The sequence below is a fragment of the Pseudomaricurvus sp. genome (genome assembly GCF_965662505.1).
In the GTDB taxonomy this organism is placed as follows: domain Bacteria; phylum Pseudomonadota; class Gammaproteobacteria; order Pseudomonadales; family Cellvibrionaceae; genus Pseudomaricurvus.
Map to the genome: position 1 here is coordinate 1 of NZ_CBFIHX010000006.1, position 57,671 is coordinate 57,671.

Below are 57,671 nucleotides of genomic sequence, written 5' to 3' on the forward strand. Positions count from 1 at the left end.
GTGTCCGCGAATTTGAACGGAAGCAGCTGTCTCGCGCATAAAACACTTTGCTCCCCGCGCCACGCCCCTGAACTTCTCCGTAAGTCTGGGGCGAGCTACAACAGTTTTCCGGAACTCCCCGTACCATGCCAAACACCCTAGAACTCCAGTCCCAGATCGACGATCTGAAAAAACAGCTGAATTACCATAACTATCGCTACTACGTGTTGGATGATCCCACGGTTCCAGATGTGGAATACGATCGTCTGTTTCAGCAGCTAAAAGATATTGAAACTCAGCATCCTGAATTAATCACAGCGGACTCCCCGACACAGCGTGTTGGCGAGGCGCCGCTCAGTGCCTTTTCTCAAGTCGCCCATGAAGTTCCCATGCTGTCTCTGGATAATGCATTCAACGATGAGGAGCTGCAGAGCTTCAATCGCAGATTGCAGGAGCGACTGAAAAACCCGGACGATATTGAATTTGCCTGTGAGCCAAAACTGGACGGGATCGCTGTCAGTTTACTGTACGTCAATGGCTTGCTGGAGCGTGGGGCAACACGGGGGGATGGTTCTACCGGTGAAGATATTACCCAGAACGTTCGGACGATTACATCTATTCCTCTGCGTTTAATGGGTGAGGGCTATCCAGAAGTATTGGAAGTCCGCGGCGAAATTTATATGCCGAAGCAAGGCTTTGAACAGCTTAATGAAAAGGCACGTCAGGCTGGCGAGAAAACCTTTGTTAACCCGCGCAATGCAGCCGCAGGCAGCCTGCGTCAACTGGATGCACGTATTACCGCTAACCGACCGTTGCAAATGTGTGCGTACAGCGTCGGTCGTTTTGACGGTGGCGAGCTGCCAGAGCGACATACCGAAGTGCTTGAGCAGCTGCATCAATGGGGTTTTCTCATCAATCCGGAAATGGCTGTCGTACACAATATCAGCGGTTGTCTGGATTATTATCGACGTGTGGGCGAGAAGCGCGATTCCCTACCTTATGATATCGATGGCATTGTATTTAAGGTCAACAATCTTGCCCTGCAACAAACCTTGGGGTTTGTTTCCCGTGCGCCTCGCTGGGCTATTGCTTATAAGTTTCCTGCTCAGGAAGAGATGACACAATTACTCAGTGTTGAGTTTCAGGTGGGGCGTACGGGAGCCGTGACGCCGGTGGCAAGGCTGGATCCGGTCTTTGTAGGTGGTGTGACAGTTTCTAACGCTACCTTACACAACCGGGATGAGATAAATCGTCTCGGCGTCATGGTTGGTGATACGGTGGTGGTGCGCAGAGCGGGTGATGTGATCCCGCAAGTGGTGTCCATTGTGAAATCGAAACGCCCGGATGACGCCGCAGAAATTGTATTTCCAGAAGCTTGTCCGGTGTGTGATTCACCGGTAGAGACCGTGCCCGGCGAAGCAGTGGCACGCTGCACCGGTGGTCTGATTTGCGCAGCGCAGCGCAAAGAGGCCATCAAGCATTTTGCTTCTCGTAAAGCGATGGATGTCGATGGTTTAGGGGATAAGCTGGTTGAGCAGTTGGTTGATGAAGGTCTTATTCATTCTGTAGCGGATCTTTATCGACTAGAGGCAGAGCAAGTGGCCGGGCTTGAGCGAATGGGCCCCAAGTCCGCGGAGAATCTGATCAACGCCTTGGAAGCCAGTAAACAGACTTCTTTTGATCGGTTTCTTTACTCTCTGGGTATTCGCGAGGTTGGCGAGGCCACAGCGCGAGGGTTAAGCCGTTACTTTGGCAATCTGGAGGCTTTAATCGCTGCCAGCGAAGACTCTCTGCAAAAGGTGGATGACGTGGGGCCCGTGGTGGCTCATTTTGTCGCTGAGTTTTTGCGTCAGGAGCATAACCTGGAAGCGATTGAGGCTCTGCAGAAGGCCGGTGTTCACTGGGAGGACATCAGTGTTGACGAGCGTCACGAGCCTTTAGCTGATCATACCTATGTTGTGACCGGATCGTTTTCGTTGATTAAGCGTGATGAAGCCAAAAAGTTGTTACAACAGCTAGGCGCCAAGGTCGCTGGTTCGGTATCGGCTAAAACCCATTGTGTGGTTGTTGGCGGTGGGGCTATGAATAACTCCAAGTACGTCAAGGCTCAGGAGTTGGGTATTCAGACCATGACTGAGGAAGAATTGGTCGACTCATTAAAAGAGTACGGGGTGCTTTAAGAGTGGTATTTCTGCAGCGATTTAACATCAACCTCATCGCGAGACGTGTCATTGTAGTTCTTGCGGTGTCGCTGCTCTCCGGCTGTGTCACCTCACCGCCGCGTCATATCAATAATGTCTGTGATATTTTCGACGAGAAAGACGGTTGGTATGAAGATGCCAAAAAAGCTCAGGACAAGTGGGGTGTGTCTATACCCGTGATTATGTCTTTCATGTATCAGGAGTCCCGCTTTCAACCGAAAGCCAAGCCGCCACGCACTCGAATCCTGTGGATTTTCCCCGGACCTCGATTGAGCAGTGCTTACGGCTTTCCACAGGCAAAGGACGACACCTGGGACTGGTATAAAAGCAAAGCTGGATCCTGGGGCGCTGACCGCGACGATTTTGGTGATGCTGCGGACTTTGTGGGCTGGTACAACAATATGAGCCACAGACGCTGTAATATAGCCCTGAACGATACTTATCACCTCTACCTGGCATACCACGAAGGGCAGGGTGGGTTTAATCGCAGAACGTTCAGAAACAAAAGCTGGCTGAAAAAAGTGGCCAAGAAAGTCTCTTCTCGTGCAACCACCTACCAACGTCAGCTGGCGGGTTGTCAGAAACGTCTTGAAAGTGACGGATGGTGGTTTTTTTAAAAGGCTTCAGTGATTAAGGGTTACACACAGTATGGATCAGGAATCGATAGTTTACGGTTGTATCAAAGACGCTTCTTACTATGAGCAGGATTCGACCCGCCGTAAGGTTAATCGTCAGGCGATGCTGAACCTGCCCAAAGCCGACGGTTGGCCTTTCCTTTGTCAGGAGATGTTTGCCATACCTCAGGTTGAAATCGATCATGCCAATTATCAAACTGAAGTTATGCACTTTGGTGCATCTTATAAAGCCGTTGAGTATGAATGGGAACAGTGGATTCAGAAGTTCGAAGAGCTTTTGAGTCAAATGTACTGGGTGTCCGCGACGGTTCATCTGGAGACCGAGCTTTCAGGAACCCATACCTTTGTTTGGGAGTCGGCCAGCAACGCTCATACTCCGGGGTCCGGTGATATGCAGGTTCGCTGCGAATGGAGTCATGAGGGATCCCTCAGCTTGTAATGGTACTGACTAAAATCGGTCTATCCTCTCACTTATCGTCAGCGTTCCGTTGGCGTCTCAGCCTGTTTGTACTTTATGGATATTACTTCCCCCTCGGCCAAGGCGTTACTGCAGCGCGATATTCAACTGGCTTTTTTCGACATTGATGGCACCTTACTGGGGCTGGATGGCAATTACACGCAACGTGTCAAAGAGGCGATCCTGCAACTCAGAAGCGCAGGTGTTAAAACCGCTGTCGCATCTGGAAGGCCATTGTTTGCAGCCGATTTTCTCGTGCGGGACCTGCAATTGCGGGATGCTGGATTGTTTTATACTGGCGCCCTGATTCACGACCCCTCAGATCAGCAAACTCTCAGTATTCATTCTCTTGGGGATGATCTCGTTGGATCCATGCTGTCTGAAGCCAGAAAGCTCGATGTCTACACCGAAGTGTGTGGACGGGATCGGTTCTATGTGGAAACGTGGGGTTACTTGGGACGCTTACATAGTGAGCACCTAAGAGCAGTTCCCGAGCGGGTATCGTTTGATAGCATTATTGGCTCTGAACCAGTGATCAAGTTGCTGTTTGCGGTGGATAATGAGCAGGATCAGGAAAAGTTATACGCTCTGGAGCGTACATTCCCTGAGGCTGTGTTTGCTTACGCAAGGATGGCCGCCAAGCCTGACTGGCTGTTCGTGAGTGTGATCGCTCAAGCGGCTTGCAAGCGACAGGGTTTTCAACAGTTACTGGATTTTCATCAGGTAAAGCCGGAGCAAGTGATTGCCTTTGGTGATGCGCAGTCCGACAAGGTGTTTCTCGAATTGGCGGGAGTGGGTGTTGCTATGGGAAATGCTGCAGAGGACGTCAAAGCTGTGGCTGATCTGGTGACGTTGCCTGTCTGGGAGGATGGTGTAGCCGTTGTTTTAGATCTAGTTTTGGATAAACATCTGGAGCACACCCAGACACGCTAGCCACAAAATCCAGCCTGAAGGGCTAGAGCTGACGCTTACACTTGCCGGTCAATTGTTTGGTATGATGCCACCTTCGTTTTTGTAAGGTTTACGTATGCTGTTTTTCAAAAGGCGCAGGGCGCGTTCGACTGTTTCTGTCGCTATATTGGCCTCTTTGGCATTTTTGGCCCTGGCGATATGGGGTTGGGGGATGCCTTTAGAGACCGCGGGTAAATTCTTTATGATCTCTGCGGTCCTGATCGTTGGGTTGATGCTCGCGGCCATCCTAATGGTTTTGCTGATTAAGTTGTTTCAACGTGTACTACATCGTGTATCACATCGGGATTGAATTAACTGACTAAATTGCTCAAAATAGTCACTTCTGTGACCCTCAGCCGTGCTAAGTGGTAATCACCCTATGCCAATTTTTGATAGTTCTGTTCCTGTTGAGTACGCGCGCTCTTTACTGTCTGCTGCAGAGGAGCAGGGGTGTGACACCAGGGCTTTACTTGCCGAGTTAGGCATTTACCCCGAAGACATAGAAGACGGTCGTTACTTCTCAGCCGTGAAGTATGGTCAGCTCTATCAGCGGATTATGTGGCTGATGCAGGATGAATGTTTTGGCATGATGTCCGGGGGTAAGGTGCGATGGGGCTCCTTCCGATTACTTTGCCTGACGTTAATTCACTGCGAAAACCTGCGCCAGGCGGTCATCCGAGCCGGTGAATTTAGTGAGATCTGCCGGGGCTTCCGGGTTAGGTCGACTCTTGTGGAGGGCGACGGCGATTTGGCGTCCATACGTATGGCAGGTATCGAATCGCTGTCTGAAGAAGCCTTTCAAGACATGATGAGTGTCGATAATGCTGACAGTATCCGTACCTCTCTGGCCGTCTGGCACCGCTTTCACTGCTGGTTGATCGGTCAGGAAATACCTCTGGTGTCCATCAGTTTCAGCTTTCCTTGTCCCGAATCCTTCAAAGCGTTGGCAGAGTCCTATCCGGCGCAGATTCAGTTTAATCAGCCTTACAATGGTTTTGAGCTGCATAAAGACTATCTGGACGCCAGGGTGATTCAGAACCCTCAAACCCTGGATGAGTTTATACGTATGGCTCCCTATCATCTGGTGATCAGTGATAGTGCCCGTAGTACCCTAAAGTCCAAAGTGCGCACGATATTGTCTAAAGATGTCAGCGAGTCGATGCCAGGCGCCGAGGCAGTGGCTTCGCAGCTAAACCTGTCGGTCACGACCTTGCGTCGTCATTTACAGCAAGAAAATACTTCATTTCAGAAAATAAAAGACGAATGTCGGCTAGAGGCAGCTATACATTACCTGGGTTGTAAAGATCTCACCAATAGCGTGATTTCTGAGCGTTTGGGTTTTGATGAAACCAGTGCATTCTTCCGAGCTTTCAAAAAGTGGACAGGGCTGACACCGGGCGAATATCGTAAACAGATGGCGCTGGAGCAGGGCATCGCAGGCCCGGGAGTACTTTAACATCTGACTTGTTAGTCAGTTGGGGTGCTTATTTCCAGAGCGTCTGTGACTGGCGGGTCGGCTGCCTTTTTCCTTCTTATTCTGGTCTATAGTCATATTTGTTAGTGAATGTAGTCATTTTTGCCATTGAGCGAAATTGATGAATTCGGGATTCTAGCGTCTGTTTCATTTATGGTCCGAAAAACCAAATAAGTGCCTGAAATTCCTGTAAAAGCTTGCGTCAAAAACAAGTTAGAGCAGGGCACAGGCAATCCAGTTAAGACATAATTACTTCAAGCAAAGACAGAGGTTATCAGGATGGCTGAGTACAAAGCGCCTTTACGCGACATACAGTTCACCATGTACGAGTTGCTGGACTACGAGCAACACTGGCAGAGTCTCCCTAAGTTCGAAGAGACCGGTGCAGATATCGCCAATGCAATCATGGAAGAAAACGCGAAGTTTTGTGAAAACGTACTCGCACCTTTGAACCAATCTGGTGATGCTGAAGCCTGTCAGTGGAATGACGGTGAAGTCACCACGCCAAAAGGCTTTAAAGAGGCCTACCAACAGTTTGTTGAAGCTGGCTGGCCTTCGATGACTCACAGCCCGGATCACGGCGGTCAAGGCTTACCTCCTTCACTGGGACTGGTTTTGAATGAGATGGTTGGTACTGCCAACTGGTCTTGGGGCATGTACCCAGGCCTGTCTCACGGTGCTATGAACACTATCGAAGAGCACGGTACCGATGAGCAAAAAGAAGTTTATCTGACCAAATTGGTTAGCGGTGAGTGGACCGGCACCATGTGTCTGACTGAGCCTCACTGTGGTACTGATCTGGGTATGCTGCGTACCAAGGCTGAGCCTAACGCTGACGGTTCTTATGCAATTTCCGGAACCAAGATCTTTATCTCTGCCGGTGAGCACGACATGGCTGAGAACATTGTTCATATTGTTCTGGCTCGCCTCCCGGATGCACCCGCTGGCACCAAGGGCATTTCGCTGTTTATTGTTCCTAAATTCAACGTGGCTGAAGACGGTTCTATCTCTGAGCGTAACGGCGTTGTCTGTGGTTCTATCGAACACAAAATGGGCATCAAAGCCAGTGCTACCTGTGTTATGAACTTTGACGGTGCTAAAGGCTTCCTGATCGGGCCTGCAAACCGCGGCTTGAACTGCATGTTCACCTTCATGAACACTGCGCGTTTGGGTACTGCACTGCAAGGTGTTGCCCACGCTGAGCTGGGTTTCCAGAAGTCTTTGGACTACGCCCGTGACCGTCTGCAAATGCGCTCTTTGAGTGGCGTGAAAAACCCTGACGGTCCTGCAGATCCAATCATTGTTCATCCAGACGTTCGTCGTATGCTGCTGACTCAAAAGTCTTTTGCAGAAGGCGGCCGTATGCTGATGGCCTATTGTGGCAAGCTGGTTGATATCATCAGCAACGGTGATGAAGCGTCTGCGAAAGAAGCCGATGGTAAGCTGGCATTCCTGACTCCTATCTGTAAAGCTTTCTTGACCGAAGTGGGTTTTGAATCTGCTAACCACGGTGTTCAGTGTTTTGGTGGCCACGGTTTCATCTCCGAGTGGGGCGCCGAGCAGAATGTTCGTGATTGCCGTATCTCTATGTTGTATGAAGGCACAACCGGTATTCAGGCTCTGGACTTGCTGGGTCGTAAGGTTCTGATGACTCAAGGCGAAATCATGAAGCCTTTCACCAAAGAGGTTCATAAGTTCTGCCAGGCCAACGAAGGTAATCCATTGGTTGCCAAATTGGCTGAAGCCAACAAGCAGTGGGGCGATCTCACTCTGAAGGTGGGCATGTCTGCGATGGAAAACCCGGATGAAGTGGGTGCGGCTTCTGTCGACTACCTGATGCTGTCTGGCTACATTGTGCTGGGCTATTTCTGGGCGCTGGCTGCTGTAAAAGCGCAGGCTGCTCTGGATGAAGGTCAAGGCGACGCGGCGTTCTATACCGCAAAAATTCAGACTGCGAACTTCTATTTTGCCCGTATCCTGCCACGTACTGAGTCTTTGGCCACCACCATGACTTCCGGTGCTGACAGCTTGATGGATATGGATGCAGAATATTTCGCATTTTAATCTGAAGGCATTGTTTTATTTATGCCTGATTTGAAAGAAGTGTTTCTTCAGGCTCGTGACCGCTTTGATCAGGAAGCGGCTGAGGGCCTTGAAGCATGTATCCAGATGACAATCCCCGACGCAGGGGATTGTTATCTTGTCGTGTCTGACTCTCAATGTTATCTGCATGAAGGAGTTAGTGATGCACCTACAGCCACCTTGACGATGGACCTGCAAACCTTGATCGATGTGCTTAATGGCACGCTGAATGGTATGCAGGCTTTTATGTTCGGTCGTATTAAAGCTGAGGGTAATATATCGCACGCCACTCGCTTGTCTGAACTGTTTCCTTTATAAAACCGCGATAATTCAGTGTTGAATAAACCCCTGACTTTTACCTGTTTAGACATGAGTAAAGGCTGGGGTCTTTTAGTATTAAGATGAGAACAAAAAGTACAGCGCATACTGTCTAAACGGCAACATAGTCGTCGGTAGTTTGTCTATCTGGCCACGAGAGAAGAAGTTCTTGCCTGGGAGGAAGAATGGATACAAGTAATCTACATACAATACCCGATGTTTTTCTGGAAGCGTTTAAAGAATTTAAAGATAAGCCCGCTTTCACTTGTCTGGGTAAAACATTGACCTATGGTGAAATCGATCATTATAGTCGGCAGTTCGCCAGCTATTTGCAAAATCATACGAAATTACAGCCCGGTGACCGTGTTGCTGTTCAGCTGGCCAATATCCTCCAATACCCTGTAGCCATGTTCGGTATTATGCGTGCGGGTATGATTCTGGTGAATACCAACCCAATGTACACCGAGCGTGAAGTGGAGCATCAGCTGAACGACTCAGGTGCTAAAATGTTGGTCGTTATGTCCAATGTTGCCAGTCCCGCAGCTAACATTATCCAAAACACCAGTGTCGAGCAGGTTATTGTCACTGATGCAGCCGATCTACACGGTTTTCCGATGGGACCGGTGATCAACTTTGTTGCCAAGCATGTTAAAAAGTTGGTACCTGAATTCTCTTTCCCTAATCAGATTTCGTTCAAACAAGCTCTTAAACTGGGTGCTTCTGGTGCATTGAAGCCGGTTTCGGTTGAACCTTCAGACGTTGCGGTATTGCAGTACACCGGTGGCACCACTGGCGTTGCTAAAGGTGCTATGTTGATGCACAGCAATATCGTCGCCAACATGAAGCAACTGGAAGATCGTCTGGGTGACGTGACTGAGATCGGTAGCGAAACTTACGTAGCGCCTTTGCCCCTCTACCACATTTACGCTTTCACGATTCATTGCATGATGCTGGTGTGTACCGGTAATCACAGCATTCTGATCCCAAATCCTAGAGACCTTGATGGCTTTGTCAAAGCGATGCAGTCTCAAAAGATTACTGGGTTTGTAGGCTTAAATACCCTGTTTAATGGCTTGTGTCATAACGAAGCTTTTAAAAATCTGGACTTCTCTCAGCTGAAAACCACAGCATCTGGTGGCATGGCTCTCACCAGTGATGTAGGCAATATGTGGAAGAACGTAACTGGGTGTCAGGTTTCTGAAGGTTACGGAATGACTGAAACATCTCCGGTAATCTCCACCAACCCACCAGATGATATCCATCCAGGTACGGTTGGAACCCCCGTTCTGAATACCGAAATCAAAGTGGTAGACGATGACGGTAAGGAAGTGGCTGAAGGTGAGTCTGGAGAGCTTCTGGTTCGTGGCCCGCAGGTTATGAAAGGCTACTGGCAGCGTCCGGAAGCGACAGCGGAAATGCTGAGCGAAGATGGCTGGTTGAATACTGGTGATATGGCCGTTATTACTGCCGATGGCTACATCAAGATCGTTGACCGTAAAAAGGATATGATCATAGTTTCAGGCTTTAATGTATACCCCAATGAGATCGAGGATGAAGTGTGTAAGCATCCGGGTGTTCTTGAAGCTGCCGCCATTGGTGTGCCTGACGCGAAAACCGGTGAGGCTGTTAAGCTGTTTATCGTGAGAGAAGATGCGTCATTGACCGAAGATGATGTTGTCGCGTTTTGTCGTACGCAATTGACCGCCTATAAAGTTCCGCGTCAGATTGAGTTTAGAGAGGATTTACCGAAATCAAACGTCGGAAAAATTCTTCGTCGTGAGCTTAAAGAGGAAGAAGCTGCAAAGCAGGGTGGTAAAGCCGCTTAGGTATTTATCATTCCATCTTCTGGAAACAAAAAAGGCAGCGAAAGCTGCCTTTTTTGTTTCTGTGTTACATAGCGCTGAATTATCTTAATCAGCGATATGCACCAGCTGTTTACCAAAGTTCTTCCCTTTTAGCATGCCTTTGAACGCTTCGACTGCGTTTTCCAGGCCTTCCGCTACGGATTCACGGTACTTTAACTTTCCGCTTTTGACCTGTTCCGCCAACAGTTCGGTGAGTTCCTGATGCTGGTCCTGCCATTCTGTAACAACGAAAAACCGGTGTTCAGGGGGCTCAGGCAGCGCGCCCAGGATATGAAATGGCGTTTCAACCTGTCCGATATTTTCGGCGTTGTAGGCCGACACATAGCCACAAATCGGAGCGCGTGATCCCTTGTTCATCAGTTGGGCAACCGCTTTTGTGACATCGCCACCGACATTTTCAAAGTACACATCAATGCCATCGGGGCAGGCGTCTTTCAGTTTTTCCAATAAGTCACCGTCTTTGTAGTCGATACAGGCATCAAAGCCCAGCTCTTCAACAACATAGCGACACTTTTCGGGTCCGCCCGCGATACCCACTGCGCGGCAGCCTATTTGCTTGGCTGTTTGTCCAACCACAGTTCCCACTGGGCCTGCTGCAGCGGCAACCACAACGGTTTCACCAGATTTGGGTTTGCCCACATAAGTCAGTCCGCAGTAACCGGTACGGCCGGGCATACCCGCAACGCCCAGATAAGCCTGTAGCGGAATTCCGTTGGGCTTGATCTTATAGATCATGGTTTCGCTGTCATCGGCAATGTAGTATTCCTGCCAGCCAGAGTAGCTGCTGACCAGGTCACCGACACTAAAATTGCTATTATTGGATTCGACAACCCGTCCTACAGACTCACCAGCCATCACATCGCCAATAGCGACAGGGTCCACATAACTTTCTGTGTCATTCATGCGCGGACGCATATAGGGATCCAGAGACAGCCACAAGATCTGAATGAGGAACTCACCGTCTTTCAGATCTCTGACGGGCTGAGAGGTAAGAGTTAGATCGCCGTCCTGCAACTCTCCCTGTGGGCGCTTGTTGAGAATGATGGATTGGTTTTGATACTGACTCATGACGTGAATCCTTATTGGTAGGTTAAAGACCTGGAAGAGGGGATTCCCTCACAAAAGGCAGGCTAGGTGCCTGCCGTGTTGGACTATCAGAGCGCTGAAACGCCACCATCAATAGCGATGGTTTGGCCTGTCATATAGGTGTTGCCTGGGGAGCAGAGGAGCAACATTACATTGGTAATCTCCTCTGGTAAGCCCAGACGCTTCATGGGAGCGCCACGACTGAGGAAAGACTCCAGTTGTTCTGTTCCGCCAGCAGCAAGTTCGGATTCGGTGACCAAAGGCGTCAGGCTGAAGAAAGGGCATACTGCATTAACGCGGACGCCGTTTTTCGCGAACTCAACTGCGGCGGTTTTGGTTAATCCGATGACGGCGTGTTTAGCTGCGGAATATGCGGCAATTTTGGGCGCGCCGCCCAGACCTGCCATGGAGCTGACGTTCAAGATGACACCGTCGCCCTGATCCTTCATCACTCTTAGCTGATGTTTCATGCCGTACATAACGCCTTTAACATTGATGTCGAATTGACGATCAGTAATCTCATCGGTGATTTCAGTGAAAGCCATAAAACCCTGGCCTACACCCGCGTTATTGACAGCAATATCCAGTTTTCCATAAATTTCAGTGGCAGCTTCTACCATGGCCTGGCATTCAGCTTCTATAGCTACATCGCACTTCATAGCAATGGCTGGACCGGAAAGGGTCGCTGCAACCGCCTCAACGCCTTCTTCATTGACATCACCAAGAACCAGCTTGGCACCACGGCTGGAAAAGTCAGCAGCCAGGTGTTTACCAAACCCACTGGCAGCACCGGTGATTAGTACTACTTTATCCGTAAAATCGAGTAGAGGATCCATCTTTCATTCTCCTAAAAAATCTTAAACAGCGGTCATCCCGCCATCGACAACCAGTTCGTGACCGGTCATATAAGAATTATCTTTGTTGCAGGCAAACATCATGGCCTGAACGACTTCTTCGGGTTGAGCAACTCGTTTTAGAGCAGCAGTTTTGCCAAAATGCTTTAACGCGGCTTCACGGTCGGGAAACTGCTGTAGAGTTTGTTCGAACATATCCGTCATGGTGATAAAGGGGCACACTGCATTAACGCGGATATTGAATTTTCCGTATTCGAAAGCTGCAGTTTTGGTCAAACCTATGACGGCGTGCTTACTGGCAGCATAGGCTGACATGAACGGGGCTCCGCCGACACCTGCCACAGACGCGATGTTGCAGATGGCTCCGCCGCCCTGAGTTTGCATCTGTAGAATCTGATATTTCATGCAGAGAAAGACGCCCTGGACATTGATGTCCATGGTGCGCTGATAGTCTTCCAGAGGCGTATCAGCCAGCAAATTATGGGCTGGATCAACGCCGGCATTGTTGATGGCCGCATCGAGTCGGCCGAACTGACGGACGGTGGCATCGATAAAGGATTTGACCTGTTCTTCATCGCGTACATCACACAGACACGTGAGCACTTCAATGTCTTGCTGACGAAGCTCATCGGCCAGTAGCTTGAGCTTCTCTTCGTTGATATCACTCAGAGCCAGTTTGGCACCTTGAGCGCCAAACTGCCTGGCAGCTTCTTGTCCCAGACCGCCGCTAGCGCCAGTGATTAATACAACCTGATTTTGATAGCTTGTCATTATTGTGTTCTCTCTACTGATGACTGTTTCTGTCAGGCTTTTAGAGGGTCATGCCGCCATCTACGACAATACACTCACCGTTGGTATAGGTGCTCGCATCAGAGACCAGATACAAAACAGTTCCGGCCATTTCTTCTGGTTCAGCGTGACGTCTCATAGGAATTGACTGAACAGCAGTTTTGTAAATGTCATCATTGGTGAACAGTGCGCCAGCAAATTTGGTTTTTGTCAGTCCGGGAAGCAGGGCGTTACAGCGAATGCCAAACTGTGCGCATTCTTTGGCAAAGGCTTTGGTCATGTTGATGACAGCAGCTTTGGTGATTGAGTAAATGCCTTGTCCCATACCGGGCTGCAAGCCGTTGACAGAAGCGGTATTCATAATTGCGCCACCGCCGTTTTCGCGCATGAGCTTGCCACCTTCAATTGACATGAAAAAATAACCGCGGATATTGACGTCAACGGTTTTATTAAAGGCGCCCAGGTCAGTATCCAAGATGTGGCCAAAGTAGGGGTTGGCCGCAGCGTTATTGACCAGTATGTCCAGTTTTCCGTAGACAGTGCGGATGTGCTCAAACACGGCGCTAATGTCTTCCATGTTGCCGATGTTGCAAGCAAACGCTTCTGCTTTTCCGCCGCTGGCCTGGATAGTTTCTGCGACTGCGGTGCAGTCTTCGATTTTACGGCTGGAGACAATAACCTGCGCACCTTGCTCGGCGAGTAGTTTGGCAATTTCTTCACCAATACCTCGGCTGGCACCAGATACCAAAGCAATTTTTCCGGTTAGATCAAATAATTTCGTGGCCATAATTTTTTTCTCTTCAATAAATCGAATTGCGCTACATTACTTTTGAATGATAGACGAGTAGGCCCCTCAGTTGGGGCTTGCTGAATCAGGGTTTTAGGATAACTTTACCTTTAACTTCACGATCCATAACTTTGTGTAATGCTTTGGCAGTGTCTTTAAGCGCAAACGTTTCATCGACGATAACTTTTACACTGCCTTTCACATACCAGTCCATCAGTTCCACCATGTTTTCCATAAACGCTTTAGGTTCATGTTTGGTGAAGCTTCCCCAGAATACACCCACTACGGAATAACCTTTAACCAGAGACAGGTTTACCGGGAATTTCGGGATGGTGCCAGACGCAAAGCCAATGACCAGCAAACGGCCATTCCACGCCATAGAGCGACTGCAGGCATCAAATGCGTCGCCTCCGACCACGTCGTAAACTACGTCAACGCCTTTGCCGTCGTTCAGCTTTTTGAGTTCTGTTTTCAGATCGAATTCGCTGTAGTTGATTAAGATATCAGCCCCATTGGCTTTGGCGATGTCCAGTTTTTCCTGAGTAGAACAAACGGCTACCACAGTGGCTCCCATAGCTTTGCCGATCTGGACGGCTGCCAGTCCTGTACCACCAGCTGCGCCAGTGACTACCAGTGTTTCACCCGCTTTCAGGTTTGCACGTTGTTTCAGAGCGTGGTGTGCTGTTGCGTGGGCAGTAATCAGGCCCGCAGCTTCATCGTCCGGAATTGCATCCGGCAACGGCATCACGGTCATCGCATCAATAGCCACTTTCTCTGCGTAGCCACTCAATCCGGCCAGTCCAATCACTCGCTGGCCTATCTTCAGGTGCTCTACACCTTCGCCAAGCTCGCTGATAACGCCAGCGACTTCCATTCCCGGAATGAAAGGGAAAGGAGGCTTCATTTGGTACAAACCCTGTACCAGCAATCCATCAGGGTAGTTCACACCAATGGCGGTGATATCAACCACAACCTGTCCTTTATCCGCTGTGGGATCCGGTACATCTTTGTAAAGCAGTTCTTCAACAGGGGCGAATTTTTCGCAGACAATCGCTTTCATAAAACTCTCCTCAATATACGGTGTTTAAAATGGTTGTTACTTAACAATGTCCAGAGCCGTCTGCGCCAGAGGTAATACCATGGCGCCTACACGGTCGGCGGCTTTGTTGGAGGCGTTACCGTCAGCAGCGCGTTTGGCAACGCCCTGACAAATGGCTGCCAGTCGGAAAAAGCTGAAGGCCAGATAGAATGACCAGTTATCGATTTTATCGATGCCCATGCGTTTGCAGTAAGCCGCGACATACTCTTCTTCGGTAGGGATCCCCAGCTCGGTTGGGTTTACACCCTGTAAACCGGACATGGTGTTCTTTTCGTTACTGGTGGGCAGTCGCAACTGCATACACTGGTATGCCAGATCAGAATAGGGGTGACCTAAAGTGGACAATTCCCAATCGAGCACTGCAATGATTTGGCTGTTGTCTTGAGAGAACATCACATTATCAAGACGGTAATCACCGTGCGTGAGTGAAACTTTGCCATCATCAGCAGGCAGGTTTGCTTCCAGCCACTCGATGAGCTGGTCCATTTCCGGGATAGGTTGCAGCTCGGAGGCCTTGTATTGTGAAGACCAACGTCCGAACTGACGTTCAAAATAGTTTCCGGGTTTACCATAGTCAGACAGACCTGAGGCTTCAATATCAACGCTGTGCAGGGCGGCGAGCACTCGGTTCATTTCGTCGTACATGGCCGTGCGCTTTTCATTGCTGTCAATTTCTGGCAGAGCTGCACCCCAGTAGATATGCCCGTCACAGAACTCCATGATGTAAAACATGGATCCGATAACGTCCCGATCTTCACACAGGTGATAGACTTTTGCGACTGGTACCTCGCTGTCTTTCAGTGCATTCAGGACGCGGTATTCGCGATCTACGGCGTGAGCTGATTTCAGAAGCTTGCCGGGAGGTTGGCGGCGCAATACATAAGTGCCGGAAGTGGCTGTAATTTTAAACGTCGGATTGGATTGCCCACCGGAAAATTTTTCGGCACTAATTGGCCCTTTAAATCCTTCGATGTTAGCTTCGAGGTAACGGCTTAAGACTTCTGTATCGAGAGTGTCAACGGCAGTGCTCATTCTTATCTCCGTTAATATTGGCGTAGTATTTCGTATTCAATTTCTGTGCAAACAAAATAACAGGTGTTATTGCAGTGCTTTAGCAGAACTTTTAACAACGTTTTAACGTTTAAAGCCCCGCTTCTCCAAAAGAGAAGCAGGGCTGTCCGGGAATCGCCTGGGAATCAGTCTTCGAACTGCTTCATCAGGTTGCGACCCAGCTGCATCATGTGAACCTGATCTGGACCATCTGCCAAACGCAGGGTACGTTGACCTGCGTAGGCGTGAGCCAGATTGGTATCCTGACTGACACCAGCTGCACCGTGAATTTGAATCGCACGATCAATAACATCCAGAGCCATGTTGGGCGCAACGATTTTGATCATGGCGATCAAGTCTTTGGCTTCTTTGTTACCAACGGTGTCCATTTTCTGAGCGGCTTTCAGCGTCATCAGTCGAGCTTGCTCGATCTGGCAGGCTGAGCGGGCGATGTCTTCACGAACCGATTGGTTTTTGGACATTGGCTGACCGAAGACTACGCGGCTGTTGGCGCGCTTACACATCAGTTCCAGAGCGCGCTGAGCGGCACCGACAGAACGCATGCAGTGGTGAATACGGCCCGGTCCAAGACGACCCTGAGCTACTTCGAAACCTCGTCCTTCACCCAGGATGATGTTGCTGACAGGAACTCGCACGTTTTCAAAAATAACCTCTGCGTGGCCTTCCGGAGCGTCGTCGTAACCAAATACCTGCATGGGGCGAACGATGTTAACCCCTGGAGTGTTGACTGGTACCAGCACCTGAGATTGCTGCATGTGACGGTTCGGGTTTTCAGGATCAGACTTGCCCATCACGATCATGATTTCGCAGGTCTTGCGGCAAGCACCGCTGATGTAGAACTTGCGACCGTTGATGACGTACTCGTCACCATCACGAACAATTTGAGTTTCAATGTTGGTCGCATCGGAAGAGGCGACATCGGGTTCGGTCATGGCAAACGCAGAGCGAATTTCGCCGGCCAGCAGTGGTTCTAACCACTGTTTTTTCTGTTCTTCGTTGCCGTATTTGGCCAGAACTTCCATGTTGCCGGTATCGGGTGCGGCACAGTTGAATACCTCAGGTGCCCAGCCAACTTTACCCATCTCTTCTGCCAGAGGGGCGTACTCAAGGTTAGTGAGACCGCCGCTGTATTCGCCGTAGGAAAGCGGGAGAAAGAAGTTCCACAGCCCTTGTGCTTTGGCTTTGGCTTTCAGCTCATCAAGAATAGGGGGGGTGGTCCAGCGGTCTTTGGACAGCTGATCGTTGAACAGATCCTGATTTGGATAAACGTGCTCATCCATAAATGCGCGGACTTGTTCAATGAGACCTTTTACTTTATCGCTGTATTCGAAATCCATAATAATTTCCCTCGGAGTGTTTTGTTATGTTGACGGCTATGGCCGTATGTTTGATGTTGATCAGCAGTCGCTAAGCAACTAGCTGTAAGTTATGTGCTGTTCCCGTTCTGGTGTGTCCAAATGAGGAATATGGTTAAAGCTAGTCATGCGCACAGCTTTGGGGTTGAAGAAGCAGTGGGCAATGGCGGTATTTTTGATTTGGAGGTTTAACTCAATCACGGTTTGGTTAGGTGCCTGAAGGATTTGGCGCAGGACCATGGCAATGGCTCCTCCAGAGCTGACCGCCAGAACTTTCTGACCGTGAAACTCCGACTGGATTGTCTCAATAACGTGTCGAACGCGATCCTCGAAGTCCTGCCAGGTTTCACCAACGCCTTCAGTCAGTTCACCGTTAGCCCATTTCTTCATGCCTTTTTTCAGCAGTTTGTAAAAGTCTGAAGCGGGAGCGTCATCTGCCAAGGCTTCTTCAGGATGTTGCAGGACGTAGGCATCGAACAGCTTGTGGAAATCAAATTCATTCAAGCCTGAAAACACTTTAAATTCTGGAGATTCCAGCTGTAAGCCTTTGGCAATACCTTCTGCAGTTTCGCGGTGACGAACCAATTCACCGGTCAGAATACGGTCGAATTCATAGCCGCGTTCACGGTAGTACTCACCGAGCCATTCGGCCTGTTGATGACCAAGTGGAGATAGTTTGTCGTAGTTGTCGGATCGAAAGGACGCTTGTCCATGTCTGACAAGATAAAGTTCTGCCATTCAGAGTGCTCCTGCTGCCCGTGAAGGTCTATTTATTGATAACAGAGCATAGAGTGGGTATTACTATATTAAAAATTTATTATGTGAATCTGGGAATATTCATGTATCTTATTACCCTGACACGTTGATCGGGGTGCCGTCTTGTCCGGTAATTTTACTGATCAGACGCCGAATTATCGGTAAATGACAAGTATTGTGAGCAGTGGCATCCGAAAAGGACAGGCTTGAGTTTGGACTGAAAAGCCGTCCTGAACAGGTATAGGTATAGATATGCGATTAAGCCAGGTTGATCTGAATCTTTTTATTGTTTTTGATGCGATCTATCAGCAACGTAATCTGACCCGCGCCGCAGAAGTGTTGTGTATTACACAGCCAGCGGTGAGTAACGCACTGGGTCGCTTGCGGAATACTCTCGATGATCCCTTGTTCGTCAGAACTTCTCAAGGCATGAGCCCGACGCCAATGGCGGAAAATATCGTCGGCCGGGTGCAGGAAGCGTTACAGTTACTCAATACCAGTGTGACCGAAGGGGAGGTGTTCCGTCCAGATCAGTCGGACAAGGTATTCAGGTTGAGCATGAATGATATGGGCGAGGCGATGATACTGCCTGGCTTGCTCGAGCATCTGCAAGAAGTGGCTCCCGGGGTCAGTATTGAGTGCTTTAACGTGCCAAGAGAGCTGGTAGAGCGAGAATTGGCCGCTGGTACGCTGGATTTTGCGCTTGATGTGCCGTTAATTTCGGGGAATCAGGTGTGCACCAAACCCTTGATTAAGCAGCGCTATGCTTGTGTCGTGCGCAAAGATCACCCAACGGTGGGTGACACTCTGACAATGGATGAGTATCTGGCGCTGGATCACGTGTCCGTGTCGTCTCGCCGTAAAGGGTTGAGCTATGTTGATCTGGCGTTAAACCGTCTTGGGCGTCGACGCAAGGTAAAGACTCGGGTTCAACACTATCAGGTGGCGCCGATGATTGTTGCCAGTACCGATCTTTCTTTGACCATCCCGATGAGTATGGCCCAGAAGTATGATATGAAAGTGCTGGAGCTGCCGTTCTCTTTGCCTGCGCTGGATTGGAGCCTGTATTGGCACACCAGTGCGGATCAGGATAAGGCGAATGTCTGGATGCGGGGATTATTGGAAGAGCTCTGTCATTGAGAGAAGTAGCTTGGGGTCATTGGCTCTAAGCCTGCTCTGTACCCGCTATCCTTGTTAAATACCGGCAACGGATATAGCGCCGTCAACGGGAATCACCGCTCCATTCACAAAAGAACCTGCCTCGCTGCATAGCATTAGCACTGGACCTATAAGCTCCTTCAGATTACCCAGTCGTCGTGCTGGCATCTGTTCAATGTACTGCTGTCCTGCAGGGGATTCAAAGAAGTCTTCATTCATCTCTGTCTGAAACCAGCCCGGTGCAATAGCATTTACCCGAATATTGTGTTTTATCAGATCAAGTGCCATCGCGCGGGTTAACTGGATGACTGCACCTTTTGAGGCGCAGTAGGAGCTTTGCCCGGGTTTGGCCGTCAGCCCCAAAACAGAAGAAATATTGACGATAGAGCCGTTTTTGCCCGCTTGAATCATCCGTTGAGCGGCTTCCTGAGCGACATTCCAGACACCGTTGAAGTTGGTGTCCATGACAAAATCACGGTCTTCATCTGTGATCAGGGCAAAGTTTTTGGGGGAGGCGACCCCAGCGTTATTGATGACAATATCGATGGTGCCAATAAAGCGTTCTGCCAGATCAAATGCACTTTTGACGCTGTCTCGCTGGGTGACGTCCATATTCACCGCAACTGCTTTGCCGCCTTTGGATTCGATCTCATCCACCAGTTGCTCTATGCGGTCTGCACGTCTGGCTGCGAGCACAACGGTTGCCCCGGCAGCGGATAATCCTTGTGCCAATGCTGCACCAATGCCACTGGAAGCGCCTGTTACCAAAGCGGTGCGATTGGATAGAGTAAATTGCGTATTGCTCATGGGGAGGCCCTCTCTGCGATATTATTATTTTTATAAAGGATTGGAGACTGGCAAAAGTCAGGGAATCCTTTTCTATAATAATTATTTATGTGACCACTATATTGAGAGGGAAAGGCGGCTTCAAGCAAAAATAGGGGTAAATACTTATTTTTGCTTATGGGGACAACACAAAGGGCAGTCGTAGGGGTGTTTGCCCATGCATTGGCGGGCTTGGGGCATTGAATGTGGTTAGGCAGAGAGGTAGATTGAGGGTTTCCCAGTAATTTGGATTCTACACCAATGGCGGCTTTTTCCCGGACTGACTCCAGTCAGACAAAGACGACAACCGAAGAGGTGCCCGCTAAGCTTGAAGGGCAGTCTCCTCAAAGTATGTCTCCAGAGGGGCAGCCTCCTGCGGGCAGCAATCACACTTCAGATGCTCGCTATCAGTTTCTGATTGAGCGTTCTGGCGATATCATCACCACGCACCGCCCCGGAGACTGGGCCTACACCTCCCTCAATCCCGCTTTGGAGCGAATGTCCGGTTACAGCCGTGACGAGCTGATGGGTATGCCTGCCTATGAGTTGTTTCATCCAGACGATGCCGAAGCGATGCGGAATAAGCTGATCCCCGCGATCTATCATCACGGTGCGAGAACGTTTCGCTACCGCAGTCGTCATAAGGACGGGCACTACACCTGGATGGAATCGACCCACAGCTCAGTCCGCGATGATCAGGGCAATCTGTTAGAGGTGATTGCGGTCACTCGGGATATTACTGCACAGGTTATGTCAGAAGAAGCCAACCAGCGTCTGGCTTCTGTGGTTGAGGCGTCTTTTGCGCTGATGCTGTTTTGTGATCGCCACCAGCGTGTGAGCCATATGAATCAGGCGACGCGTGATGTGCTTAAAGTAAAGCAGATGAGTGAGCGCATGCATCTCAGAGATCTGTTTGGTGAAGAAAGCTATCAAAAGATGATGAGTGAAGCTTTCGAAATTGCTGCAGAAAAGGGTAGCTGGAATGGCGCGTTGCGGATTCGTGCACCTCAAGCACCCGAACGTTATTTATTACTGGAAGAAGTGTTAACCCACTCCCGTGCGGAGCTGGGCAAAGAGGGCAATTATTTTTCTCTGATTCTCAGGGATAACACCGAACAAAAACAGATTGAGCGTCGTGTTCGGGATCAACAATCTGAGCTGATTCATGCTTCAAGGCTGATGACTCTGGGTGAAATGGCCAGTGGTCTGGCCCACGAAATTAATCAACCTCTGGCGACAACGCTGAATTATGCGCGTGGTGCTCTAAGGAAACTCGAGTCCGGGCAGGATTTACCAAAAAGCAGTTTACTCTCGGTGTTTGATATTCTGGTCAAACAGACTCAGTTGGCGGCAGATATCGTCAAGCGACTGCGCAGTTTGGTTAAAAAAACGCCTTACCAGCGAACTGTGTTCAGCGTTCAGCAGGTGCTCGAAGAGGTGGAAGAGTTACTGGGGCACGACTTGTGGAGCAACGGCGTCAGAATTGAGTATTCGGTTCCGGAAGACGATGTCTACATGATGGGTGATCGAATTCAGATTCAGCAAGTGTTGTTTAATGTAATTCGTAACAGTATGGACGCCTATCAGGATATGGAAGAGGAGGCCCGTAAGGTCTCTGTCCGGCTGCAGACCACGGAATCACAAATCGAACTGATTCTGGAAGACTATGCTGGCGGTATTCCCGAAAGTTTGCGGGATACGCTTTTCGAGCCCTATGTGACATCCAAACAAACAGGGTTGGGGATGGGATTGTCTATTTCCCGCTCCATCATCGAGTCCCATGGCGGTCAGATCCTGGTGGATACGGACAGTACTCAATCAACACAGTTTACTTTACGTTTGCCCAGAGAAAACAATTTACCCAATGATGACAATTTACCTAACAAAAACGATTTATCAGACAAAAACGAATTATCAAACAAAGACAATTAAGGAACACCTGTGAATACCCAACATACCGTTTTCATCGTCGATGACAACCAGGACTTTAGAGAGTCTTTGGCCTGGCTTTTGGAAGGCGCTGGCTATCGAGTGAAAGCCTTTGAAAGTGCTGAGGACTTTTTGCTCGGCTATCGTCAGGAATCAGGCTGTCTGCTGCTGGACGTCAGGATGACTGGCATGAGCGGTTTGGCGTTGCAGCAGGAGCTGATACAGCGCGGGGAAATCATTCCAGTGATTATGATAACCGGGCACGGTGATGTTCCGGTGGCGGTGCAAGCGATGAAAAATCAGGCCGTCGATTTCATTGAAAAGCCGTTTGAAGATACGGCCATGCTGGAATTAATTCAGAAAACCCTCGACGGTGTTGATGAGAAGTTTACACAGCAGAGAGAGGCCAATGCGACCTTAGCCTGCTGGAATCAGCTCAGCCGCCGAGAACTGGATGTTGCCAAACTGGTGATTTCAGGAATGGCAAACCGTGAAATTGCTGAGCAGCTTGGCATTAGTATTAAAACGGTTGAAATCCACCGCAGTCGGGTTATGTCAAAAATGCAGGTCAAGCGTCTTGCCGAACTGATGGACAAGGTTGCGTTGATCAAGCCTGAAATATAAGCACGTTAACAAGTTTGCTGACCTACCGCCCTGGCTTTCTAAAACAGGCTATAGTGCTCATTGTACACTCGCTCTCTGGTATTCACCGTCGAAGGTGGATACCATCCCCTGTTTAATTCCACCCAGTCGGAAATCTACGGTTAAGGAGTGAGTGAAGTGACAAATGCCCTGATTTTATCAGGTGGCGGTGCTCGAGCAGCCTATCAGGTGGGTGTTCTGTCTGCGGTCAATGAATTATTACCCGCGACGACTCGAAATCCTTTTCCGATTATTTGTGGAACTTCCGCTGGGGCAATCAATGCTTTGGCTCTGGCTGGTCATAGCGGCAGCTTTTACGAAGCAGTGGCGGATCTGAATAATATCTGGGCGGATTTAAGCACGGATAAAGTCTTTAAAACTTCCTGGAGTGCTTTATTGGGTGGGGCGGCCAGGTTGTTTTTCTCTCTGTTTAATGAGGGAGTGAGCAAAAAACGCTCACTGGCGTTGCTGGACAATGAGCCTTTGCGGAAATTCCTGACTGATCATATTGATTTTGATCAGCTGGAAATGGGGCTTAAGCGCGGTGACCTGAAGGCTATTTGCACTACGGCGATGAATTACTCCACGGGTGAGTCCGTCAGCTTTTTTCAGGGGGATAAAACCGTTGAAAGCTGGCGTCGTTATCGGCGTATTGGGGTGTCGGCCAAGCTGACGCTCGATCATTTGATGGCCTCCGCGGCAATTCCCGCTTTATTCCCAGCCGTTAAACTGAATGAAGACTTCTTTGGTGATGGGGCTCTGCGTCAGGTGGCGCCAATCAGTCCGGCGTTGCATATGGGGGCCGATCGTATCTTCGTGATTGGTGTGTCCAATAATCGCGACCCTCTGAGCCGAACTCAACATTCCCGACGTCTCAAACATTCTCCATCCATTGGGCAGGTCTTTGGACAACTGTTCAATAGTGCGTTCATTGATAGCCTGGAAGGGGATCTGGAGCACTTGGAGCGTGTTAATTCGCTGCTGAAGCTTATTCCAGACGAGGTGTTGAAAGAAAACAAAACCCGTCTGCGACCCGTTGAAACGATGGTTATCTCACCCAGTAAGGCGCTTGATAAACTGGCGGGCAGAAAGATTCGTCATATGCCGAGGAGCGTTCGCATGTTTTTACGCTCTACCGGTGCGACGAATAAGGCCGGTGGCGCTGCAACGACCAGCTACCTTTTGTTTGAAAAGCCCTATATCGACGAGCTCATGGAGCTTGGCTATCAGGATGCCATGTGGGAAAAGGACAATATTCAGGCATTCTTTAAAGTTTGACTTGTCCAGCTGTTTAGGTTTTGATCAAATGTGACAAGGTTACCATTTTAGGTGATTTAAAGCTGGGGAGCCGACAGCTAAATGGATAGCCGGCGGCTAAATGGATAGCGGGTAGCGAACTGGTTAACGGATAGTTAAGGCGGACGTTTTAGTGATGGAGTGCAAGGCCTTGCCTCATAAGCAGTCAAGGCTTAAGGTTTTTTTCGCAGGAGTGATCGGTGCCATCTTATTTGTAGGCGCTATAAATGCCGTGCACGCTGTGGGAAATGAGCCTGCCTTCACGCCATCAGATACCGTGATACACCTTGGTGTTGAGGACGGATGGCCACCGTATGCTGATCAGTACGGTCTAGGCTTGAGCACCGAAATTGTTAAGGCAGCATTTGAGGCTGTTGGGCAGAAAGTTAAGATCAGCGTTAAGCCATATGCTCGTGTTCTCAGCGATGTGGAAGCCGGTCATCTGGACGGAGGTTATAATGTCACGCGCCAGGCCTCCACAGAAAAACGTTTTATTTTTGGCCAATCCCCCATACTGACCGCCAGTGCTTCCTTCTACTACGAGGCCGGCAGTTCACAAGACTACCAAACTGCCAGAGACATACCGGATGACGCCAGCGTTGCGTCGATAATCGATTATGAATACGGCGATATCTACCAATCTCAGCGGCAGCGTTTCAACGAAGTCAGCGTTGCCCGCCAGCATCAAATAATCCGCATGCTGTTGGCTCAGAGAGTGGATGTCGGGGTGATGTTTGACCGTGTGGTTGATTACACCTTGTCGGATATGAACCTGCCTGCCAATGTCTTATCTCGAGGAGCGGTTAATCACACCAGTGATATTTACGTGGCGTTTTCGCGCAAAAACCCGGATTCTGAAAAATACGCGGCCTCGCTGGATAAAGGCCTGCTCAAAATCAGAAAAAACGGCGTATACGATGCCTTAATGCAAGGGTTTGTTGCCAGATAGCTCCGCCCACGCACGTCTCTCCACTCATCTCAAAGCTTGAATCAGGTCACCATGAAGAAAGTCTGTTTGTATTCCCTGGAGCAGCCAGGAATTATCGTTTTATCTCCGAGTGGCGTTCTCTATTGGAATAAGTCCGGCGATACCGATCCGGCATATCAGGCAGAAGGCATTCTGGTGCCGATTTCCAACGACCCGCCACAGGACCAACCCGAGTTGTCATTGGTGCCCAGATTACAGGCGCTGATGGATAATGAAGGATCCCTGAATCAGTCACAGGCCAGAGAGATAGATGACTTTTTGCATGAGGTATCGTCCAGTGACAGCATCAGCGTGGACCTGTCAAAAGTCAGTCAGTCCAGTACCGGTTGGGTGCATTTAAGTATCAGGCCACAAGGGGATTACAGTTATTTTGAGGGGTTTAGCGAAGAGGGCGAAGCCCTGCAGGCGGTGTTGACCTGGCCCTGCAGGGTGGAAATATAGGCGGCCATATGAAGTTAAGACACGTTTAAGATCGCTGTTGTAGGCTGTTGTCGGCTGTTGTTTTACGACAAGCGCTGTTTAAAGTCTTCATAGCCAAATTGCTTAATGATCTTCAGATCATCCGTGTCTGAATTCCACAAAGCAATGGACGGCAGACCAATCCCGTTAAACGTACTGGTTTTTACCATGGTGTAGTGGGACATATCATCAAACATCAACCGCTGGCCAATTTGCAGTGGCGTATCAAAACTGTAATCGCCCATCACATCACCCGCTAAACAGGTTTGTCCGCCCAGACGATAGGAGTGGTTTTTCTCTGCCTGTTCGCCAGCACCAAAGATTTCGGCACGATAAGGCATTTCCAAAGTGTCTGGCATATGACAGGTGGCGGATGTGTCTAGAATTGCTAGCGGTTGCTGGTAATTCAGAACATCCAATACTTCACTGACCAATACACCAGACTGAATCGCGATGGCTTCTCCGGGCTCAATGTAGACCTGCAAACCATACTTGTCTTGAAAGCCTTTGATGCGTGCAATCAGCTGGTCTACATCGTAGCCCTCGGCGGTAATGTGGTGGCCACCGCCGAAGTTAATCCACTTAAGCTTTGGAAAGTATTCGGCGAATTGAGCTTCAACAGCATCCAGAGTTCGCGACAAAGGTCCAAAGCCTTGCTCACACAGAGTGTGGAAATGCAGACCGCTAATGCCTTCCAGAGATTGGCCCTCAAACGCCGACTTTGGAATACCCAGGCGCGATCCCGGTGCGCAGGGGTCGTAAATGGGCGTCGCGCCTTCGGAGTGCAAAGGATTCACCCGCAAACCAAACTCCAGCTGGGATCGTTGTAGAGTTGAACGCAGGGTTTTTGCTTCTTGAACCAGAGGCTGAAAGCGTTGCCACTGGTTGAACGAGTTAAACACCACGTGATCTGACAGCTGTAAAATTTCCGGTAAATCCTTTTCCGTAAAGGCCGCGCTGAAGGTGTGTACTTCACCTTTGAACTCTTCACGCCCCAGCTTGGCCTCGTGCAAGCCGCTGGCGCAGGTACCGCTGAGATACTGGCCTATGGTCGGTGCCAGACTGAACATCGAAAATGCCTTCAGAGCGAGCAGAACTTTGGCGCCTGACTCCCGTTGTACCCGGTTTAGTATTTCCAGGTTCTTACGCACAGCTACTTCATCGACCACAAAGCAGGGGGAGGGCACGCGGGTTGGGTCGAATTGGTAAAAACTTTGGCTTTTGATCATGATTTCGTAATTTCTCAGTCTGAAAATTAACGTCATTGCGAGGAGCAAAACGCCAACAGTAGAGGCTTTAGGCCACGCAGCAATCCATGTAAGGCAGGTTGTAGTTTAAATGGCCTCACAATAGATTGCTTTGTTAACACTCGCGATGACGTATCATTTTGACATTACACTAATTCAAATCCAGGTTCTTCGATCACTTGCCATGGCAGACCGTGAGCATTCATATCTTCCATAAATGGATCAGGGTCCAGTTGCTCCATGTTCCAAACGCCGGCTTTCATCCATTTGCCTTCAATCATCATCTTGGCGCCAATCATTGCCGGTACACCGGTGGTGTAGGAGATCGCCTGGGATTGCACTTCACGGTAGCAGTCCTGGTGATCCTTGACGTTGTAGACGTACACGCTCTTTTCTTTGCCGTCTTTAACACCTTTTACCACGCAGCCGATGCAGGTTTTACCGACGGTGCGAGGCCCCAGAGTAGACGGGTCTGGCAGCAGGGCTTTCAAAAACTGAATAGGCACGATCTCAACGCCATTGAAATTGACTGGCTCAATGCCAGTCATGCCGACATTGCCCAGCACTTCAAGGTGTTTGAGGTAGCTCTCACCAAAGCTCATCCAGAACTGCGCTTTTTTCAGGCTCGGGAAGTGCTTGGTCAACGACTCCAGCTCTTCGTGGTACATACGATAGATGTTGTAGGTTCCCACTTCGTCCGGACAGCTGAACGACTGCTTGAGGGACATCGCAGGCGTCTCAACGAATTGGCCATCTTCCCAGTGGCGACACTCTGCCGTTACTTCACGGATATTGATTTCCGGATTGAAGTTGGTGGCGAACGGGTAGCCGTGGTCACCGCCGTTGACATCGATAATGTCCAGCGTATGGATTTCGTCGAAGTAGTGTTTCGCGGCGTACGCTGTAAACATATTGGTAGCACCCGGATCAAAACCCGAACCCAGTAATGCCATCAGACCTGCCTTCTCAAACTTCTCCTGATACGCCCACTGCCAGTGGTACTCGAACTTGGCAGTATCCAGCGGCTCGTAGTTGGCGGTGTCCATATAGTGCACACCAGCTTCGAGGCAGGCGTCCATAATGGTCAGATCCTGATAGGGCAGTGCCACGTTGATCACCATAAACGGCTTTTCGCGCTCGAACAGGGCTACCAGTTCTGGAACATTGTCGGCGTCGACCTGTGCCGTTCTAATCGGAGCATCGATTTGTGCGGCAATGTTTTTGCACTTGTCTTCATTGCGGCTCGCCAGAACGATTTCGGTAAACACTTCCGGTAGTTGGGCGCATTTGTGGGTAACAACCTGACCGACACCGCCGGCGCCGATGATAATAACTTTTGCCATGTGATTAATCCTCAGTGACTGACGTGAATGTATCAGTTGTTTTCTTTTTCGTGCTAATTGGTTTCTTTCTCGTACTAATTGTTTTCTTTTTCATAGTAGGTATAGCCGTTCAGACTGGCATTGAAGGTCTGAATGATCTGTTGTCTTTCCCGTGCGGTAATACGACCTTCCCGAACCGCGTTTTCGGCAGTATTACGATAGCGTAGCAGCAGTTCCTTTGGTTCGTACTCTACGTAGTTCAGAACGTCTGAAATCGTGTCTCCATGAATCTCTTTAACAAAATCATAGCTACCGTCGCGATTGATGCGCACGCTGACCACGTTGGTATCGCCGAACAGGTTGTGTAAATCGCCTAAGGTTTCCTGATAGGCGCCCACCAAAAACACACCCAGGTAATACTCTTCACTGGCATTCATGGAATGCAATGCCAGAGTTTTGTTGTAACCCTGTTGTGGGTTAATAAAACGATCAATTTTGCCATCGCAATCACAGGTGATATCCGCCAGTACCGCCTGACGGGTGGGCTCTTCATCAAGCCGATGAATGGGCATGATGGGAAACAGCTGATCAATGGCCCAGATATCCGGTAATGATTGGAACAGACTGAAGTTACCGTAATAAATATCGGCCAAAGACAGTTTGAGCCCTTCCAGCTCGGTCGGAACCTGTTCCATATCATCAATCATCCCGGCAATGCGGTGGATGATCGCCAGGAATAAATTGTCCGCCGTCGCCCGGCTGCGCAAATCAATTTGGCCACGCTTAAACAACTCACGCACTTCGTTACGGTAGTAGTGCGCGTCGTTAAAGGATTCTTGCTCCCGCCCTGGTTTTAAAGCATCCAGTGTGTAGCGCAGGTCTTCAAGTTGTGAAGGCTCCTGGCTTTTGGCAACAGTAATTTCAGATGGCTCAAAATGATTAACGTCCAATATGTTAAATAACAGCACAGATGAGTAAGCCACTGTTGCACGGCCGGACTCCGTGACGATCGTCGGGTGAGGAATATCGCTAAGGTCCAGTGTGCTCTTAATGGTTTCGACGATGTCGAGACAGTACTCTTTCAGGCTGTAATTACGGCTCTGTTCGTCATTACCTTTGCTGCCGGTGTAATCCACGGCAAGGCCGCCACCGAGATCAATGTGGGAGAGGGCAGCGCCTTCATTCACCAGATCAGTGTAATAACGACAGGCCTCTACAATGCCATTGCGGATGTCACGGATATTCGGAATCTGTGATCCAAGATGGCAATGCAGTAACTGCAGGCAGTCCAGCATGCCTTCCTGTTTCAGCGTGTCGACGACCTGAATCACCTGATTGGTTGTCAGACCGAACACACTGCGATCGCCGCTGGTGGAGTTCCAGTGCCCGCTCACCTGAGTGGTCATTTTGACCCGCACACCAATCGAGGGCGTAACGCCAATGGCACGACTGCGCTCAATCAAAATGGGCAGTTCGGTGGGGGTCTCAATGACAAAGAAACACTTAAATCCCAACTTAATGGCGTTCAGGCCCAGATCGAAAAATTCCTGATCCTTATAGCCATTACAGATGATCAGGCTGCCAGGCTCGTTCAGAGTCGCCAGAGCGGCAATCATTTCGGGTTTACTGCCCACTTCAAAGCCGTGCTGGTAGCGGGCGCCAAACGCTGCAATCTCTTCAACTACCTGAGCCTGCTGATTGACCTTAATCGGGTAGACACCGCGATAGACTCCCTGATACTCAGAGCTTTCGATGGCTGAGCGAAAGGCCTCGTTCAGACGAAACAATTGAGCGTCCAGGATATTCTCAATACGCAGTACGACCGGCATCTGCAGGTCGCGCTCGGTCATGCCTTTGACGATGTCCATTAACGGGACTTCGGCGTTGAGGGTGCGCGCAGTGACCTGACCTTTGTTGTCCAGGCCAAAATAGTCGTTACTCCACCGATCAATACCATAAAGTTGGTTGGAGTCTTCGGTGGTCCATTCCGGGTCGCGTCGCTGAGTCAATCTCGTTCTCCTGAAGCAGCAATCTTGGGGTGGTGGCTTATACGCCGATATTTTTGACTAAATGGGCGCAGTTTTCAGGGCGACCACTAGAGCGGCGCGCATTCTGTATGAAAAAAAATAACCCTGCCAGAAAAATTTGACTCTTTGGGCGTCTGAATTTGCACCGGATATTGAGGTACTGTTTTCCAGTTAAGGTCAGTTTGCTTTTTCTGTTTGTAAGTGGCTGATATTTATAGAAAAGGTGGTGGTTATTTGAGTGTTGTTTCGGCTTATTCTGAGGCTTTATTCAGTTAATTTTTTTTCATTTTTTTTGAGGCTATGAGACGAAAAATACCCCCAAAAGGCGGTTTGGCGACATCAGAGTACTTTGAATGTGATAAAGGGAGAGGCTGACGGAAAAATAAGGGTACAAACACACCGTAGGAACGGGTTTTATTGTAGATGATTGGGTTTGTCCTCTATTCAGCATAGCGAGCAAGAGGGAGGTTTAGATATGAAGGGTTACATGAGTTGGGGCTGAGACAGGGAGACCAAAATGAAAAAAGCCCCGCAGGGTTAGTCTGCGGGGCTTATATTCTTGCCAGGCAATTCTTGCAAAGCCAATTGGCTTATTGCCAATTAGCGTTTCCCAAGTTTAACTGCAAGACACTGAGCTTAGCCAACAATGCGCACTGGCTCGGCTTCTACAGCCAGGTCAGCAGAGGGTGGAGCGAAGTCGGTCAGGTTAATACCCTCAACGGCTTCTTTGTACTCCTCGATAGTTGGAGTACGACCCAGGATAGTTGACAGAACAACCAGAGGGGTGGAGCCCAGCAGGGATTCACCTTTCTTCTCGGATGTATCAGCTACCACGCGACCCTGGAAGAGACGGGTAGAGGTGGCCAGTACAGTGTCTCCGGGTTCCGCTTTTTCCTGGTTACCCATACACAGGTTACAGCCAGGACGCTCCAGATACAGGATGTTTTCGTATTTGGTACGAGCAGCGCCTTTAGGATCATTGTCGTTAAATTCGAAACCGGCGTACTTCTGCAGCAGTGCCCAATCGCCTTCGGCTTTCAGCTCGTCAACGATGTTGTAAGTAGGTGGTGCAACAACCAGTGGCGCTTTAAAGGTGATGTCACCTTTCTTCTCCAGGTTACGCAGCATTTGAGCGATGATTTGCATGTCACCTTTGTGAACCATACAGGAACCGACGAAGCCCAGGTCAACGGTCTTGGTGCCGCCATAGTAGGAAACAGGGCGGATAGTGTCGTGGGTATAACGTCTGGAAGCGTCTTCGTTGTTAACGTCCGGGTCAGCGATCATTGGCTCGTCGATTTGATCCAGATCGACAACGACTTCTGCGAAGTACTTGGCGTTGTTGTCTGGAGCCAGAGCCGGGTTCTCGCCAGACTGAATTTCAGCGATACGCTTGTCAGCCAGGTCGATCAGGCGTTGCAACATGCTGTCGCGGTTTTCCATGCCCTTGTCGATCATGATCTGAATGCGTGACTTGGCCAGCTCCAGAGACTTGATCATGGTTTCATTGTCAGAGATACAGATAGAGGCCTTGGCCTTCATTTCTGCAGTCCAGTCAGTGAAGGTAAAGGCCTGGTCGGCCATCAGAGTACCGATCTGTACTTCGATGACACGGCCCTGGAACACGTTCTCGCCTTTGAACTGCTTCAGCATCTGAGCCTGGGTCGCGTGTACGACATCACGGAAATCCATGTGTGGCTGCATCTGCCCCTTGAAGGTGACCTTAACAGACTCAGGGATTGGCATGGCTGACTCACCAGTGGCCAGTGCCACGGCTACAGTCCCGGAGTCGGCACCGAAAGCAACGCCTTTGGACATGCGGGTGTGGGAGTCACCGCCGATGATGATCGCGCGATCGTCTACTGTGATGTCGTTCAGTACTTTGTGAATGACGTCGGTCATGGCAGGGTAAACACCCTTGGGGTCACGAGCCGTGATCAGACCGAAGTTGTTCATAAAGGACATCAGTTTAGGGATGTTAGCCTTGGCCTTGGCATCCCAAACAGAGGCTGTGTGACAGCCAGACTGGTAAGCACCGTCGACGCTTGGAGAGATCACAGAAGCAGCCATCGCTTCCAGCTCCTGAGCTGTCATAGGACCGGTGGTGTCCTGGGAACCTACGATATTGATCTTAACGCGAACGTTGGAACCGGCGTGCAGTGGAGTCTTGGAGTTAACACCGACGGCATTACGATTAAAGATTTTCTCAACTGCGGTCAGACCCTGGCCTTCGTGAGAAATTTCTTTTGAAGGTGCGTAAACCTGTGCAGGTTCAATACCAAGTGCTTCGGCAGCAAATGTTTGCAACTTCTTACCGAAGGTAACGGCGTAGGAGCCGCCAGCTTTCATGAACTCCATTTTTTGGGGAGTGAAAGCGCCAGACACGTCGACAAGCTCTTTGTCGCCGTTGTACAGCTTCTTGGCTTTGGTATCGATAGTCAGAACGGTTCCGGTGGCTACAGAGTAGGCTTCTTCCAGTACTGGATCGCCGTTCTCGTCGGTTACGGCGTTGCCGTCGGCATCGACTTTCTTAACCCAGTTTTTCAGATCCAGACCGATACCGCCGGTTACATCAACCGTGGTCAGGAAGATAGGAGCAATACCGTTGGTACCGGCAACTACGGGCGCAATGTTGATGAAAGGAACATACGGGCTGGCTTGCTTGCCGGCCCACAAGGCTACGTTGTTCACGCCAGACATACGGGATGAACCAACGCCCATGGTGCCTTTCTCGGCGATCAGCATGACCTTGGCGTTTGGATGCTTCTTCTGCAGGGCAACAATTTCTTGCTGAGCTTCAGGGGTAATCATGCACTGGCCGTGCAGTTCGCGGTCGGCGCGGGAGTGAGCCTGGTTACCTGGAGACAACAGGTCGGTAGAAATATCACCTTCAGCAGCGATATAGGTAACCACTTCGATCTTTTCTTCAACTTCTGGCAATTTGGTAAAGAATTCTGCTTTTGCGTAGCTTTCCAGAATCTCTTTGGCGATAGCACTGCCATCTTTATAAGCTTCTTCCAGACGATCATAGTCAGCTTCGTACAGGAATACCTGAGTCTTCAGGACTTCAGCGGCTGGCTTGGCAACAGCTTCATCAGCCGACAGGGCCAGATCCAGCAGGGCTTCGATAGACGGGCCGCCTTTCATGTGTGACAGCAGTTCGAAGGCGAATTCAGGCGTGATTTCTGCAACGGACTCTTGGCCGAGGATGATCTCTTTCAGAAACTTTGCTTTAACAACGGCGGCAGGAGTGGTGCCGGGGAGGGTGTTGTAGATGAAGAACTTCAGAGAATCTTCACGGTGCTCATTGCCGGTATCTTTGATTTGGGCAATGATTTCTGACAGCAGTTCAGCACTGTCGATCGGCTTGGGATTCAACCCCAGATCCTTTTTACGGGTGGCGATTTCATCCAGATATTCTGAATATAGGCTCATTTAAACCTCCTGAAGGCTTCTAGCACGGTTGATTCCGCTTATATGTCGTTGTTTACTCACGCCACAGGATCTCTGGGCAGTGAGGTTATCGATGACCCACATCGATGGGTATAAGGGGGCTTCTTTGCACTACGTCGTCTGTTTGCACTGCGTCGCTTGCTACTATTGATGGCTGACTACTAGCGATTGCTGCTGCATCTAGGTGGCAACCCAAGGATTTATCCAGCCGATCATTAGGTAGTTTGACTACAAAATCCACCCTTAACGGGGCGCGAATTGTACACCAAAGCCTAACTTTAGTTAAGTTCTCTTGGAAATCAGCTACTTATAATCATTATAAGTGGGACAAATAATGATTTTAATGCCAGAAATGAAGCCCTTAAAGGTCACGGAGTGAGCTGTTTAAAAGCTTACTCGAGGCACAGAGGCTCTGTGCCATTACTTAAGAATAGTAGCGTTTTATGACATCTGAAGGGCAGTACGGGTAAAAATCTAGCCGAATACTGTTGCTGCTTAGCAACCACGGGTAATCACAAACTCATCCTCTGAAATTTGCTCCAGTTGATAGAGCAATAGGGCCTTGAGTTCCTCTGGGGTATGGTGCTTGGCCAGCTGACTCAGCATCTCGGTTAATAGGGCTCGATTCATGGCCTCAGTGCTCATGCTGCTGTCGGTTTCTGCCTCTGTCAGGGCTTGCTGGATTTGATTTTTTGCGATCAAAAACTCACCGGCCATCTTGGTCTCTCCTTTCCTCGCGAGTGGCTGCTATCCAAAGTATGATGTCATATAATCCGGCAGTCCATTTTGAGGTGAATCAATATTCGTGCTGGCATGGTCAAAAAGTAACCGTGTCGAATGCCGAGCCGATGAGCTTTCTATAGTCGGTAGTGGTTTTTATATAGTCAGTTGTGGTTTATATAGAAAAAGTCTGCCAAGAATACAAGAAGCGAGAAGAATAGAAGCGCATGTTTAAACGGGTAAAAACACCCTGTGTGGGCGTTTGCTCCACAGGTATTGGAGATCAGGTCTGTCGTGGCTGTAAGCGCTACGCTCATGAAGTGGTTAATTGGAATGCCTACTCCAACGAACAGCGTCTTCTTATTGCGCAGCGTCTGGAGGGGTTTCTGGCGCAGGTGGTGAGCAACAAGCTGCAGATTATAGATCAGGATCAGTTGTTGGCAGCTATCAAGCATCAGCAAATCCTGTTTAACGAAGATCAGGATGCTTATTGTTGGGTGTTTAACTTATTAAAAGCGGGAGCCAGCCAGATACACGACCTGTCGGTGTATGGATTGGCTTATCAGCCTGAGTGGGAGGGAGCCTCCCTGGTCAAGATCAAAGCGGCTATTGATCAGGATTATTACACCTTGTCCTGCGCCCACTATGATCGATATTTCCCAGCGGCTTAATGCCTAAACTCTTTTACGGATTCTGATTTTCATGAGTGCAGTTTCAATTACCCCCGTTTTGGAGTTTCTTCGCTGTCGTACCCCGCAAGTGTGGATTGATCGTGCTTTGGAAGAGCTGGAAGTAGTTCTGCTGGATCATGCTGCGAATGAACTGAAGGCGGCCCAGTCAGCTATGACCATGATGGCTAAAAATCCCTCTAAAATCGATTTGCTCAATAAAATGAGTCGCCTGGCTCGGGAAGAGCTGGTGCATTTCGAGCAAGCACTGAAGATTCTGAAAAAACGGGGAATTGTCTATCGTCCTTTAAAAGCCAGTACCTATGCGTCAAAGATGTCGAAACACATTCGCAAGGAGCAGAGAGAAAACTTCATTGATACCCTGATTGTGGGTTCAATTATAGAGGCAAGATCTTGCGAGCGGTTTGATGCACTGGCTCCACATCTGGATGCTGAACTGAATAAGTTTTATCTGTCTCTGCTGAAGTCCGAGGCCCGGCATTTCAAAGATTACCTTACCTTGGCCCAATCCTATGCTGATGAAGATATTCAGCCACGGGTTGATTTCTTTCTGGATGAAGAAGAAAAGGCCATTACCTTGCCGGACAAACTGTTTCGGTTGCATTCGGGGTTGCCAGTTGAGCCTGTTTTTTCACAGGTCGATGCCTAAGTGGCAGCTAGGGAATCTGAAGTCGTAGTTGATTTTCAAAATCAGCTGGTAGAGCTGCAAGAGGGCGAGTCCGTACTTGAGGCTTTACTTCGTTATGGCCACAAGGTGCCCAACAGTTGTCGGGCGGGCTTGTGTCAGTCCTGTTTACTCAAAGGCGATGAATCCTTTTTATCTCAATCTGATTCTGTGCGCTCTGAGGCTCAACAAGGTCTCAGTGCTCAACAGATCCAGGATCATCACTTTCTATCCTGCTGTTGTTTTCCTGAAGCTTCAACTGAGCAGAGTTTGAGGGTGGAGTTGCCTGATCATAATGCCGACTGGATCGCAGAGGTCACAGGCCACCGGATGCTGTCACCCTTGGTATTGGAGGTGCGTTTAAAGGTGGAAGGGTCGTGGTCTCCAGGGCAGCATGTTTTGTTGTGGATGGATGATCAATCTTCTCGCTCATATTCGATTGCCAGTCACCCGGTAAGAGATGGCGTTATAGTTTTGCATATACGACGCCATGATCAGGGCTTGGTGAGTGCTTGGTGTCATGATGTGCTGAGAGTTGGTGATCGCGTTAGGCTTTCGCCGCCGGTAGGTCATTGTGTGTACGATGCTGAGTGTCTTGATAAGCCGCTGTTGTTAGTTGCGACCGGTACTGGATTGGCCCCAGTACTGGGTATACTGGAAGAGGCTTTGGCGCGGCAACATGAAGAGCGAATTGATCTTTTTGTTGGGGGGCGAGAGGCAGCAGAACTCTATTTGTGTGACAAGCTGTTGGCTTTAGATAAGAAGTGCAGTTTGCTGAATGTCCACATCATTCATCCCGATGGCGGACAATCAGATGAGGCTTCTAGCTATAATTACCCTGAGTTAATTCACGCTATACGCTCTAGTCAGCCGAGTTTACGCGGAACCAAGGTGTTTTTGTGCGGAGCCAGATCGGCAATCAAGCCGCTGGAAAAGTTGTGTTTTTTTGCGGGTGCCAGCCGAAATGACATCATTTCGGAAGAGTTTGCTTTAGGCGTCCGTGCCGTTAAAGACGATTGTTGATTGTTTGTCAGTATGAGGTTTTATGGAGTAGGGGTTCCCCGGATCACACAGACTTCATGGAACAGTGAGGCGTTGGGGTTTTGCTTAACAAGCTCTTGAGCTTCACACGCTGATAGTGACTTTGTAGCGTCTTTGTCTGCATAAAAACGGCATCTGAAATCCTGATCAAGCCCTGTCCCTTGAAGTGTTTTTTCAAGCGCGATAAAAAACGAAATATCAGTGCCGCTGTGTTGTTCGACGATTTGAGAACTTAACTTCTCAGGTTGAAAGCCATTGGCCTTAAAGCAATCGAAAATAATCTCTGATCCTATGCGACAGCCAAAATTCATCACAACTTCGGCCTGCGGGGCGTGTTTTCTGACACGTGTTAACAGTGCTTCGTTTAATCCTAAGCCTACTGAGTTGAACGGGTATTGATCAAATTCGATCCAGGGGTAGTAGTGAGCGATATGATCGTCGGCGACGTCCTCCGCGCCATTCGGTAACGGAACCTGAAGTGCTTCGCGAATAGCAGCTATTCGGCTGTCTCCTGGCTCGCCCACCTGAGGCAACGAAGCTATCACTACATCCGCATCCCTAACCACGGAGTGCGCTTCGTCGGTATCGATCAAACTCACTGCACCGCGCACCGGATTAAAACGATGTGAAAATTCAGGGGCCATAGAGTGAACATTCGATTCGGCAAGTTCAATGAGTCGTGGATCGAGATCACTGCCAGAGACATCTTCAGCTTCGCATTCTGTGAGTAAAAAGATGGCATTAATGCCGGTACCGATGCCGACTTCGTAGGCTTTTTTGCCTTGCAGGCCCGCACTTTGTAACCCTCTTTGGAAGGTTGCTGTCCAGGGGTCATTAGGATCAAAGGCAAAACTGGGAACTTCCGGAGAGGCCGACAGTTGATTCGGAGGAGTGGTAGGCGGGGAGGTGATAGGGTCCGTAGTAAGCATCTTCTCGAGTTCCTTTTGGGTCATTAGTAAAAGTTGAATGACATTGATAAAGTAACAGTGAGTACTGAGCAGTTACTTGAGCAGCAAAACTTCCTTAACGTCACCTCGTAAACAGTGATCAGAGCGCATGGATGAGGCGTATCCGCCTGCATTGATCAGAGCGATAACGTCACCTTCTTCAGGCGCTGGCAATGGATGATTGACGGCCCACTTATCCAAAGCCTCATTGACATTACCGACCAGTGTAAAATTACGGGTTTCATTTCTGCTTAAATATGTGGGAACGGGTTCGCAGGGTAATCCGTAGAAAGCGGGTTCCATGGCCAGATTAAAGCCTGCATTCAATCCGACAAACTCGATATCTTTACGCTGCTCAATGTACGTGACTTCTGTAAGGAGTATGCCGGCATCCTTGATTAAAAAGTCTCCGGGTTCTACGGCAATTTTGAGTTTGCTCCCTGAAAATGCATCCGCCAGAACCTCGGCCCAACGGTCTAGGTTAAGTAGGGTGTCATCTTTCGTATGTGGTACACCCAAGCCTCCACCAATATTTAATTCGCGCAGATCCGGCAGAGCTTCTGTAAAAGCTTTGCTTGCAGCGATGACATCAGCGAGTTGATTTAGCTCACGATTGAGGTAGCCACAGCCTGCGTGAAAATGGACTCGTACAATTTTCAAATCATATTTTTTGGCAAGAGCAATGGCTTCAGGTAAACGGTCCAGATAAATTCCGAATTTGGTGGCTTCAATGCCGCTATATTGCAGCATTTCATTGCCTGTATAGCCGATGCCAATGTCAGGATTCACTCTAATGCCAATCTCGCGACCGGGGCTGGCTTGTCCCATGCGCTCCAGAGCACTGAGGGAATCGAGGTTAATGCGCAGCCGATCGAATTTGGCCAGGGTGTTGATGTCCTGTGAGCTTAGCGATGTCCCTGTGAACGATATATCTTCCTCGGGAAAGCCACACGAAAGAGCCTGTATCAATTCTGCCGGGGAGCACACGTCTGCACCGCACAGTCCCTGTGAGGCGAGATAGGTTAATAGTTTAGGGGAGCGGTTTGCCTTGATGGCGTAGAAAATTCGGTGATCCAGTCCGGCTTTATCAAACGCGGAGTGTAAACTGTTTAATTTCTCAAGAACTCTGGGGGCTCGGATAACATAGGCCGGCGTTCCCACTTTACTGGCAAGTTCCGACAAATCACATTGTCCGAGAAACAGTCGGTCATGATGAAAACTAAGATCATCACGTTGCCACCATAGATTGATTGGGGCGTCAGTGCTGTCAATTGGGATTGAGTCCATGGTTGTTTACAGTGTCCGTAATTTTGGAGGGTATGAGGCTAACGACGCTGAAACTCAGTTTCTACTGAAGAGCACGATCTACTTGAGTTTACTTGCTCGTACTTGTACGTACTTGGCTGTACTTGCACGTACTTGGAAGCACTTGAAAAGCTACGATGTATTGGGTTGTACAGCAGATCTGAATCAATGCGTTTGTCAAATAAACTGTAAGCTGTACGCTTGTGCCCCCAAGGACTTTTTCAACTGATTCTGATCGCAAATGTTGCTGACTGAGATCTTCAAAGAGGTGTGTGTCTGCTTAGGAGCAGTAATCAGCGTTTGTTTGATTCGTAGGGCGGTTAGGGCGGTAGAAAGTCCCTTGCAGTTTATAATGGCAGTCTCGGTCATGAGGGTGGCTCCATATTGTAAGGATACTTGATACAAGCGTAAAACAGGCCCTTCGAACAGGGCAGTGTTACTGAGTCATATTGCTTGCGATGGTTGTTAATCCAATCGGCCAGAGTCTAAATCACTTTGTGCACGATTCAGTGCCTGAGAAAAAATCGAAATGATTCGATCAATATCTGATTTTTCTACGATCAGTGGCGGCGACATAATGCACAGGTTTTCATAGGGACGCACGAGTAAGCCATTTTGCTCACAATATTCATCAACACGTTGAGCAAGCGCCATATTGCGAGCTGTGGGGCCTGTTTCGTTACCTGTCCAGCATTCAACGCATGCCATCAAGTGATCACCTCGGACGGTGTACACAATGGGCGAATCAACCAAACTGCGTAGCTTGTCTATAAAATAGGGGCCTACCTCCTGAACATGCTCGCAGATTTTGTCGCGCTTCATAATCTCAATGTTTTTGATGGCGGTTGCGCAGGCGATTGGGTGTCCTGAATAGGTATAACCGTTTGAGAATACCGATTTATCCACGGGGGCGTGGGCACTCATGGTCTCGCAGATACGGTCAGAGATCATGACAACTCCTAAAGGTTGATAGCCTGAGGTGATGCCTTTGGCGCTAATGATCATGTCTGGCACGATGCCAAAATGAGTTTCAGAAGCAAAGAAGTGGCCCAAGCGACCAAAGCCCGTCACAACTTCATCTGAGATATACAGAATGTCGTGTTTGCGACAGATTTCTCGTGTGGCAGCTTGATAACCGGGCGGGGGAACCAATACTCCACCTGAGGCCAGGATTGGTTCAGCAATAAAGCATGCGACATTCTCCGCGCCCAAGCGCGCAATCTCGGATTCCATTTCATCTAACAATGACTGAAGGCGAGAGTCTGCACTTTCTTCAGCAATATCCGGATCATATTCCGGGCTGGACAGATGATGAATAAAGTCACTTTCGTATTGAAATAGCGTGCGATCAGCCAGTTTTCCGCACAGGGACGCTGCGAGGTAGGTGCTGCCGTGATAGGCGTTGCGCCTGGACAAAACATGACGTTTGCTAGCACGACCTTGGCAAGCGTAATAGTAATGAGCTGTCCGTACTGCAGAATCGACAGCTGTTGAACCACAGGTGGTAAAGTGAGCTCGATTGAGATCACCGGGAGTTAGCTCCGCGAGCATCTGCGCAAGTTGTGCAGAGGGGCTGCTGGATACATCACCAAAGGGCGTGTAATAGGCCATTGTTTTGGCCTGTTCTGCCATCGCCTCAATTAATTCTTCATGGCCATAGCCCAGAGTGACACACCACATACCACCAATCGCATCGAGATATTTCTTACCGGTGGAATCATAAACGTAAACGCCTTTGGCATTCTGAATCATCAGGGTGTTTTGTTCGCCGAGAGTGCTTAGGTCTGCCCAAGGGTGCAATAGGTGTTTGGCGTCCGCTTCACGCAGAAGGTTGTGGTCTTCTTCGCTGGGGAATGAATTTTTGATGCTGCGCATCGTGTCCAAAGCTAACCACCTGTATGTATCGTTGAATGAAACTGTTAAGTGAGAATCTGTTTTTCTGTATTAACCGTTTTTGAAGAGACAGTAACAAGAAATCAAAGCGTTATAATAAAAAAACAGGTATTAAAAAATAACAATTTCGAAGAGTTAAACCTAGCCTATGCAGGCTAAAGTTCGATGTCAAGAAACCTTAAAATGCTCCATTTCACTGCGGTAATTAAAGAGTTTTGTGGTCTTTATTGGTGCCTTGGTTTTGGGTTTGGCACCAATGTGGGGAGCTTTGCTGGGGTTTATATGCAAAGAGTGATTTATTCGTGATTGATCATTACATGGCGTACTACAGTGTAATCTTCCAGAGCGTAGTGAGACATGTCTTTGCCGTAGCCTGACTGCTTTAGTCCGCCATGGGGCATTTCATTGCACAGCATGAAGTGCGTATTGACCCAGGTGCAGCCGTATCTGAGGTCTGCAGAAGCCTTCATGGCCTTGGAGATGTCTTTGGTCCATATGGAAGAGGCCAGACCATATTCAGAATCGTTTGCCCAATCCAGAACGTTATTACTGTTCTGGTCAAACGGTGTTACTGATACGACAGGGCCAAACACTTCCTTCTTCACGATTTCATCTGATTGCAGGGCTCCGGCAACGACAGTTGGTTCATAAAAAAAGCCGTTGCTGTCAGCTCTGTTACCACCTGCAGTCACTTCAATGTGTTTGTGTTCAGAAGCTCGCTCTACAAAGCCCGCGACTCGCTCACGTTGACGTTGCGAGACCAGTGGGCCAATCTCGTTTTGTGTGTCGTCGCTTTGATTAAACCGAATCGACGAGACAGCACTAGAAAGGTCTGCGACGAAATTATCATAGATGGATTTGTCGGCATAAATTCGACAGGCTGCCACGCAATCCTGACCGGCGTTGTAATATCCATAAGTACGAATAGTATCGATTGCGTTGTTTAAATCTGCATCGTTATAAATAATAACCGGTGCTTTACCACCGAGTTCCAGATGTGTGCGTTTTATGTTGTTAGCCGCTGCTTGTAAGACCTTTTTACCGGTACCTACGTCACCTGTAATGGACACCATGTGTACCCCAGGGTGGTTGATAAGCGCATTGCCGACGGTTTGACCACGTCCTAAAATAATATTCACCACGCCTTCAGGTAAGACCTCTGCAAGCAACTTGGCCATTTTTAAAGCGGTAAGTGGAGTTTCTTCTGAAGGCTTAAACACAACGGTATTACCACCTGCCAATGCCGGTGCCAATTTCCAGGCCATCATCATAAGCGGGTAGTTCCAGGGTGCTATGGAGCCGACAATCCCAACCGGATCCCTACGTATCATTGACGTAAATCCGGGCATGTATTCGCCTGCAACTGATCCCTGAAGGTTACGAGCAGCGCCGGCGAAATAACGAAAGCAGTCAATGATGGGAGGCATCTCGTCATCGCGCATGGCAAGTATTGGCTTGCCGCAATCCAAGGCTTCCAATTCAGCGAACTCGTAGCTTTGAGCTTCAAGTCGTTCTGCAATGGCCAATAAATAGCGGGAACGTTCTTCCGGAGTTGTTTTCGACCAGGTCGGGAATGCTCGGGTGGCCGCGGCTACGGCCATATCCACTTGTGCCAATGTTGCTTCTGGCAGTTGAGTGATCGCATCGGCGGTTTTAGGGTTGAGAACAATCTGTTCTTCGCCGTCTCCAGTTATCATACTGGAGCCGATCAGCATTTGAGTGTCCATGAATGCTCCTTAAGGTTACTCGATTAGTCGTGGCGTTTAGGACGTTTACTGAATTATCGTTGGATAACAATGTACACAGGTGTGAGAGGACAAGCATTAAAAATGCCAAGAGAAGAAATGTTCAGGATTGAATAACTGTATCGATCTTTAGAGCAAAAGGAAAAGGTTGTGGAATGTTAGGTTTTGGCGTGAGTGATCCATGCAAGATAGATTTTCAGGAAAACATCGATGAGACGTAGGAAAAACAGCGTTGAGGGTAAGAATAGCAGCGTTCAATGACAACGCTGCTGATGTGAAAGAAGTCCCCAAGGGTGGTGTAATCAATTACCCGGCAAGAAAAGGCATCACAGCTCAAAAAGCATGTCTGTTCGGATGATGTACTTTGTGCCCTCACGGATGGGCTCTGAGCTGTGAACACAGTGCATTGGATGCATTCCGTGAGGGAAGCAGAGTATGCCGCCTGCGGGTGTGCGGACATCAATAGTTTTAATTGGATCGCCTTGACGCGCTGGTTGTTTGGGATTGTTGGCTTTCACTAAAAAGCGTGTTGCACCACCGTCAAAATCATCATTCAAAAACAGTAAAACGGTCATATAACTGAAGCGATCCGGGTAGGCGTTCGCGACTAGCTCGCCATTGATGATACGGCTGCCAGGCCAGGCACCATCACTGTGTGGCTTAAAATAATCTCCTGACCGGTAGCGATAAAAACGAAAGCGGGCGTTCAGACCCAATGCTTTTTTGTTGTTAAATATGTCCAAATCCTGATTTGCCAGTGTGGCGATTCTCTGCCAAATCAATGTGTCCGTTTTCTCGTCGGTAATCCACACCACGTTGTCGTTGTGACGAATATTTCGCGGCAGTGAAACAGCCGCGTCTGGCAGGTAACCCAGGGTTTCGGTCAGGGAGCTCAGACGCTCGCATTCTGCTTCTGAAAGCACGTTGAGTAATTGGTAAGCTCCAGGAACGTCGTCAACAGAGTGACGCTCAATGGAATGGGTGGGGTGGTCTTCAGACAAATCAGTGGGGTTAACCGAGTTGTTGCCCCACGTCGGGAGGGACGGGTTTTCGGCGCCAGCTTCATAAGCGACAACATAGAAGTCAGAAGAGGGGTCTTTGGAAGAGTGGGTCATGTTTTGGCATAGGAGATAGAGAATGGAAAGCAATTCTATCGTATGACTTGGTTGGTTTTCTATGTTTCGGTTGTTTGACCGGTGCCTGAAGGTGATAGCTTAGTCGGTACTTGAAGGTAATAGCTAATTCGGTGCCTGAAGGAGTAGCCTAGTAGGAAACTGAAGAGAGTCGATGTACACAGTGAGATCAAGTAGAGGGGAGGAGTGGTGTATTTCAGCTATGATTGCAGAGTTGTAAATTCTTGAGTGAAGTGGATGGTTAACGTTGTATCTCATATTGCTGCTAAAACTGATGTTAAAGCTGCGATGAAGTCTGCGGTTTGCGGGTTACTGCTGTTGCTGTGTGTGGGGGGCGGCTTCATAGAGGCCGAAACGTCACGCTACGAACGTACCATTCTTGCTCTACAGACCGCTCCGCAGGAATGGCGCTCGGACTTCGCCTTAATTGCCTTGTCTCAATTGGCTGACGCCTATTATGCCGAAGCTGATCTTGCCCGCAGCCCTTTAAGCCGGTCTGGAAACAGTGATCAAAAACGCAACTCAGACTCTGAAAAGAACACGGAATGGTCCTGGTCTGTGGAGCGCTATGCCAATCAGCTGTATGGCTTTCAAATGAGCGTCGAAAGCGGAGCTCAGGTCGCGGTTGAGAAGTCTTCTGTGACAGAAGCTGTTTTAGAGGTGGGTTCCCAGCAGGTTATGCTTTCACACCCCAGACCTGAAAAACAGTCTGCGTTTGAGCAGACGATTCTGAGACGATTCTGTCAGTTGCGTGACTGTGTGGCGCTCACGGGAATCTACGATCTCCAATCTTCAATTCCTCAAACAGGGCAGGGCATAGGCCAGAAAGAGACTGCAGAGAGTTCTCGCGAAGAGGTCAAGCCTAGCTGGATGTTCACTGTCGATGGTCCCGTGTGCAGCTATGAAGGTATTCGAATGACCTTTAGTCCTGGTGATAATCCCGGAGCGGTGCGCCATCTATGTGTGCAGCTATTTGGTGAGCTAAAAGCCGTTTTGCGCGGGATACAGGAGCAGCAGGCTTACGGTGTGCGTGTGGCATGGCCGGATATGACTACCATTCAGTCGTCAGATCAGCGAAAACATTTAATAAGTCTGAATGAAGCTGGCGACTTGTTGGACCTGAATGTGCCTCTGCTTAACAGTAAGCCGGACTTGCTGGGATATTTGAAGCCCTGGATGAGGGCTCACCTTGAAGGGCACGGTGTCTCTCTGGAATTGTCGGCTAAATCAATGGGGTGGCAGGGGGCTGCCTTAGACCAGTTTCGCTAAGGGAGTGCCGTTCTTAGGCTGGTAATTCTCTTATTTCTTTGACTCTTTCTTTTCCCATTTTCCTACATTGATTTCCCGGTTAAGTGGCGAGGACTGTTACTGTCGCCAAAGTATTCATTGGCAATATTATAACTATGCTTATAAAATGCTACATTATTAAAAGCTGATATATAAATTAAAGCTATCTATTTCATGGAATCGATATTGTGGAAGAAAGCATTGCAGCCTTAATGGCTGATGTGTCTCGCATGTTGCGCAGGGCGTTTGACGAACGAGCCCGAACCATTGGTGTGACCAGACCTCAGTGGCAGGTACTTACGGCGCTGAAGCGCTATGAGGGTATTAATCAGGGCGGACTCGCGGAACATCTGGATGTAGAGCCTATTACTTTATGTCGGATGGTGGATCGTCTTCAGGAAGCCGATCTGGTGGAGCGTCGAAAAGATCCGAAGGATCGCCGTGTTTGGCGTTTGTATCTGACAGAAAAGGCAAAAGAGTTGTCAGCAGAGTTGAAACCTCTGGGTATAGAACTTCTCTCGGATTCCATGCAGGGGTTGTCAGAGGCTGATAGAGAGAATCTTTTTGAATCTCTGAGTTGTATGCGCAAGAACCTGGTGCGTCAGCATCAGGGTAAGGGACTGGAATCAACAGTCTCGTAAGTTGGCAGGGTACTGAATATCGGTAAACCGCTGTCGTTTGAGATAACCGCTTAGGCGGATTTTTTGTTTTATGGAGTAACCCAGGTGTCTCGTTCATTCCGCAGCTTAACCATGATGCTAGTTGTACCTGCGCTGTTGATAGCCGGTGGCGTGTATTACTATTTTGCGACTGAGAGTTTTGTCTCGACCGACAACGCTTACGTCAAACAGGATGTGCTGGCTGTCGGAGCCGAAGTCGGTGGCCGCATTGTTCAGGTGTCGGTGCAAGAAAATCAACAGGTGGAAGCGGGGGACTTGTTGTTCCGTATCGATCCGGAGCCTTTTGAATTGGCAGTTGCGGAAGCAGAGGCCTCATTGGCCAGTGCTCGCGCCCAGGTAGAAGAGCTGGAAATCAGCTACAGCACTTCTAACGTCGATATCGAAAGCGCTGAAGAAGATATCGCGTATTTTGAGAAAGAGTATCGCCGTCAGCAGGAGCTGCAAAAAACGCATGTCAGCACTCAGGCGGCTGTTCAGGCGGCAGAGCACAACTTGTCGGAGGCGCGTTCACGTCTGCAAACCGCTCATGCGGATGCAGCAAAAGCCAAAGCAGCCTTGTCGACCGGTGGCTCCAAATCCGGTGAAAACCCAAGGGTACTGGCGGCTAAAGTACAACTGGATAAAGCCCGCCTGAATCTGTCACGCACCGAAGTTCGTGCGCCAGCATCGGGAATTGTGACTCAAACATCCCGTTTGCAGGTGGGCCAGTTTCTGATGCAGGGCCTGTCTGCACTGAATATTGTAAAAGATGAAAGAAGCTGGGTTGAAGCCAATTTCAAAGAAACCGATCTTGAAAACATGCGCGTAGGACAGCTGGTCAATATTGAACTGGATACCTATCCGGGTGTTAAAATTTCAGGCCGCGTTGAGAGTATTGGCGCAGGTACTGGCTCCGAGTTTTCGGTGTTGCCGGCTCAAAATGGCAACGGCAACTGGGTAAAAATCACACAGCGCGTACCGGTGCGCATTGCGATTGTGGGTGGTTCCGCTGAGGGTAGTTCTGCTAAGGATAGCTCTGCTGAGGATAGTTCTGCCAAGGATAGCCCAGCTCGTCCATTAATCACGGGGTTGTCGGCGTATGTCCGAATCGATACCCGCAGCTGATTCCGGCAAAGATTCTTCTCCAGAGTCCCCGGCATCAACGGATAAACCTTCGTTAGAAACCCGTCATCCCCGTTTGCTAATGTTTGCGGTTATGATGGTATCTCTGATTCAGATTCTCGATGTCACCATCGCCAACGTGGCTTTGCCGCATATGCAGGCCAGTCTCGGCGCGACAACGGATAATATCAGCTGGGTGCTCACCAGTTTTATTATTGCTGGCGTGTTGGTAACCCCCGTGGTTGGCTGGCTGTCCGATCGACTCGGTTCAAGACGGGTTTTCCTGTGGGCTGTGGCGGGCTTTTTGGTGGCATCAATGTTGTGTGGGGCTGCAACATCGCTAACGCAAATGGTCGTTTTCCGCTCTTTGCAGGGGATTTGTGCGGCGTTGATCGGCCCAATGTCTCAAACCATTTTATTCGATACCACAAAACCCAGTAAGCAGGCTGCTGCCATGTCCCTGTGGGGGATGGTGATTATGATCGGTCCGATTACCGGCCCTATGTTGGGCGGCTTGCTGACTGATACGCTAAATTGGCGTTGGGTTTTTTATGTCAATTTACCCTTGGGTATCCCGACGTTGCTTCTCTTGATTTGGTTGTTGCCAAGCAGGCCTTTGTCGGAGAGAAAGCTTGATCGCTTTGGCTTTTTGATTCTGGCAGTGGGGCTGGTTTCACTGCAGCTGTTATTGGATCGCGGCAACCATAAGGACTGGTTCAGTTCTTGGGAGATCATTATTGAGCTTATTGTCGCGCTCTCTGCGTTCTGGATGTTTTTTATCCATACACGCACGACAAAAAATCCATTATTTCCAAACGCGTTGCTGAAAAACCCCAATTTTCTGGGGGCTATGGGCTCCATGTTCATGCTGGGTGTGGCAAATATCGCCATTTCTTCGATTTTACCCACCATGTTCCAATCGGTGTACGGCTATACCGCCATTGATACCGGTCTGTTGATGATGCCACGTGGCCTGGGGGTTATGGCGACAATGATGATTGCCGGGTATCTGTCGCAGCGAATGGATGTTCGCTACATGGTAACTGGTGGCTATTTGTTGGCTGCATTGGGGCTGGTTCTGATGTCCGATTGGTCGTTGGATATGGGAAGTACACCGATTCTGGTTGCTGGCTTTATTCAGGGGCTGGGTTTGGGGCTGATCTTTATGCCCATGAACGTGGCGGCGTTTGCGACGGTGGATGCGAAAGATCGTCCAGATGGTTCCAGTTTGTTGAACCTGATGCGCAACCTGGGGGGCAGCTTTGGTATCTCAGCAATTTTCACGATGCTTTCCCGCAACCAGCAAGTCTCACACGCGGGCTTGTCTGAGCACATCACAGCGGATACTTTGCAAGGTTTTGATGTTTCTCATCTGGCTATCAGTATCGGAAGTTACGGTGAAGCCTTACTCCAGTTCATCGATGCGGAAGTTAACAGGCAGGCTCTGATGATTTCGTATCTGAATAATTTTTATGCAATGTCGATTCTGGTGTTTATCATTGCTTTCCTGCCGTTGTTAATGAAGCCTATTAGGATTCGTTAACCGTTTTTCTGTAGCGCCTCTTTCGGCGCTGCATCTTTTGCGCGCACTACATCTTTCATGTGCACTGTATCTTTTACGCGCACAGTATCCTTTTCCTGCCACTGGAACGTGAATCTAGATTAACTTTGTCTCGGCTAAATAGACGCTGGATCTAAGCTAATTTATCTTCTGCACGTGATCTCGTCCTCAAATCCACTACTGCAAGGGAACATCCTTAGGATGTTTAGCTCTTATACCCGTGTGGGGAAATAATAGCTCACGAGAATTCGGTCAAATTGTTAGGGGAAGAGATGAGGTTTACCTTAAGCAAAACAGGGTTAATGGCAGGTATTTCGTTTTCTCGCATAGGGGATTTAAAGCGCCGGGCGGGGATAGGTCTGTTATGTGCTGGCGTGTTGCAAGCATCCGTAAGCTACGGTGACGCAGAGCTTAAGGATAAACCCTATCGCTATAGTGATGCTCATTTGCACGCTCTGGACTTTTTCCAGCAGGGTGATCCCATTTCTGAGCTGGTTGACGTGATGGACAAGGGGAGGGTTGGTGATGCCATGATCAGCGGAGCGTCACTAATGAAGAAGTGGCATGAAAATGAACCAAAACGCCCGCGTTATTACGCCGGAGACAATGCAGATTTATACTGGTATAGCGCTACCGATAATTATTTAGCGGAAGAGCTGAAAAAACTGCCTGAAAAAGATCGCCGCAGACTGCACCCATTTTTGAGCGGGATAAACCCTACGGACAAGAACGCGGTGACTCATCTGGAAAAGATGATGGAGCTTTACCCCGGTATGTGGAAGGGGGTTGGTGAAGTGCTTGTTCGTCATGACGATTTGACCATGATGGCAAGTAATGAACCGCCTCGGGCAAACAGTGAAGCGATGGATCGCATTTACCGTTTTGCAGGTAAGTACGATTTGCCGGTGCTGTTGCACAACAACATTACCTCGAAGCGTGAGCGAAACCCCCTTTATCTTGAAGAGTTGTCAGACACATTAAATCGTCATCCGAAGGTCAAGTTTATCTGGGCGCATGCCGGAACCAGTAAAACACTGGAGCGTTATCAAGGAGAGATGGACTTTCTATTGCCATCCCTTAAAAAACTGCTCGAAGAGCATGACAATGTCTATCTGGATCTGTCCTGGTCGGTCCTTAAGCCGTATATGCTAGACAAAGATGACAAACCAGTGAAGGCTTGGTTGGAGCTGATTGAAAAGTACCCAACCCGGTTTGTTCTCGGTTCTGACGTGCTGGGGCGTTTCGACAAGGTGGATGATAATCTTCAGGAGTTTGATGGATTTTTAGACGCTTTATCCAGCGATACTGCACAGAAAGTGGCGCGAGAGAACTTTCTTGCATTATTACCCGAATCTTTACCTTCCAAGGGGGCTGTTGCAGAGCGATAGCACCGTGATGGGAAAACAGAATATTCTGGTCGCATAACGCAGCCAGCCAGAAACATGTTAGAAATCGGCATGTTACTGGCTCAAATGTGCACCTTAGGTTCTAAGCTGCTAGGCTAGTAGGAGTTTTCTACCAGACCTAGGATGGATCTATGACAGAACAAACCGCCAAGGCCGGTTCCACGGTGCTCATTCCCGTTTTTATTCCCGCCGTAGTGGTCATTGTATTGCTGGTTGTTGGCACGATCAGTAATCCCGAGTTGGCAGGAGCCGCTTTCCAGGAAACCCTCAATTACATTACTAAGACGTTCGGCTGGTTTTACATGCTGTGCGTTGCTTTCTTTTTGATGTTTATTGTGGGTGTGGCTCTCACGAAGTGGGGGCACATCAAGCTTGGCCCTGATCATGCTGATGCTCAATACAGTTTTCCGGCCTGGTTTGCCATGCTGTTCTCTGCAGGTTATGGCATCGCGTTATTGTTCTTCGGTGTGGCTGAACCGGTCTTGCATTACTCATCCCCACCTCATGGCTCTGCAGAGACTGTGGATGCAGCCAAGCAGGCGATGCAAATTGCCTTTTTTCATTGGGGTTTTCATATCTGGGCTATTTACGGCCTGGTAGGTCTGGTGTTGGCGTATTTTGCTTTCCGGCACGGTTTGCCGCTTTCTATCCGTTCTGCGTTGTATCCTCTGATTGGCGATAAGATATACGGTCCTATTGGTCATGCTGTGGATGTATTTGCCATATTGGGCACTATGTTCGGTATTGCCACGACCCTGGGTTTATCGGTCACACAAATTAACGCAGGTCTTAACTATTTGTGGCCTGAAATCCCTGTGGGCACGATGGTACAAGTGATAACCATCGGCATTATCACCTGCCTGGCGATTGTTTCGGTTGTTGCCGGTATGGACAAGGGTGTAAAGAACTTGTCCATTTTGAATATGGTGCTCGCAGTATCATTAATGCTGTTTGTTTTTGCTGTTGGGCCAACCGTTCATATTCTGGAAACATTTTTGCAAAATACCGGCAGTTATCTGAATCATATTGTTGAGAGAACGTTCAATCTGGAAGCTTATTCCCGCAGTGACTGGATTGGTAACTGGACGCTGTTTATTTTCGGCTGGACTATTGCCTGGGCACCGTTTGTCGGTCTGTTTATCGCTAAAATCAGCCGCGGTCGCACCATTCGAGAGTTTGTGGTGGGTGTGATGTTGGTGCCTTCACTGTTTACTTTTTTATGGTTCTCGGTGTTTGGTGGAACGGCGTTAAACGAGGTCATGAATGAGGGCTATATCTCACTGATTGGAGATGTACAAAACAATCAGGCCATCGCGCTGTTTAAGCTCTACGAGATCCTGCCATTAACGTCGATTCTGTCGTTTGTGACCGTCTTGTTGATTGTGACCTTCTTTGTCACCTCATCGGATTCCGGCTCGCTGGTGATTGATTCACTGGCTTCTGGTGGTGCCTTGCATACACCAGTGTGGCAGCGGGTATTCTGGGCCTCATCCGAGGGTATTGTCGCTTCTACCTTGTTGCTGGCAGGGGGCCTGAGCGCGCTACAAACCATGACCATTGTCAGTGCCTTGCCGTTCAGTATTATTATGATTATCTCGGCAATTGGTATGTGGCGAGCCTTGATTATCGAAGGACATCACCAGACCAGTCTTAAAACCGAGGTTCAGCAGCGCTCAGTCGGCGGAAATGGCTTGGGCGTGTGGCGCCGACGTTTGCATGGCCTGGTTAACTTTCCCCAGCGCAGTGAGGTTCAGGAGTTTCTCGACACCACCATCAGTAAGGCTATGCACCGTGTTGAGCGGGAGCTGGTTAAAGAGGGATGGCAGGCTGAAGTTCATATAGATGAAGAGTTCAACCGCATATACCTTGAGGTGATCAAGGAAGATCAGGTGGACTTTATCTATGAAATTCGTTTGATGGAACACGCACTTCCTGACTACGCTTATCCTGAAATGTCTCGCGATGACAATCCAGAGAAGTACTACTATCGCGCTGAGGTGTTCTTGCGCCGTGGCGGTCAGTCTTACGATGTTTATGGACTGGAGCAGCAGGATATCATCAGTGATATTCTGGATCAGTTTGAAAAGCATCTGCACTTCCTGCATATCTCACCGGCTGTATTGCCGTGGCGAATGGAAGAGCACGATGACATGTTGTCTTCGCCACCTGAACCTCCTGAAGAGGAGCCCGGTGTTACTAAGGCCACAGAATAATCCAAGCTATTCATTGAATCACAAACAGCAGCCTGCAGGGCTGCTTTGACTCCAGATTATCGTCAGACTAATTGGGAGATAGGCAGTGAAGGTACAAGCCAAAGCCGCTGTTTTCGGGTGTTTGTTCGCTGCGTTATGCAGCCATTCGGCTTTGTCCGATGACGAAACGGTTGCATTGCTGAAGCAGGAAATCGAACTACTCAAAGCACGTCTGGAGGTTCTGGAGCAGCGTAACAGCTCCATGCCTGCAGTCGAGTCTCTGGATTTGACTGCCGTCTCGGTTCCGCAGCGCAGTGCTGCGGAATCTGCTCTGGAGCAATCCACCTCACAGGAAAAGCCCGAGGAAACAAGTCCCGGTGTGGAAGTGGGGGGCGCACTCAGGTTTAACGTGGTGTATCGCGACGACGTGGAGGCTTCAGAGGGTAAACGAGGTGAAAGCGGCCTTGATGTCTTCAGGCTTAACATTGATGGTGAGCTGAACAACTTTCTTATCTCTGCCGAATACCGCTTTTATTCCTACATGAACACCATCCATCACGGCTGGATTGGTTACGAATTTGAAGATGAAAGCCAAATTCAATTCGGTATCAGTCAAGTACCTTTCGGTATTCTTCCTTATGCATCCCACAATGCCTGGTATGGCGTGCCTTATTACGTAGGGCTTGCTGACGATTATGATATGGGTGTGAAATATCTGCGCCAGGACGGACCCTGGAGCACACATCTGGCGTTTTATAAAAACGAAGAGCTGAATGATGCCAGTAATCCAGACAGGTATTCCTACGACTTGGTGCGTGAAGGCGATCAGCAAAATGAAGAAGTCAATCAGGTCAATGCACGCTTTGCTTATACCTTCGGGCTGGGCAGCAGCTGTGAAACGGAATTAGGCGCTTCGGTCGAGGCGGGTCAGATATACAATAGCGCAACCGATGAGCGCGGTGAGCGCAGTGCCGCCGCGGTGCATATGGATAGCCGTTGTGGACGCTGGAATGTGCAGCTGCAGGGCGGCACCTATCAATACGACCCTGAAGATCCGGTGGGTGTGGATGATCAGGTCGTCCGGCTCGGTGCGTTTGCAGGCACTTATGACATTGCAAGTGACGCCGATATTTGGGTGGCCAACCTGGCTTACAACTTTTCTTCCCCGTGGAAACAAATCGACAGCATAACCTGCTACAACGATTATTCACGTCTCAATAAAGACCTGGATGGTGCCAGTGATTCGCAAATCAATACCCTGGGTTGTGCAATTGGCAGCGGGCCATTGTTTACCTATATCGATTATATTTTGGCGAAAAACATGCCGTTCTTTGGTGGTGGATCCTTGGGTTATGGCGGAGATGACGATTGGGAAAGTCGTCTCAATATTAATATCGGATACTATTGATAACCCCCCCAAACCTATTGGTCAAACACGGAAAGCTATTAGTAAAACACCAAAACCTATTGGTCAAACACTGAAAGCTATTGGTCAAACTCTGAGAGCAACGGGTAAGGCCTGAGAAACTCGTATGGGGCAAATCAAACATTCACAATACTGGACAGATCAATGAGACCATTATTTTCTGCGGCAGTCCTTTTGGTCACGCTGATGTTTCAGCCTACAAGCTGGGCTCAACAAACTTTAAATGTCGTGTCCTGGGATGGCGCCTACGTCAAAAGCCAGATTCTGGGTTTTATTCGTCCCTATGAAGATGAGACGGGCAATAGGGTGAATGTGATCCAGTATACGGGCGGCATTGATGAGATTCGTCAGCAGGTGCGTTCGTGGAATGTCAGCTGGGACGTGGTGGATCTGGAATTGTTTGACGCCATCAGAGCCTGTAACGAGGGCCTTCTTGAACCTGTACCGGTGAACTTGCTTCCGCCAGCTCCAGATGGGACTCCGGCCAGTGAAGATTTCTACGATCTGAGTCATACACGTTGCGGAGTAGGTAATGTCGTGGGCTCGACGGTAGTGAGTTACCGTAAAGATCAGTTCGAAACGGCTCCGGCTCAATTGGAGGATTTTTTTGATACCCGTCGCTTTCCCGGTCGTCGGGGATTGCGTAAGTCACCTATAGGTAATTTGGAATGGGCCCTCATTGCCGACGGTGTAGAGCCCGATAAGGTTTATGAAGTTCTGTCTACTGCAGCCGGCCTGGATCGGGCATTTTCCGTTCTTGATCGTCTTAAGCCCCATGTGGACTGGTGGGAAACGGGTCAGCAGGCAGTGCATTTTCTGGAGTCAGGGCGTGTATCAATGAGTTCTGTGTACAGCGGTCGGGTAGCCGCCGCTGAGGAAAGAGGTCAGCCATTAGCAATCTTGTGGGATCACCAGGTTTGGTATTACGACGTTTGGGGTGTTCTCAAAAACGGCCGCAACGCCGATTTAGCGCATAAGTTTGTTCGTTACGCGACCACGACGCAAAGCCTGGCGGCCCAGGCTAAGTACATCCCTTATGGGCCTATGCGTAAATCCTCGATGCCATTGCTGGATAGAGAATTGAGAGAACGTTTGCCGACCTCAAAAGCACATCTTGAATCTGCAGTGGAGTTGGATGCGAATTGGTGGTCAAAAAATATGGACGCCATTGCTCCGCGATTCGAGCGCTGGCTGACTCGTCCGGTGATGGTGCCGAAAAACCTGCCTCGCTGAAAAGTGGTGCAACGCTATTTTTTAGAAAATCCATTGATCTATGAATCCGCTGCTATACTTTTTGTCATTACAGTAGCTAAGTTATACGCACTAAAGTCATAAAGCGCATTAATGAATCTGTTGTGATACTGCATAGCTCGGTTGTAATAATGCATAGCTCTGGTGAACAGTCGTCTCTAGGATTGCTTTCTACAGAGTTTTTTACTCAAGATCTGTGTTGCGATAAGAGATCGAAGGTTATTTAAGGTTATAGGAGAGATACGATGTTAAAGCGGAGTGCGGTGATTGCTGCTGTCTGCTGCGCTGCTTTGGGGTTCAGCTTGGGGGCTCAGGCTGGAGATCGAGCAGGGCACTGGGAGACAACAGTTCAATTGTTCAACACCTCGTCAGAAAATGTCAAAGGAGATAATGAATCATCCGTTGATATTGATGGCGATATTGGTTTCGGCGTCGGTGTTGCTTACAACATGAGCAACTCTTTGGCGTTTGGGTTTGATTTTAGTTATACCAATCCAGACTACAAAGCCGTCTTCAATACAGATCAAGCCGGAGTTGTATCGGTTGATCATGATATGGATGTTTATACTGGGCAGTTCAGTGCTACCTGGAACTTGATGGACGGTCCGTTTACACCATTTTTCCGTGGTGGCATTGGCTGGACGTATGTGGACTCCAATGTGTCCGATGGTCCCCCAGTTACTGGCTGTTGGTGGGATCCGTGGTATGGCTACATTTGTCAGAATTATTATGACTCTTACGACGATACCAGTTTTTCATACAGCGTCGGTGCAGGTCTCCGTTATGAGTTTGATAACGGAATGTTCCTGAAAGGCAGCGTGAATCATATCGAGATCGATGCCGATAAAGGGTTTGATCCAGGTATTAATTCCGCATTGTTTGAGTTGGGTTGGATGTTGTAACGCATTTGGTTTGGTATGAAAAAAGCCCGAGAGATATCGAGTCTCTCGGGCTTTTTTGTGTCAGGCTGTTTGTTTAGTTGCGACCACAGCCTTCAATTCAGTGAATAGCTCTTAATCTAGTCGGACAGCTTTTCTAGTGCCGCGCGAAGCTGATCTGGAATTGGTGTGGGGCGTTGTGAGTCGCGCTTGACGAAAACGTGGGTGAAGGTGCCTGTAGCGCAGGCTTGGTCTTCGCCTTCTTTAAAGATACCAATCCCGTATTCCACGGAGCTGTTACCCAATCGGTTCACTCGCAAAGCCCCTTCAATTTTCTCTGGATAGGCAATGGCGCTGTGGTAATTGCATTGTGAATTCACCACAAAACCAATGGTATCGCCATCGTGTATGTCCAGACCACCTTGCTCAATCAGGTAGGTATTAGCAACCGTATCGAAGTAGGAGTAGTAGGTCACGTTGTTCACGTGGCCGTAGAGATCGTTGTCCATCCAGCGGGTGGTGATGGGTAGAAAGAAGCCGTAATCGCTGCGGCTTGAAATATCGCTCATGTGTTATTCCTGGTTATTTGTCCGGTTTGTTTGCTAGAAGGCTGATCAGAACGCGGCCTGGTAGATACTCAAGGCGTCGCTTTCGGAGACTTCCCGGGGGTTATTGATGAGCAGGCGTTGCTGCAGCATGGCGTCAGATGCCAGAGTTTCCAGCGACTCTTCGGTGACACCGGCTTCTTTCAGTGTTGCCGGTAAGCCCACGGTTTTGATCAGGTCTTCCAGGTACTGAACCAGTGCATCGGTTTTCTCGCTGTCGCTATTCAGGTTGCTGCCAGGAAGCAGAACGTCGCACAGCTCTGCGTACAGTGCTGCAGCAGCAGAGGCGTTGAAGCGCAGAACGTGGGGCAATACCAGAGAATTGCTCAATCCGTGAGGAATGTGGAAGTGACCACCCAGAGGATAGGCCAGGGCGTGCACCGCCGCGACAGGAGCGTTGGCGAAGGCTTGTCCCGCCATGCAGGCGCCCAGTAGCATGTTTTGGCGGGCTTCGAGGTTACTGCCGTCCTGCACTGCTGTGACGATATTGTCACCCATCAGACGAAGCGCTTCTTTGGCGAGCATGTCGGAATAGGGGTTCTTTTTGTGTGCACTGGTGTAGGCCTCAATGGCATGCACCATCGCATCAATCCCGGTGGCTGCTGTTACGTGTGGAGGCAATCCGAGAGTCAGCTCGGCATCCAGCAAAGCTACATCCGGCAACAGTACAGGGGAGACGACGCCTGCTTTGGTGGTTTCACCGGTGGTAATAATGGCGACGGCGGTTACTTCAGAGCCCGTGCCGGCGGTGGTTGGAATCAATATCAGCGGCAGCCGTTTGCCTTTCACCTGATCGACGCCGTAGATATCGCTTAATTGCTCGTCGGAATTAGCCAGCAATGCAATCAGTTTGGCGGTATCCATGGAGCTGCCTCCGCCGAAACCAATCACGCCGTCGGCGTTATGGTGTTTAGCAACCTCCAGAGCTGCGTGGACGATAGATTCTGGTGGGTCGGCAATGACATCAGCATAAATGGCGTGTTTAAGAGGGCTGGCTTCGATTACGCTTTCCAGCTTGCCCAATAATCCTGCACCGACAATGCCTTGATCAGTGACGATTAGGGGGCGTTGAATCCCCAGGTTTTGGCAGTGGGTTGCAAGAGCCTGAAGGCTACCGGCTTCGTTAATCAGGGTTTTGGTGGTAGTAAAGCTGAAGCTATTCATAGTGTGTTCTCAGGTTGTTCTAACCGTATGGTGCGATGGTGTTGGTGCATCGCTGATTACAGACTGGCCACATTGTGCCAAGTAGCAAAATATATGAAAAATTTATATTGAAAATACTGCTATCATTTGAGTGAATACGCCTGTCGTACATTCATTCGAGTTTCAGGGAGCGAATGTACCAATGGAAATTTTTATCAATGGAAAGTGTAACAAGGGTAAATACCCCAAAAGCGAAAAGCCATGTCTCTGCAATCGTTTGATCTCAATTTATTAAAGACCTTCGACAGCCTGATGGAAACTCGAAGTGTGTCGTTAACCGCTCAGCAGCTGTCACTGACGCAGCCAGCTGTGAGTAACGCGCTGGCGCGCTTGCGACGTCTGCTGGATGATCCGCTGCTGGTACGTACCAAATATGGTATGGAGCCTACGGAGCGGGCGCTTTCGTTGAAAACACCGGTTAAGGAAGGCTTACGCCAGCTGGAGGGAGCCATTCAGCCAACCAGTGCTTTTGATCCTCTGACCAGTAACCGGCGGTTTACCATTGCGGCTCCAGACTTTATCGCTGTGAAGCTGCTGAGTCGGTTAATGCAGCGATGGAAAGAAACAGCGCCACAAGTGACCATTAATGCTCGACATTTAGGTCCTGACACCCCGGAAAAGGGGTTGGAGCAGGGGGCGGTGGATTTGGCGGTCGGACGCTTTCTGGATGTCCCTTCACGCTTTAATCGTCAATCCTTGCGCACAGAGAGTCTGGTTTGCCTGCTGGCTTCTGATCAGGCTCAAGGAAAGGCATCTCTGTCGCTGGAGGAATTCCTGGCGTTGCAATTTGTCTGGGTGAGTAACAGTGGCCGACGGGGGATGGTAGATCACTGGCTGGA

48 protein-coding genes (1 of these 48 running past the window's edge) are annotated in these 57,671 nt (G+C 49.3%); 27 read left to right on the forward strand and 21 right to left on the reverse strand.

The genetic code is table 11. The annotated features are described in order from the left end of the window. The first annotated feature begins 125 nt into the window (after positions 1 to 125). The 8 genes from ligA to ACTG33_RS01475 all read left to right on the forward strand — a co-directional run bounded on the left by ligA (position 126) and on the right by ACTG33_RS01475 (position 9,923). Positions 126 to 2,159, forward strand: coding sequence for an NAD-dependent DNA ligase LigA (gene ligA / locus ACTG33_RS01440; protein ID WP_439133388.1), 2,034 nt, complete (start codon positions 126 to 128; stop codon positions 2,157 to 2,159). Positions 2,160 to 2,185: 26 nt separating this feature from the next. After that, positions 2,186 to 2,797: a transglycosylase SLT domain-containing protein gene (locus tag ACTG33_RS01445; RefSeq protein WP_439133434.1), complete on the forward strand. Its 612-nt coding sequence runs from the start codon at positions 2,186 to 2,188 to the stop codon at positions 2,795 to 2,797. A 31-nt stretch (positions 2,798 to 2,828) separates the two neighbouring features. Next, a complete protein-coding gene (locus ACTG33_RS01450) occupies positions 2,829 to 3,254 on the forward strand; it encodes a hypothetical protein (protein ID WP_439133389.1) in 426 nt (141 codons plus the stop codon). 75 nt (positions 3,255 to 3,329) lie between these two features. Continuing rightward, positions 3,330 to 4,205 (forward strand): HAD family hydrolase, encoded by an 876-nt coding sequence (locus ACTG33_RS01455; RefSeq protein WP_439133390.1) that lies wholly within the window; start codon positions 3,330 to 3,332, stop codon positions 4,203 to 4,205. A 397-nt stretch (positions 4,206 to 4,602) separates the two neighbouring features. After that, a complete protein-coding gene (locus ACTG33_RS01460) occupies positions 4,603 to 5,679 on the forward strand; it encodes an AraC family transcriptional regulator ligand-binding domain-containing protein (RefSeq protein ID WP_439133391.1) in 1,077 nt (358 codons plus the stop codon). Positions 5,680 to 5,976: 297 nt separating this feature from the next. After that, on the forward strand, positions 5,977 to 7,761 hold the full coding sequence (locus ACTG33_RS01465; RefSeq protein ID WP_439133392.1) for an acyl-CoA dehydrogenase C-terminal domain-containing protein: 1,785 nt from the start codon (positions 5,977 to 5,979) through the stop codon (positions 7,759 to 7,761). 21 nt (positions 7,762 to 7,782) lie between these two features. Further along, positions 7,783 to 8,097 carry an SCP2 sterol-binding domain-containing protein gene (locus tag ACTG33_RS01470; protein ID WP_439133393.1) on the forward strand — a complete coding sequence of 105 codons (315 nt, stop codon included), beginning with the start codon at positions 7,783 to 7,785 and terminating at the stop codon, positions 8,095 to 8,097. A 185-nt stretch (positions 8,098 to 8,282) separates the two neighbouring features. Beyond that, complete coding sequence (locus ACTG33_RS01475) at positions 8,283 to 9,923, forward strand: AMP-binding protein (RefSeq protein WP_439133394.1); 1,641 nt, start codon at positions 8,283 to 8,285, stop codon at positions 9,921 to 9,923. An 84-nt stretch (positions 9,924 to 10,007) separates the two neighbouring features. On the opposite strand, the gene ACTG33_RS01480 is transcribed toward ACTG33_RS01475, so the two are convergent. The 8 genes from ACTG33_RS01480 to ACTG33_RS01515 form a co-directional block, all read right to left on the reverse strand. Further along, entirely contained in the window at positions 10,008 to 11,030 is a 1,023-nt protein-coding gene (locus ACTG33_RS01480; RefSeq protein ID WP_439133395.1) for an NADP-dependent oxidoreductase, read from the reverse strand. A gap of 86 nt (positions 11,031 to 11,116) precedes the next feature. Continuing rightward, complete coding sequence (locus ACTG33_RS01485; protein ID WP_439133396.1) at positions 11,117 to 11,884, reverse strand: SDR family NAD(P)-dependent oxidoreductase; 768 nt, start codon at positions 11,882 to 11,884, stop codon at positions 11,117 to 11,119. 21 nt (positions 11,885 to 11,905) lie between these two features. Next, the gene (locus ACTG33_RS01490; RefSeq protein ID WP_439133397.1) at positions 11,906 to 12,673 is read right to left on the reverse strand and encodes an SDR family NAD(P)-dependent oxidoreductase; all 768 of its coding nucleotides are present in this window, start codon (positions 12,671 to 12,673) and stop codon (positions 11,906 to 11,908) included. A gap of 40 nt (positions 12,674 to 12,713) precedes the next feature. Next, positions 12,714 to 13,478 carry an SDR family oxidoreductase gene (locus tag ACTG33_RS01495; RefSeq protein ID WP_439133398.1) on the reverse strand — a complete coding sequence of 255 codons (765 nt, stop codon included), beginning with the start codon at positions 13,476 to 13,478 and terminating at the stop codon, positions 12,714 to 12,716. A gap of 85 nt (positions 13,479 to 13,563) precedes the next feature. After that, complete coding sequence (locus ACTG33_RS01500) at positions 13,564 to 14,538, reverse strand: NADPH:quinone oxidoreductase family protein (protein WP_439133399.1); 975 nt, start codon at positions 14,536 to 14,538, stop codon at positions 13,564 to 13,566. A gap of 36 nt (positions 14,539 to 14,574) precedes the next feature. Continuing rightward, positions 14,575 to 15,609, reverse strand: a complete 1,035-nt coding sequence (locus ACTG33_RS01505; protein ID WP_439133400.1) for a phosphotransferase family protein — start codon at positions 15,607 to 15,609, stop codon at positions 14,575 to 14,577. 164 nt (positions 15,610 to 15,773) lie between these two features. Beyond that, positions 15,774 to 16,985, reverse strand: coding sequence for an acyl-CoA dehydrogenase family protein (locus ACTG33_RS01510; RefSeq protein ID WP_439133401.1), 1,212 nt, complete (start codon positions 16,983 to 16,985; stop codon positions 15,774 to 15,776). A gap of 78 nt (positions 16,986 to 17,063) precedes the next feature. Further along, on the reverse strand, positions 17,064 to 17,741 hold the full coding sequence (locus ACTG33_RS01515) for a histidine phosphatase family protein (protein WP_439133402.1): 678 nt from the start codon (positions 17,739 to 17,741) through the stop codon (positions 17,064 to 17,066). Positions 17,742 to 18,011: 270 nt separating this feature from the next. Here ACTG33_RS01515 and ACTG33_RS01520 point away from each other — a divergent pair, with 270 nt between their 5' ends. Next, complete coding sequence (locus tag ACTG33_RS01520; RefSeq protein WP_439133403.1) at positions 18,012 to 18,899, forward strand: LysR family transcriptional regulator; 888 nt, start codon at positions 18,012 to 18,014, stop codon at positions 18,897 to 18,899. Positions 18,900 to 18,953: 54 nt separating this feature from the next. On the opposite strand, the gene ACTG33_RS01525 is transcribed toward ACTG33_RS01520, so the two are convergent. Next, complete coding sequence (locus ACTG33_RS01525) at positions 18,954 to 19,724, reverse strand: SDR family NAD(P)-dependent oxidoreductase (protein WP_439133404.1); 771 nt, start codon at positions 19,722 to 19,724, stop codon at positions 18,954 to 18,956. 264 nt (positions 19,725 to 19,988) lie between these two features. Here ACTG33_RS01525 and ACTG33_RS01530 point away from each other — a divergent pair, with 264 nt between their 5' ends. From ACTG33_RS01530 to ACTG33_RS01550, 5 genes are all read left to right on the forward strand, one after another. Next, positions 19,989 to 21,674 (forward strand): PAS domain-containing sensor histidine kinase, encoded by a 1,686-nt coding sequence (locus ACTG33_RS01530; protein ID WP_439133405.1) that lies wholly within the window; start codon positions 19,989 to 19,991, stop codon positions 21,672 to 21,674. A 9-nt stretch (positions 21,675 to 21,683) separates the two neighbouring features. Beyond that, positions 21,684 to 22,295: a response regulator transcription factor gene (locus ACTG33_RS01535; protein ID WP_439133406.1), complete on the forward strand. Its 612-nt coding sequence runs from the start codon at positions 21,684 to 21,686 to the stop codon at positions 22,293 to 22,295. Between the two features lie 147 nt (positions 22,296 to 22,442). Then, positions 22,443 to 23,591, forward strand: a complete 1,149-nt coding sequence (locus ACTG33_RS01540) for a patatin-like phospholipase family protein (RefSeq protein ID WP_439133407.1) — start codon at positions 22,443 to 22,445, stop codon at positions 23,589 to 23,591. 154 nt (positions 23,592 to 23,745) lie between these two features. Further along, positions 23,746 to 24,558, forward strand: coding sequence for a substrate-binding periplasmic protein (locus ACTG33_RS01545; protein WP_439133435.1), 813 nt, complete (start codon positions 23,746 to 23,748; stop codon positions 24,556 to 24,558). A gap of 51 nt (positions 24,559 to 24,609) precedes the next feature. Further along, complete coding sequence (locus tag ACTG33_RS01550; protein WP_439133408.1) at positions 24,610 to 25,038, forward strand: DUF6210 family protein; 429 nt, start codon at positions 24,610 to 24,612, stop codon at positions 25,036 to 25,038. Positions 25,039 to 25,100: 62 nt separating this feature from the next. On the opposite strand, the gene nspC is transcribed toward ACTG33_RS01550, so the two are convergent. The 5 genes from nspC to ACTG33_RS01575 all read right to left on the reverse strand — a co-directional run bounded on the left by nspC (position 25,101) and on the right by ACTG33_RS01575 (position 33,822). Then, positions 25,101 to 26,285: a carboxynorspermidine decarboxylase gene (gene nspC, locus ACTG33_RS01555; protein ID WP_439133409.1), complete on the reverse strand. Its 1,185-nt coding sequence runs from the start codon at positions 26,283 to 26,285 to the stop codon at positions 25,101 to 25,103. A 164-nt stretch (positions 26,286 to 26,449) separates the two neighbouring features. Continuing rightward, the gene (locus ACTG33_RS01560) at positions 26,450 to 27,646 is read right to left on the reverse strand and encodes a saccharopine dehydrogenase C-terminal domain-containing protein (RefSeq protein WP_439133410.1); all 1,197 of its coding nucleotides are present in this window, start codon (positions 27,644 to 27,646) and stop codon (positions 26,450 to 26,452) included. Between the two features lie 74 nt (positions 27,647 to 27,720). Then, positions 27,721 to 29,634, reverse strand: a complete 1,914-nt coding sequence (gene speA, locus ACTG33_RS01565) for a biosynthetic arginine decarboxylase (RefSeq protein WP_439133411.1) — start codon at positions 29,632 to 29,634, stop codon at positions 27,721 to 27,723. 654 nt (positions 29,635 to 30,288) lie between these two features. Beyond that, positions 30,289 to 33,087 (reverse strand): bifunctional aconitate hydratase 2/2-methylisocitrate dehydratase, encoded by a 2,799-nt coding sequence (locus tag ACTG33_RS01570; protein WP_439133412.1) that lies wholly within the window; start codon positions 33,085 to 33,087, stop codon positions 30,289 to 30,291. A gap of 513 nt (positions 33,088 to 33,600) precedes the next feature. Continuing rightward, positions 33,601 to 33,822, reverse strand: a complete 222-nt coding sequence (locus ACTG33_RS01575; protein WP_439133413.1) for a hypothetical protein — start codon at positions 33,820 to 33,822, stop codon at positions 33,601 to 33,603. 230 nt (positions 33,823 to 34,052) lie between these two features. Between ACTG33_RS01575 and ACTG33_RS01580 the strand changes: the two genes are divergently transcribed. The 3 genes from ACTG33_RS01580 to ACTG33_RS01590 are packed head-to-tail and all read left to right on the forward strand — an operon-like array spanning position 34,053 to position 36,201. After that, the gene (locus ACTG33_RS01580) at positions 34,053 to 34,496 is read left to right on the forward strand and encodes a DUF1289 domain-containing protein (protein ID WP_439133414.1); all 444 of its coding nucleotides are present in this window, start codon (positions 34,053 to 34,055) and stop codon (positions 34,494 to 34,496) included. Positions 34,497 to 34,527: 31 nt separating this feature from the next. Then, positions 34,528 to 35,163: a tRNA-(ms[2]io[6]A)-hydroxylase gene (locus ACTG33_RS01585; RefSeq protein WP_439133415.1), complete on the forward strand. Its 636-nt coding sequence runs from the start codon at positions 34,528 to 34,530 to the stop codon at positions 35,161 to 35,163. After that, positions 35,164 to 36,201, forward strand: a complete 1,038-nt coding sequence (locus ACTG33_RS01590; RefSeq protein ID WP_439133416.1) for a 2Fe-2S iron-sulfur cluster-binding protein — start codon at positions 35,164 to 35,166, stop codon at positions 36,199 to 36,201. 20 nt (positions 36,202 to 36,221) lie between these two features. Here the strand turns inward: ACTG33_RS01590 and ACTG33_RS01595 are convergent, their stop codons facing one another. The 5 genes from ACTG33_RS01595 to ACTG33_RS01615 all read right to left on the reverse strand — a co-directional run bounded on the left by ACTG33_RS01595 (position 36,222) and on the right by ACTG33_RS01615 (position 43,224). After that, on the reverse strand, positions 36,222 to 37,148 hold the full coding sequence (locus ACTG33_RS01595; protein ID WP_439133417.1) for a hypothetical protein: 927 nt from the start codon (positions 37,146 to 37,148) through the stop codon (positions 36,222 to 36,224). A gap of 72 nt (positions 37,149 to 37,220) precedes the next feature. Further along, a complete protein-coding gene (locus tag ACTG33_RS01600; RefSeq protein WP_439133418.1) occupies positions 37,221 to 38,453 on the reverse strand; it encodes a diaminopimelate decarboxylase in 1,233 nt (410 codons plus the stop codon). A gap of 483 nt (positions 38,454 to 38,936) precedes the next feature. Beyond that, positions 38,937 to 40,346 (reverse strand): aminotransferase, encoded by a 1,410-nt coding sequence (locus ACTG33_RS01605; RefSeq protein ID WP_439133436.1) that lies wholly within the window; start codon positions 40,344 to 40,346, stop codon positions 38,937 to 38,939. Positions 40,347 to 40,660: 314 nt separating this feature from the next. Then, on the reverse strand, positions 40,661 to 42,091 hold the full coding sequence (locus tag ACTG33_RS01610) for a gamma-aminobutyraldehyde dehydrogenase (RefSeq protein WP_439133419.1): 1,431 nt from the start codon (positions 42,089 to 42,091) through the stop codon (positions 40,661 to 40,663). A gap of 344 nt (positions 42,092 to 42,435) precedes the next feature. Next, entirely contained in the window at positions 42,436 to 43,224 is a 789-nt protein-coding gene (locus ACTG33_RS01615) for an oxidoreductase (RefSeq protein WP_439133420.1), read from the reverse strand. Positions 43,225 to 43,479: 255 nt separating this feature from the next. Here ACTG33_RS01615 and ACTG33_RS01620 point away from each other — a divergent pair, with 255 nt between their 5' ends. From ACTG33_RS01620 to ACTG33_RS01660, 9 genes are all read left to right on the forward strand, one after another. Next, positions 43,480 to 44,511: a hypothetical protein gene (locus tag ACTG33_RS01620; RefSeq protein WP_439133421.1), complete on the forward strand. Its 1,032-nt coding sequence runs from the start codon at positions 43,480 to 43,482 to the stop codon at positions 44,509 to 44,511. Positions 44,512 to 44,717: 206 nt separating this feature from the next. Then, positions 44,718 to 45,170 carry a MarR family winged helix-turn-helix transcriptional regulator gene (locus ACTG33_RS01625; protein ID WP_439133422.1) on the forward strand — a complete coding sequence of 151 codons (453 nt, stop codon included), beginning with the start codon at positions 44,718 to 44,720 and terminating at the stop codon, positions 45,168 to 45,170. 84 nt (positions 45,171 to 45,254) lie between these two features. Beyond that, a complete protein-coding gene (locus tag ACTG33_RS01630; RefSeq protein ID WP_439133423.1) occupies positions 45,255 to 46,313 on the forward strand; it encodes an HlyD family secretion protein in 1,059 nt (352 codons plus the stop codon). Next, the gene (locus ACTG33_RS01635; protein ID WP_439133424.1) at positions 46,288 to 47,853 is read left to right on the forward strand and encodes a DHA2 family efflux MFS transporter permease subunit; all 1,566 of its coding nucleotides are present in this window, start codon (positions 46,288 to 46,290) and stop codon (positions 47,851 to 47,853) included. The genes ACTG33_RS01630 and ACTG33_RS01635 overlap by 26 nt, the downstream gene beginning before the upstream one ends. A gap of 275 nt (positions 47,854 to 48,128) precedes the next feature. Then, positions 48,129 to 49,259 carry an amidohydrolase family protein gene (locus tag ACTG33_RS01640; RefSeq protein WP_439133425.1) on the forward strand — a complete coding sequence of 377 codons (1,131 nt, stop codon included), beginning with the start codon at positions 48,129 to 48,131 and terminating at the stop codon, positions 49,257 to 49,259. A 149-nt stretch (positions 49,260 to 49,408) separates the two neighbouring features. Then, positions 49,409 to 51,490: a BCCT family transporter gene (locus tag ACTG33_RS01645; RefSeq protein WP_439133426.1), complete on the forward strand. Its 2,082-nt coding sequence runs from the start codon at positions 49,409 to 49,411 to the stop codon at positions 51,488 to 51,490. 85 nt (positions 51,491 to 51,575) lie between these two features. After that, on the forward strand, positions 51,576 to 52,877 hold the full coding sequence (locus ACTG33_RS01650; RefSeq protein ID WP_439133427.1) for a hypothetical protein: 1,302 nt from the start codon (positions 51,576 to 51,578) through the stop codon (positions 52,875 to 52,877). Between the two features lie 162 nt (positions 52,878 to 53,039). After that, positions 53,040 to 54,128, forward strand: coding sequence for an ABC transporter substrate-binding protein (locus ACTG33_RS01655; protein ID WP_439133428.1), 1,089 nt, complete (start codon positions 53,040 to 53,042; stop codon positions 54,126 to 54,128). Positions 54,129 to 54,391: 263 nt separating this feature from the next. After that, entirely contained in the window at positions 54,392 to 55,048 is a 657-nt protein-coding gene (locus ACTG33_RS01660) for an outer membrane protein (RefSeq protein WP_439133429.1), read from the forward strand. A 116-nt stretch (positions 55,049 to 55,164) separates the two neighbouring features. Here the strand turns inward: ACTG33_RS01660 and ACTG33_RS01665 are convergent, their stop codons facing one another. Both ACTG33_RS01665 and ACTG33_RS01670 read right to left on the reverse strand, forming a co-directional pair. Beyond that, entirely contained in the window at positions 55,165 to 55,593 is a 429-nt protein-coding gene (locus ACTG33_RS01665; protein WP_439133430.1) for an acyl-CoA thioesterase, read from the reverse strand. A 45-nt stretch (positions 55,594 to 55,638) separates the two neighbouring features. Then, positions 55,639 to 56,793, reverse strand: coding sequence for an iron-containing alcohol dehydrogenase (locus tag ACTG33_RS01670; protein WP_439133431.1), 1,155 nt, complete (start codon positions 56,791 to 56,793; stop codon positions 55,639 to 55,641). Positions 56,794 to 57,033: 240 nt separating this feature from the next. Here ACTG33_RS01670 and ACTG33_RS01675 point away from each other — a divergent pair, with 240 nt between their 5' ends. After that, positions 57,034 to 57,671 carry the 5' portion of a LysR family transcriptional regulator gene (locus ACTG33_RS01675; RefSeq protein ID WP_439133432.1) on the forward strand. It continues 271 nt past the right edge of the window, so 638 of the gene's 909 nt are visible here — the first part of the coding sequence; it begins with the start codon at positions 57,034 to 57,036; its stop codon lies off the right edge, out of view.

What these genes read in the sequence shown, in the direction of transcription:
- ACTG33_RS01660 (WP_439133429.1), top strand. Translation starts at nt 54,392, where the DNA reads ATGTTAAAGCGGAGTGCGGTGATTGCTGCTGTCTGCTGCGCTGCTTTG.
- ACTG33_RS01475 (WP_439133394.1), top strand. Translation starts at nt 8,283, where the DNA reads ATGGATACAAGTAATCTACATACAATACCCGATGTTTTTCTGGAAGCG.
- ACTG33_RS01665 (WP_439133430.1), bottom strand. Translation starts at nt 55,593, where the DNA reads ATGAGCGATATTTCAAGCCGCAGCGATTACGGCTTCTTTCTACCCATC.
- ACTG33_RS01605 (WP_439133436.1), bottom strand. Translation starts at nt 40,346, where the DNA reads ATGCGCAGCATCAAAAATTCATTCCCCAGCGAAGAAGACCACAACCTT.
- ACTG33_RS01610 (WP_439133419.1), bottom strand. Translation starts at nt 42,091, where the DNA reads ATGGACACTCAAATGCTGATCGGCTCCAGTATGATAACTGGAGACGGC.
- ACTG33_RS01465 (WP_439133392.1), top strand. Translation starts at nt 5,977, where the DNA reads ATGGCTGAGTACAAAGCGCCTTTACGCGACATACAGTTCACCATGTAC.
- ACTG33_RS01570 (WP_439133412.1), bottom strand. Translation starts at nt 33,087, where the DNA reads ATGAGCCTATATTCAGAATATCTGGATGAAATCGCCACCCGTAAAAAG.
- ACTG33_RS01470 (WP_439133393.1), top strand. Translation starts at nt 7,783, where the DNA reads ATGCCTGATTTGAAAGAAGTGTTTCTTCAGGCTCGTGACCGCTTTGAT.
- ACTG33_RS01460 (WP_439133391.1), top strand. Translation starts at nt 4,603, where the DNA reads ATGCCAATTTTTGATAGTTCTGTTCCTGTTGAGTACGCGCGCTCTTTA.
- ACTG33_RS01620 (WP_439133421.1), top strand. Translation starts at nt 43,480, where the DNA reads ATGGTTAACGTTGTATCTCATATTGCTGCTAAAACTGATGTTAAAGCT.
- ACTG33_RS01515 (WP_439133402.1), bottom strand. Translation starts at nt 17,741, where the DNA reads ATGGCAGAACTTTATCTTGTCAGACATGGACAAGCGTCCTTTCGATCC.
- ACTG33_RS01550 (WP_439133408.1), top strand. Translation starts at nt 24,610, where the DNA reads ATGAAGAAAGTCTGTTTGTATTCCCTGGAGCAGCCAGGAATTATCGTT.
- ACTG33_RS01560 (WP_439133410.1), bottom strand. Translation starts at nt 27,646, where the DNA reads ATGGCAAAAGTTATTATCATCGGCGCCGGCGGTGTCGGTCAGGTTGTT.
- ACTG33_RS01520 (WP_439133403.1), top strand. Translation starts at nt 18,012, where the DNA reads ATGCGATTAAGCCAGGTTGATCTGAATCTTTTTATTGTTTTTGATGCG.
- ACTG33_RS01545 (WP_439133435.1), top strand. Translation starts at nt 23,746, where the DNA reads ATGGAGTGCAAGGCCTTGCCTCATAAGCAGTCAAGGCTTAAGGTTTTT.
- ACTG33_RS01635 (WP_439133424.1), top strand. Translation starts at nt 46,288, where the DNA reads ATGTCCGAATCGATACCCGCAGCTGATTCCGGCAAAGATTCTTCTCCA.
- ACTG33_RS01525 (WP_439133404.1), bottom strand. Translation starts at nt 19,724, where the DNA reads ATGAGCAATACGCAATTTACTCTATCCAATCGCACCGCTTTGGTAACA.
- ACTG33_RS01480 (WP_439133395.1), bottom strand. Translation starts at nt 11,030, where the DNA reads ATGAGTCAGTATCAAAACCAATCCATCATTCTCAACAAGCGCCCACAG.
- nspC (WP_439133409.1), bottom strand. Translation starts at nt 26,285, where the DNA reads ATGATCAAAAGCCAAAGTTTTTACCAATTCGACCCAACCCGCGTGCCC.
- ACTG33_RS01575 (WP_439133413.1), bottom strand. Translation starts at nt 33,822, where the DNA reads ATGGCCGGTGAGTTTTTGATCGCAAAAAATCAAATCCAGCAAGCCCTG.
- ACTG33_RS01615 (WP_439133420.1), bottom strand. Translation starts at nt 43,224, where the DNA reads ATGACCCACTCTTCCAAAGACCCCTCTTCTGACTTCTATGTTGTCGCT.
- ACTG33_RS01585 (WP_439133415.1), top strand. Translation starts at nt 34,528, where the DNA reads ATGAGTGCAGTTTCAATTACCCCCGTTTTGGAGTTTCTTCGCTGTCGT.
- ACTG33_RS01645 (WP_439133426.1), top strand. Translation starts at nt 49,409, where the DNA reads ATGACAGAACAAACCGCCAAGGCCGGTTCCACGGTGCTCATTCCCGTT.
- ACTG33_RS01655 (WP_439133428.1), top strand. Translation starts at nt 53,040, where the DNA reads ATGAGACCATTATTTTCTGCGGCAGTCCTTTTGGTCACGCTGATGTTT.
- ACTG33_RS01450 (WP_439133389.1), top strand. Translation starts at nt 2,829, where the DNA reads ATGGATCAGGAATCGATAGTTTACGGTTGTATCAAAGACGCTTCTTAC.
- ACTG33_RS01595 (WP_439133417.1), bottom strand. Translation starts at nt 37,148, where the DNA reads ATGCTTACTACGGACCCTATCACCTCCCCGCCTACCACTCCTCCGAAT.
- ACTG33_RS01505 (WP_439133400.1), bottom strand. Translation starts at nt 15,609, where the DNA reads ATGAGCACTGCCGTTGACACTCTCGATACAGAAGTCTTAAGCCGTTAC.
- ACTG33_RS01485 (WP_439133396.1), bottom strand. Translation starts at nt 11,884, where the DNA reads ATGGATCCTCTACTCGATTTTACGGATAAAGTAGTACTAATCACCGGT.
- ACTG33_RS01670 (WP_439133431.1), bottom strand. Translation starts at nt 56,793, where the DNA reads ATGAATAGCTTCAGCTTTACTACCACCAAAACCCTGATTAACGAAGCC.
- ACTG33_RS01500 (WP_439133399.1), bottom strand. Translation starts at nt 14,538, where the DNA reads ATGAAAGCGATTGTCTGCGAAAAATTCGCCCCTGTTGAAGAACTGCTT.
- ACTG33_RS01600 (WP_439133418.1), bottom strand. Translation starts at nt 38,453, where the DNA reads ATGGACTCAATCCCAATTGACAGCACTGACGCCCCAATCAATCTATGG.
- ACTG33_RS01455 (WP_439133390.1), top strand. Translation starts at nt 3,330, where the DNA reads ATGGATATTACTTCCCCCTCGGCCAAGGCGTTACTGCAGCGCGATATT.
- ACTG33_RS01490 (WP_439133397.1), bottom strand. Translation starts at nt 12,673, where the DNA reads ATGACAAGCTATCAAAATCAGGTTGTATTAATCACTGGCGCTAGCGGC.
- ACTG33_RS01510 (WP_439133401.1), bottom strand. Translation starts at nt 16,985, where the DNA reads ATGGATTTCGAATACAGCGATAAAGTAAAAGGTCTCATTGAACAAGTC.
- ACTG33_RS01495 (WP_439133398.1), bottom strand. Translation starts at nt 13,478, where the DNA reads ATGGCCACGAAATTATTTGATCTAACCGGAAAAATTGCTTTGGTATCT.
- ligA (WP_439133388.1), top strand. Translation starts at nt 126, where the DNA reads ATGCCAAACACCCTAGAACTCCAGTCCCAGATCGACGATCTGAAAAAA.
- ACTG33_RS01580 (WP_439133414.1), top strand. Translation starts at nt 34,053, where the DNA reads ATGTTTAAACGGGTAAAAACACCCTGTGTGGGCGTTTGCTCCACAGGT.